This is a genomic window from methane-oxidizing endosymbiont of Gigantopelta aegis (genome assembly GCF_016097405.1).
Lineage (GTDB): Bacteria > Pseudomonadota > Gammaproteobacteria > Methylococcales > Methylomonadaceae > Methylomarinum.
Window position 1 is genome coordinate 1,707,481 of the sequence record NZ_JAEHGD010000001.1, and the last position, 57,671, is coordinate 1,765,151.

Here is a 57,671-nt window from a genome sequence, read left to right on the forward strand (position 1 = left end):
AAAGCAACCCGAATCGGCCGAGATACCGCGCTGGCGCAAATTATTGAAAGTGTCCGTCAGGCGCAAAGCACTAAACCGGCACTTGCCCGGCTGGCCGATAAAATCTCGGCCATTTTTGTGCCAGCCGTAGTCGCTATTTCTGTATTCACCTTTTTTGTCTGGCTGATTTTTGGCCCCGAACCTTCATTAGGCTACGCCTTTGTCACGTCGATGACGGTTCTGGTGATCGCTTGTCCATGCGCACTAGGGCTGGCAACCCCAATTTCTGTCATGGTGGCCGTCGGTCGTGCGGCACAAATGGGTATTTTAATTCGCAATGGCGAAGCCTTGCAGGTTGCCGGGAAAATAAGCAGCATCATTTTGGATAAAACCGGCACAGTGACCGAGGGTAAGCCAAGTGTGACTGCAATTGAAGCCTTCACTGGTTTCAAAAAAGATGAGGTATTACGATGCGCAGCCAGTCTTGAGGCCGGCTCAGAACACCCTTTAGCGGCAGCGATTTTGGCGGCAGCCAAAGAAAAATCGTTACCGCTGACTAAGGTGAGCAAGTTTGAAGCTATTGCTGGACATGGTATTTGTGCTGAAAGTGAGGAGCAGCCGATGTGTTTTGGCAATGAGGCTTTGATGGAAAGCCGGGGGATTAAACTGACGACAACACAAAAGAAAAAACTGGATGGATTGTCTGAACAAGGTCAAACGGCTATGCTGCTGGCTGTCGATGGCAAAATTGCCGGTATTATTGCGGTATCTGACCCGATTAAAAAAGATTCTTCCGAAGCGATTAAGCGATTGCAAGGGCAAGGTATTCGCGTGCTGATGGTGACCGGCGATAATGAAGTGACGGCAAAAGCTATTGCCAAACAGGCCGGGATTTCTGAAGTACGGGCGCAGGTATTGCCAGAAGATAAAGCGAAAGTCGTTAAAGAACTGCAGGGTCAAGGCGAAATCGTTGGCATGGTCGGTGATGGTATCAATGATGCGCCAGCTTTGGCTCAGGCAAATGTCGGTTTTGCTATCGGTACAGGTACTGATGTCGCAATAGAAAGTGCCGATATTGTGATTATGCAGGGTTCTTTACTTAAAGTGCTCGATGCCATCGCCTTATCGAAAGCAACGGTTTTAAATATTAAACAAAACCTGTTCGGCGCTTTTATTTATAACAGTATCGGCATTCCAGTCGCAGCGGGCGTGTTGTATCCTGTTTTTGGTATTTTATTGAGTCCGATGATTGCGGGGGCTGCGATGGCCATGTCATCGGTGACCGTCGTGACTAACGCGAATCGCTTGCGTTGGATAAAGTTGTCTGAAGATAATGATGAGTAGCTTTAACTTAAGCACAAAAAAAGCCCGGATTATCCGGGCTTTTTTTTGTGGGTGGGATTTTAAGTCGCCAACGGCCCTTGCTTGGGGATACTGCTATCCGTTTTTTCAGGGCTGGCTTCTTCAGTATTGCCATCAGTTGATGCCGGTGGCTCTGAATCTGGCTTGGGCGGGTCAATTTTTTCCCCTTTCATCAATTTGGCGATTTGATTTTTATCGATCGTTTCCCAATCCATCAGCGCTTGCGCCATATTATGCAGAATATCGATATGCTGTTTCAGGATATCTTCGGCGCGTTTGTAGTTGCGATCAATCAGGTTACGAATTTCGTCATCGATCATTTGTGCCATTTTTTCCGACATGGGTTTGGCTTGTGGGCCCATATAGCCTAAACCTTCACTTTCGCCATAATCCATTGGTCCTAAATTGTCAGAAAGCCCCCATTTTGTCACCATGTTACGTGCAATCTGGGTAGCGCGTTCAATATCATTCGATGCACCCGTGGTAATTTTATTTTTTCCGTAAATCAGAGCTTCGGCGATTCGGCCGCCAAACAAACTGGCAATCTGGCTTTCCAGTTTGTCTTTACTGGCACTGTATTGATCTTGTTCCGGTAAGAACATAGTAATCCCTAAAGCACCGCCACGAGGCATGATGCTGACTTTGTAAACCGGATCATGTTCAGGCATTAACTGTCCGACAATGGTATGTCCCGCTTCATGGTAGGCGGTCATCAACAAATCTTCCTTGCGCATGACCATACTGCGTTTTTCAGGACCCATCAGTAACTTGTCCCGTGCTTTATCCAGGTCTTCCATGGATACGATGCGTTTATTAGCGCGCGCCGCAAACAAAGCGCCTTCATTTAACAGGTTAGCGAGTTCAGCACCTGAAAAACCCGGTGTTCCACGCGCCAGGTCCCTCAGATTGACATCTTCTGCCAATGGGATTTTTTTGGCGTGAACCTTGAGAATTTGCTCCCGGCCTTTGATATCGGGCAGATTGACAGTAATTTGACGGTCAAAACGTCCTGGTCTGAGTAGAGCCTTATCCAACACATCGGCACGGTTAGTCGCTGCAATGACGATAATGCCTTCATTGCCGCTGAAACCATCCATTTCGACCAATAATTGGTTTAAGGTTTGTTCGCGTTCATCGTTGCCACCGCCCATGCCAGAGCCACGATGGCGACCGACGGCATCGATTTCATCAATAAAGATAATACATGGCGCACGTTTTTTGGCTTGTTCAAACATGTCGCGGACACGAGAGGCGCCGACACCGACAAACATTTCAACAAAATCAGAGCCCGAAATCGAGAAAAAAGGCACCTGAGCTTCCCCGGCAATAGCACGAGCGAGCAGGGTTTTACCAGTACCTGGAGGGCCGACCATCAGTACACCGCGGGGGATTTTGCCGCCCAATTTTTCATATTTAGCCGGGTCTTTCAGAAAATCAACCATTTCGGCGACATCTTCTTTGGCTTCTTCAACGCCAGCGACATCTTTGAATCCTACTTTAATCTGGTCTTCTTCCATCAATTTGGCGCGACTTTTGCCAAAACCCATTTGGCCGCCGCCATTTCCGGCTTGTTGACGACGCATAAAGTAAATCCAAACCGCAATCAACAGCAGCATAGGACCCCAGGACATGAAAAATTGCATCAGGGCGGAGGGCCGTTGTGGTTTGGCGACTTTTATTTTGACCCCATTGGCCAACAAGTCGTCAATCATATGGGCGTCATCCGGGTTGTAGGTCGTAAACCGTTCGCCATTGGTGCGACGACCTTTGATTTCTTCACCATCGATGGTGACTTCGGAAATGGCTCCACTCCGCACGTCTTCGATAAAGTCAGAGTAGGAGAGGGCGTAATTTCTTTCATAGGATGGCGATGTTCGATTGAACATGGCAACCGCAACAACGACAATCACTGTCAGTACAAAAATCCTTGTGATGTGTGATTTCATGCCTAAACCTCTTTAGTAGCAATAATACTCAATCTCATTTGTCCTCTTTTCAGGAGGATAAGTTCAATTTTGTTTAAAATGGATAAATTACCTTTATTCTATACTAAATGAGTCTTGAATAACGGCTATTTAGCCTTTAGAGTCTTTAAACTACCCTGTTCATCCATGAAAATTTATGGATGAACAGGGTAAAAGCGCGACATCATTTCTTAGGTTTAGATGAATGATGTTGCCACCACCAATGCCAAAGCGAACGGACATCGTATTGTAAGCGAGGTAAAATCAAAGTAAGCGCAATTTGCTCTACGGCGGCTAAAATATACAGGAAAACCGATAGCCGGAAGGGCCAGGCAATATCGAATAGAAACAATGGAAATAAAGACAGGCCAATAGTGGCCGCAGCCGCTTTAGACAACCAGGTATGATAGCCGGTATAGGTGTCAAATTTTACGGTGGCAATTGTCGCAGGAACTAAATAACAGGCTAAAATGATGTAGAGATAGCGATCTTCCCGATGAACAATGTCGGGCCATAGCCACCAACTACCAAATCCGATGGTCAGGTAAATCACTAAATCGGCCCAAGTATCCAGCATGGCACCGAAAGGGCTGCTGAGTTTCATCACGCGGGCCACCAATCCGTCCAGAATATCACTTATAAAGGCAATGGCCAAAATAAACATGAAAGCATCGCCATAACCGTGCCAAGCGAGCCAAAGCATGACCGGCGCCATAATGAAACGAGAACAGGTGAGCATATTAGGCACAGTGTATAGGGCTGAAATTTTGGCTTTCATGATGTTGAGTCCTGAAAAAAGCGGTTCATAAGCTGCAATCACATGAATGTGCTTCCGCCCCTTGCTATTGCTGTCACAAATTCTGCTTTAAAATGGCTAACGATCTCTGACGATACCGGGCGTTGTTCAGTTTTACCCATAAATTAGTGACAAAATAACCGTAGGGCATTTTGGGGCCATTTGAAATATGAGGTGTTTTATAAAAGGGTAATGTTGCATTTTGGTGATGGCCAATATGGTTGTCCAGGCCAATGAGCGCATAATGGCTAAAGCTTGAAACATTGACCCAAGCTAGGCTGGCACAGGAGTTGTCGTGTAGCAACCCCCAGTGTTGATAATAATTGATGGTTTCCAATAAACGTACACCAGACAGCGCTTGGTAGAGAAAAACAAACCCCGCAGTCCATCCAAAATAAAACAGGATGAAAATCAGAAAAACAGCTTCGAAAAGCAAGCCGTGAAAGACGCGGTTATTCATAAATCGCAGTGCTGTAGGGGGGGGATTTTTCAAGCGGTTTTGTTCGTAACGCCAGGCAAAATTGAAATTTTGACGATACACTCTTTGCCAATAATGGTTGAAATCTTCATTCAAGCGGGCTGTGGCAATATCATCTTGTGTTGCGACATTAGGGTGATGCGCATAAAGGTGACTGATTATAAAATGTTCATAACAGACGGTGCAGAGCAACATTTTCCCTAACAATCGGTCATATTTATTGCGGCGATGAATAAGTTCATGCGCGACGATGATGGCGGAGCTTCCTGAACTGGTGCCCACTAAAATGCGCAGGACGATAATATTGACCAGAGTATTTGCAATAGTTTGAATAGAGTGCCACTGTAATTGACTGGCATAATGCAGCATTAAACCGATAATAAAAAAATGCAGCATTGCCAAGGTATAGAGAATAGCCTTATAAAAACTTTCTGGCGCTGGAGTTTCAGTATTATCGGTTGAGATGGCGGGGCTTAACCAATCCATTAAAATAATTATCCATAATGGTAATGTCCACAGCATAGCGGCCAGTGCAGTGTGTGGGCCCGTTATCAAAAAAACAGTGACACTGAGTGGAAAAATAAAACTGAAGAGATATTTTAAGTCATTTAACATGCCGAGCATTTTGCAACGTGATAATCTTTTTAAGCCCATAGAAAATAGGGAGCTGTAATTTAAAGCGCCAGCCAACTAGGCGTAAACACGCATATCCTGTCCAAATGCGTCGCCAATGACGATCAACCTCCGCCGCTTGAGAAGACTTTCGTAATATTTCATCCAAGTATAACTGAATGGCTTGCTGTGCTTGAAATGTATGACCTGATGCAGCATTGTCGATACTAATATGTACCATGGCAATGCGAGGGTCGATGTTCCAATAACGCCACTCATCCACCAGTTTGAGGTAACCTTTGCCAAGTCCACTAAGTTCAATTGCCATGTTAAGTCCCAGTAATTCGGGTAAAAAACGGCCGGAAAAACTGGCAAGCGCCAGCATAAAAACTGGTAAGTCAAAAGCACTGTCAATAAACCCCTGATGATTGCTGAAAGCCTGACTGTGTACCGGCGGCAATTTGATGGATAGGCTTTCTAATAAATGCTGAAAAATAGTCGGGTGATTTTGTTCCAATTGGCCATTGCCGAGTTCATCATCATAAATACGAAACAGGATTTCGCTAATTTCAGGGTAAGCGGCTTGCAGGCGTAAGCTGTTTTGCAACCAGCAGCCATCAATCAAAATCATAGGGGCAATTTGCTCAATACCCCAGATATAAGCTGGTTTGGAGATTTTAGGGGTTCCGTGCAGAGGCCGGTAGGCGTCAACTTCGCGGCGATAACAGGATTCAATATACGCATCAAAACGGGCATGATCAAAATGTTTGAACGGACTGATGTTGAATAGTGTGCAATAACGAAGTCGCCGGGATAACCATTTTTCGACAAGCGGTTGTCTATCCGGGGTAAGGTCAAGGTTTATCAGCTTATGATACAAAGCTCGGTTAGTTAATGATGGCGGCTGTTTTTTAAGCTGTCGAGATGACATGATGGGCTTAGGTGATATGTAGGGGGGTATGGGACGATCGGCAGACTGATTTTTAAGCCATTTCCGCCATAATTCTTGTTCGGATGCCGTAAAAACCCCATGCATGGGCCCCTTAAATGTAAAGAGTTGTAATAATCGACTGTTTTCCGGGTGATTTTGGTCGACATAAGGGGACTGGCGGAGAGCCTTTAAAAAATCGTCTGTATTTTCTGGCAGCCCATGCAACCATTGTTCTAAGGGAATACCCTGTAATTCAATGCCGGTGTGATGTCCGAATGCGGCGGGTAATTTTCTTTGCAGCATTTGGCCGAGTTGTTCTGCGACAGATAAGGGTTGAGAAAAGAAATGGTTTAATTGATTTCGACAATCGTTTAATGCCTGCGGGTAAAGATGGAATCCTTGTTGAATACGAGACCATAACAGCGGCCTGTCTTTAATAAACAGCGTCAAATAGGATTGAATAGTTTGTTGTATTTTGGCAATGGCCTTTTGTTTACGCTTTTGATGTAAATTGAAAAAAGGGGCATTGGTTTTGAAGTCAGGGTGACAAATGTTGATTAAGTTAGGTGTTTGACAATAAGCCAATGTAAAGCCCAATATTTCAGGGAATAACAGTCGTGGGAAAAAGCCTAAGGCAAGCTGTATCGTGGCAAGGTCAATCATGACCGATAGTACATCATGGTGCCGATCGAATGACTGATGCAGAATACGAGCAGATTGGCGGCCTGTCGTTTCCAATAATGCGCGACAGGATGGTAATAAATCAGCATGGCCGGATGCATTGAAACAAAGCTGCTTATAAACGGCCTGCATTTGCAGGTTGAATTGTATTTGGCTACAACTGGCCGGGCAAATGTTTTGCAACCAGGTTAATTGTGTCAGAAGAATTGGTGCCGACTGGTGCAAGGTTTCCTGTTGAAACAAAGCGTTATGAAATTTGGATGGTAACGGAGGAATGGGTTTTATGGATAAGGTGTTGATTTTTCGATCGGTGTATGTCGATTGCAGGGACTTTACTTCGGCCGACTTGAGTGCGTTGCGTAGAAAATGCCAAGCGGTTGTCAGTGTACTGAGATCGACTTCCGTATGTTGCAGCAGATAGAATAAATTTTGGCTATCTAAGGCTAAGGCCGTTTCGTTGGATAGGCGATTAAAAATATTATCCTCCAGGCTGAGGTTTTGTGGATCAAGCGGGTGGTCTGTCGTTTTCATCACAAGGCTTAGTGATTAAATAATCGTTGATAACAATGGCGTCAAGCCCACTGGTCATAAAAACAGCGAGAGCGTCTTCAAGCGTATGGACTAAAGGTTTACCCATGATATTGAAGCTGGTGTTCAATACCATTGGAATTCTAGTGTGTTGATAAAAACACTGTATTAAGTGATAAAACTTTGGATTCCAGGCCTCTTTTACGGTTTGTAGTCGGGCGCTGCCGTCAACATGGCAGACTGCGGCGATGCTTTGTTGGCGTGATGGTTTAATGCGCAAGGTTTTATCCATATAGGGTGATTCTTGATAGTCCATGAAAAAATCTTCAGCATGTTCGTGCAGCACAGAGGGGGCAAATGGACGGAAAGATTCGCGAAATTTAATGTGCTGATTAATTTTATCCTTCATTTGTGCCGACCTGGGGTCGGCCAAGATTGAACGGTTGCCCAATGCTCTAGGGCCAAATTCTGCGCGGCCCTGTATCCAGCCGATAAGTTGTCCTTGGCTCAAGCGCTGGGCGGTTTTTTCACAAATGCTATCGGGCAAATATTGAACAGTCAGGCCGCGCTGATATTGGCAAAATTTTTCAATGCTGGTATTTGAAATTGAAGAACCAAGATAGGGCGTCAGTGGGTCGGAATTAATGCGCATGGGGTTGTGGGTGGGTGAATCTTGCACCAAAGCAAGCCAGGCCGCGCCTAAGGCAGTGCCATCATCGGCTGGCGCCGACGGGATAAAGATATTTTCGAAGGCTGTACGGGGTTTTATTTGTCCATTAAAAGCTGAATTGAGGGCACACCCGCCGGCTAATACCAGTTTTTTCTCCCCCGTTTTGTGTTGCAGATGCTGTAGTAGTTGCGCCATCAATTCAGCAAAAAAGTATTGGCCGGTATAGGCCAGGTTGGCAGCCTGCTCAGGCGATTGATCGGGTGTGCGGCGAAAAGCGGTGAGTTTTTCCAAATTGCGGAATAAATGGCGATTGCTGTGTGTGCATTTAAATCCTTGCAATGTAATGGTCGATTTTAATAACTCATATAAAGCGCGATCGAGATGCCCATAAGGGGCTAAGCCCATTACCTTCCATTCCTCGCCCTTGAGCCAGTTAAAACCACATAATTCAGTGATTTTCATATAATAGAAACCTAGACTGCCAGGGCCTTTGGATTCAAATATCGGTGAAAGTGTTTGATTGTTATAGTGATAAAACGCCATTGCACCTTTTTCACCAAAAGAATCGATGATGGCACAAGCCGCCGAAGAAAAGGGACTGCTATAACATGCTGCCGCGGCATGAGTAAGATGGTGTGGAAAATCATGAAAACGGATTCGGCAAGCGGGATAATGTTCGGCAAGAATACGGGTTAAATTAAGCGCGGCTGCGTGTATATGATGGCGCTGACAGGCAATCATATGATGCAATTGATAATTGGGCAGCGGTGAGCGCAGTTTTTTAAGGCCGGTTTTTAATAAGCCCGGGGCCTGCAAGCCACCTAATAGCATGATTATATTTTCATATAACGGCCGCTTTCTTTGCCAATTGATGGCAATGACAAAGTCATCGCCATCCGGGCAATATTGGGCCAGGATGTCTTGAATATGAATTAAAGGGTCTGGCTGACAGTTCAGTGCGCGCTTGTGTTGTAAATATCGTTCACTTGCCTCGGCAAAGACCACATGGCCGTCACTATCTACGATCGCCAGTGCTGGATCATGATAGGTGACAGATAGGCCAATGTAATAACGTGTCATCTTTATGACCGCCGCTGCATTTGTTGCCAGGATTGTTTTTGTTGCGCATGATAGTGTCTAGTGCTGATGGCAAGACGCTGTGCTTTTACCTGGCTGCTGAAATGTGTAAATTGCGCACATAAAGAGAAATACTCCGCCAGAATGGTTGTAAAAATGCGGCGGTCTTTATTTGATTTATGATGAGCGATTATCAGGGCCTGGGGTAAATAGCGCCAGAAAAATCGGGCATTTTTACCACTTAAGATACGATAAAGGTATTTTATCTGGCCTTGGCGATTACGATATTGGCTTTGTAGCGTCGGGTCAATCAATTGCAGATGGCGTAAGACGCGCTTGAAATAGGCTGCGGGTCGATAGATTGCTTCCACAATTTGTAAATAATTTAGCTCGGCTTGCTGTACAGACAAATGATTGGGAATAAAATTAATTACCGCATCGGAATTATTGCCGCTGCTGGGTTGAATGTAGCGCTGTTGTTGTTTTAAACGCACCAGTAATGGCGTATGAGGTAATGCATTGAGCAGTCCAGCCATGACAATGGGGGCATGACTGGCATTGATGAAGTCTATAAATTCCTGCACTGTTTCCTGATCGTCATGATCAAATCCATAAATCATTCCCATCATGACACCGGAGCCGGTTTGTTCGCTGATAAAACGTAATTTATCGAGCAATGATGTGTTGCCGCGAAGATTTTGTTTTTTCTGTGTTTCCAATAACGAGGCGGTATTCGGTGACTCCACCCCGTAAAAGCCATTGATAAAATGCGCTTTTCGAAACCAATGTCGCAATTTAGCCATGATTGCTGTGTCATCGGCCAATCGCAGGGTTAATTCGGTATATTTAGGGTGGTGATAACCAATTTCTTCACCGATTTTATGAAGGTTTTTCAAGACTAACAGCGTTTTTTTGGGGTGACCGATAAAATTATCATCTACAATAAAGACCTGGCCATACCAGCCTAACTGTTTTAACTGACGAAACGAATGCGCTGTTTTTTCCCAGGGCGTAACACGGAACGCTTTACCGAAACGACTGGGAATATCACAAAACTCACATTTTTCAGGACACCCCCGGCTGATTTGTACGGCCATATGGATATAATTATCAAGCTTTATGGAAGAATAATCCGGCTGAAAAAAATCCTCTGCTGGTCCGGGCGTTCCGCGATAATATTGATGGTTTTTCCCTTGGCTTAAATTGAGCATCAGTGCGTCCATGATGCTTTCGGCCTCGTTTTCTACTAGGTGGTCGGCAAATAGCTTCAATTTGGAGTCGGGCGTTACGGCCGTTCCGCCAAGAATCACTATCTTGCCCATCCGTTTGCTGATTTTTGCCAGTTCTAACAGATTGTTTTGTTGCGCCGCCATGCCGCCGATAAAAATATGATCGGCATCGTCAATCAGCTGATCTAAAGGGCGTGGGTCAATATTCTTATCAATCAGCTGTATGTTGTGGTAGTACGGTTTTAAAAAGCGGTACAGTCCCATTAGGCCGAGGGGGGGTAACAGTCTTTTTGGCAATCCAAATTCACTACTCGGCATATAGCGACTTAAACTATAACCATAGCTCCAGAATGTATTTTGATTATCAAACTCTGGATAAATGAGTACAGCCTTATTGGCAATGATTGTATTCATGAAACGATCGACCTGAGTAAAGGGTAATTCAATGATTACCTATTCTCTTTTATAAGCCGTTAAGGCTGATCGGGTCAAGGTATTCAGGTTCAGGGAGTATTCAAAATAATATTTCGATAGAGATATAACTTCAATATCAATAGCTTGACTATAAGCGGGTGGCTTTATCAATGAAGATATTACTGTCGCAGAAATGCGCTAAAAGGGCGGCTGAAAAGACGTGAAATAGTGTGCTCTGATACGGTCTATCAGGGTAATTTTTCCACTTTTACAAAGATTTTAAGTTGAGTTTGCCCTGTGCTTCTTGAGTGGCGTAGAAATCCATTTTGTTGGGCAGTATCAGAGGATGATATTTCACCAATCGCTATCCATTGACCTGCTGGAACAATTAGAGTGGTTGCCGCTTCCTGGGTGGAAATGCTTTGATTGTTTTCAAAATGGTCGCGCCAAGGGCGGATGCTCAACTGTATTTTATCGCCAGACATCTGTGGGGTGACACTAAAACCGGTCGTGATTTCTAGCCACTGGGTATCAACATCATAAGATGCTAGGTAATCACGATTACGCCAGAGCCTTAGGCGATAAAAAGGGCGGTTTTCTCCGCTTTTGATGAAAGCCGGTTTGCCTTCTAGTGTGCGCAGGGTTTGTATGCTGTTATGACGATTCAGGGATTGGGTATCGCCGTATTTCCCATGCAGATAACGACTCTCCGTAGAGAGATGTCCCTGCAAACTAGCTTCGAGCTGTTCGCTTGATTGGGCGCGACTTTGGGTGACGTAAATCATGAACTGGTTAAGCGGTGTGTCCAGTTTTTTGATCAGTGCTGATAAAGACGATAAGTTTTTAGGTCTGACTTTTAAAATCAAGCTGTCGTGAGCGGCAATGATCTGTTCGTTGTTTTCCAGCAAGGGAGCAATAATCGGTTGTATTGAGTTAGCCGGGCGATTTTTCAGCGTAATGATTTCCATCACGGTATCGGCACTGACACCGATACCGTAGGTGAAGCATAAAATAATGAGTAGAATAAAACGCTGCATTTACACGGTGTCGTAGAGCGCTTGATATTGCCGTGCGCTATTGGTCCAGGAAAAATCTTTTTTCATGGCGCTGCGCTGAATTTTTCGCCAGAGCGGTTTGTTGTCGAATAGAACCAGGCTGCGTTTAATGGCCTCAAGCAAGGCATCAGATTCTGGATGATTGAATGCAATGCCGGTTGCGGTTTCATTTTTTAAGCTTTCGGGCAATGCGTCTTCAATGGTGTCGGCCAAACCGCCAGTTTTACGAACAATGGGGATGGTGCCATAGCGTTGGCTGTACATTTGGTTAAGCCCACAGGGCTCAAAGCGCGATGGCATCAAAAATATATCGGAGCCTGCCTCGATCAGATGGGACAAGGCTTCATTATAGCCGATGGTGACGGCAATTTTTTCAGGATACAGGCGCGAAAATTCCTGTAAATTATATTCGACGCTTTTATCGCCACTGCCGAGCAGTACAAATTGTAAAGGCAGTTGAACCAGTTCTGTCAGGTTTTTAAGCATGAGGTCGATGCCTTTTTGCTCTACCAGGCGGCAGACCATGCCAAAGATTGGCACTGATTCATCTTCAGGCAGCTGCATTTGTTGCTGTAACTGGATTTTGTTGATGACTTTATCTTTGAGGCGGTGAGCCGAATAATGGCCTGGAATTAAGGGGTCGGTTTCGGGATTCCAATCGTCCATATCAATGCCATTGAGAATGCCGTGTAGCACATCATGACGGTGACTGAGTAAACCTTCAAGCCCATAACCAAATTCAGGGGTTTGAATTTCCTGAGCATAGGTCGGGCTGACCGTCGTTAAGATATCGGCAAATGCCAAACCGCCTTTTATGAATGACAGCATGCCATGATATTCAAGCGCTTCCGGGTGCCAAAGCTGGCCCGGTAAATTCAGTTGAGAGAAACTGCTGGCAGGAAACAAGCCCTGGTAGGCTAAGTTGTGAATGGTAAAAACGGAGGCGGGTGGTTGGCTTTCTAATGATAAAAATGCGGGTGCCAGCCCGGTTTGCCAGTCATTACAATGCACAATATCGGGTTGCCAATCCAGGTAAGCGCGATTCATGGCGACTTCGGTAATGATGCGACAAAACAAGGCAAAGCGCTCGGCAATATTGGGCCAGGGTATGCCGTGTTCATCCACATAAGGATTGCCCGGGTGATCAAAAAAAGGGCGATAGTCAACCAGCCACACTAAAACATTCGAATCGGGTAGTTGGGTTTCAAGAATATTGACTTCCCGATTATCGACACGAACCGTACAAATATAGCGCGGTTTGTCTTCTAGTGTTAAAGCCTGGTAGTTAGGCAGAATCAGTCTGATGTCGTGGCCGAGCTCAGCCAGCGCTTTAGGCAAGCTGCCGGCGACATCCGCGAGTCCACCGGTTTTAATCAAAGGATGTGCTTCAGATGTGGCAAACAGTATTTTTTTCATAAGGTTTAATCTTAAAGCTTGAGAATAATGCCACCTAAAGGCGGTAGTGTGACGGTAATGGAGTGATTTTGATTCATCCAGGGAACAGGCTCTGATAAGGCGACGGCATTACCGGTATTGCTCCCACCGTAATAACTGGAATCGGAATTGAATATTTCGATGTATTGGCCTTCTTCTGGTACACCGATACGGTATTGCTCTCGTACCAGCGGGGTAAAATTGAGAATAATGACTAAAAATTCCTGTTCTGTTTTACGCAAGTAACTGATAACCGATTGGTTGACATCATGACAGTCAATCCAGTCAAAGCCTTTAGCATCAAAGTCATATCGATTCAAAGCGGACTGTGTGCTGTAGAGTTTGTTTAAATCTTTAATCAGTGTTTTCATACCTTGGTGTTGTGGATAGTCCAGCACATACCAATCTAGCATCTGATTGAAATTCCATTCCGTGCCTTGCCCGAATTCCTGCCCCATGAATAAGAGTTTTTTACCTGGATAGGTGAACATATAGGTATAGAGTAAACGCAGGTTGGCAAATTTTTGCCATTCATCGCCCGGCATTTTATTCAGCATGGAGTTTTTGCCATGTACCACTTCGTCGTGCGAAAAAGGCAGGATAAAATTTTCCGAGAACGCATACAGCATGCCAAATGTGAGTTGGTCGTGATGATGTTTGCGATGGATCGGGTCCTGCTGCATATAGGACAGGGTGTCGTGCATCCAGCCCATATTCCATTTCATCGAAAATCCCAGGCCGCCGGTCCAGGTCGGACGTGTGACTTGTGGCCAGGAGGTGGATTCTTCAGCCATGATGACCGTGCCGGGAAGCTGTTCATGGGTGACTGTGTTTAGATGTCTTAAAAAGTCAATTGCTTCTAGGTTTTCATTACCGCCATATTGGTTAGGAATCCAGTCGCCTTCCTCGCGAGAATAATCCAGGTATAACATGGATGCGACCGCATCGACACGCAAGCCATCAATATGAAATTCTTCCAGCCAGAAAATAGCGCTGGCCAACAAAAAGTTGCTGACTTCATTGCGTCCAAAATTATAGATCAGCGTGCCCCAGTCACGGTGTTCACCTTTACGTGGATCCTCATGTTCATACAGGGCGGTGCCATCAAAGCGAGCGAGTGCAAATGAATCTTTTGGAAAATGCGCCGGCACCCAGTCCAGCATCACGCCAATACCATTTTGATGGCAATAATCCACAAAAAAGCGGAAGTCGTCGGGGGTACCAAAACGGCTGGTTGGGGCATAGTATCCGGTGGTTTGGTAGCCCCAGGACGCATCTAAAGGATGTTCGGTAATCGGCAGTAATTCAATATGGGTGAAACCGGTTTCTTTGACGTAATCAACCAGCTGTTTGGCCAGAGTACGGTAATTTAGAAAATTCCCTTGAGCATCCCGTTTCCATGAGCCTAAATGAACCTCGTAAATGGACATGGGTTCATGTTGCCAGTCAAATTTTTGCCTTTGACTGATCCATTGGGCATCATGCCAGGTGTAGTTATTTTCATCGGTGACGATGGCAGCCGTTTTAGGACGGAATTCAAATTGTTGTCCATAAGGGTCGGTCTTGACCAGAATTTCATCGCTGTAGCGATTTAAAATTTCAAATTTATAGAGTGCGCCTTCGGTTAAATTTGGGATGAAGAGTTCCCAGATGCCACTGCCGCCGAGGTTACGCATCGGATGGCAGCGGCCATCCCACTGATTGAAGTCACCTATGACACTGACGCGGCCAGCATTCGGTGCCCAAACAGCAAAATAGACACCATGAATATCATCAATCGTATGTAAATGGGCGCCTAATTTGCGATAAATATGCCAATGCTTGCCTTCACCAAACAGGTGTTGGTCAAATTCAGATAACACGGGGCCGAAGTCATACGGGTCATAATTGATATGATCATGGCCTTGTTTATCGGTCCAATGCAGTAGGTAATGTTCATCTTCATCCAGTGAGTCGGGGGCCTTGCAAATAAACAGGTCGGTGCCCTCAATACGCTTGAATTCCGGCCCTTTAGCGCCTAAACGAACCGTTTCGGCATGGGGCATGAATACGCGAATTAAATCTTGATTATTAACGGTATGCAAACCAAGAACCGAAAACGGATCATGATGCTTGGCATGGATTATTTTCAAGGTATCCGAATCGAGTAATGGGCCACTGATTTGCTTTTCCATGGGGTGCTGCCTCTGTTATAGGTGTTGTTATTAACTATGGATAGTACCAAATTCACTGGTTGGAATGAAATTTGTGTTAAGACTATTGTGAAAAGAGCCAGATTAGACAACAATAGGGCTGTAGCCCGTATTTTTATGACGGCTCAAGATATAAGCGCTTATCAAAGCACGACTTGTATTCTGAACGCCGAAATAAATTTATTGATTTAGGATACAATAAAAAAAAATAAACCTGTCAAGGGGGAAATATGTCGAACCATGGTAAGTCAACGGAACGTTTTGTCAGTCATCTCACCCGAAATACGATTGCCTTGATTTTAGCCGGTGGGCGAGGTTCTCGTTTAAAGGATATGACTAATTGGCGCGCTAAACCCGCCGTGCCTTTTGGTGGAAAGTTTAGAATTATTGACTTTCCTTTATCAAATTGCATGAATTCTGGTATTCGTAAAATCGGTATTTTGACGCAGTATAAAGCGGATTCTCTGATTCGGCATATTATGCAAGGTTGGGGGTTTTTGCGGGGTGAATTCGGTGAATATGTCGATTTAATGCCGGCGCAACAACGTCATTCAGAAAATGATTGGTATTTAGGTACCGCCGATGCTATCTATCAAAATATCGATATTTTACGGCATCGCAACCCGGAATTTATTTTAGTGTTGGCAGGTGATCATATCTATAAAATGGATTATGGCGCCATGTTGGCCGATCATGTGGCGAATAATGCAGATTTGACTATCGGCTGTCTTGAAGTTCCTCTGGAGGATGCCAAGGAGTTTGGTGTGATGCACGTTGATGATGAACGCCGCGTCATTGATTTTGTTGAGAAACCAGAAAATCCACCAGTCATGCCTGGTCGGATGGATACGGCATTAGCGTCGATGGGTATCTATGTGTTCAATGCTGGTTTTTTATTTGAACAATTAATCAAAGACGCCGATACCCCAGGGTCAAGCCGTGATTTTGGTAAAGATATTATTCCGGCAGTGATCGAAAAATACCGGGTGAATGCTTATCCTTTCCTTGATTTACAAGGCGGGCAAAGTTATTGGCGTGATGTGGGTACGATTGACGCCTATTGGAAAGCCAATATGGAATTGATTGGCGTAAAACCAGATTTGAATTTATATGATAAAACCTGGCCAATCTGGACTTATCAGGAACAAACACCGCCGGCAAAATTTGTGTTTGATGATGATGACAGGCGTGGACAGGCAATTGATTCGATGGTGTCGGGTGGCTGTATTGTCTCAGGCGCTAAGGTTAAGCATTCGTTGTTGTTTTCAAAAGTCAGAGTGAATTCATATTCATTGGTTGAAGATTCAGTTATTTTGCCGGAAGTCAATATTGGTCGCCATTGCCGAATCAAAAAAGCGATTGTTGAAAAAGGTTGCGATGTACCGGAGGGGACGATTATTGGCGAAAACAGAGCCGATGATGAAAGGCGTTTTCATGTCAGCCCAGGGGGAGTGGTGTTGGTGACGTCTGAAATGTTAGGCCAAAGACGCCATTATGTCCGGTAACAAAATAAGGTTGGTGTTGTGTTGGCACATGCACCAACCTGAGTACCGTGACCTCAGGACAGGGGAATATGTATTACCATGGACTTATTTGCATGCTATTAAAGATTATGTCGATATGGCAGCACATTTGGAGGCCGTTCCCGATGCACGAGCCGTTGTTAGGGGCTGTTGCCGTTTTGAAAATCCCCCTTGAAATTCAATAACTCCGCCACATAGATTGTTTATTTTGACTCAAAAACAAGCAAACTATGCCGCGACAAATGCTTACGGATGAACTTTGGGAGAAACTGAAGATAATTATGTTGAAAATGGGAATTTATGACAAACCTTGTCTTCGAAAAACAGTCGAAGGTATTTTTTATCGCTTGCGAGTAGGTTGTCCCTGGAGAGATTTACCCACGGCTTTTGGTAATTGGAATGCGGTATATAAACGATTCAATGACTGGTCTCGTAAAGAAAAACTGATGGGTATTTTTAACGCCCTGGTTGTTGACCCAGACCTGGAATGGGAATTTATTGATGGGAGTATTGTGAAAGCACATCAGCATAGTAGTGGTGCGGCCTGTGAACAAGAAACAGCGATAGGGAAATCTGTCGCCGGGAACACCAGTAAAATTCATATGGCCGTTGATGCCTGTGGTCTTCCTATTCATTTCTCAGTGACAGGCGGCGAAGTTCATGACTGTAAAGAAGCACCGAAATTAGTTGCAGAGCTCCCAAAAGGTGACTATATAGTTGCTGACAGAGGCTATGACAGTGAAGCATTACGTCTTCAAATTAAAGACAAAGGGGCTGTTCCTGTTATCCCAAGAAAAAAGAATTCAACTCGGGGAAATGATGAAATGGATTGGTGTCTCTACAAATATCGCCATCTCGTTGAAAATGTGTTTGCAAGACTTAAGCATTTCAGAGCGATCGCCACGCGATATGACAAACTCAAACGAAATTTTGAAGGCTCTATCGCTCTGGCTTGCGCCTTTTTATGGTTACCTATGTGAAATGGCAACAGCCCCTAATTTCTCGCCAATTTTAATCGAACAGATTCAGGGTTACAGTCAACAGCTTCAACATTATTTTGAATCGCATTCGCCGCCTAAAGATCCGTTATTAGCAGCCTTAGTCACAGAATTAGACGCGTTAGAACACGTAGAGCGACTTAAACTCATCGAGAATTGCCGAAAGGCCAATAAATTACGACAAATCGAGCGCTATTCAGCTTTTAAGCAATTATATGATATTTCGGAGTGTCTACTGGCGATGCCAGAAGCGGTTCGTTATATCAATCAGCAATTTCTAATTGATCTTGTCGTTTGGTATCACTTGGCCTGGTTGGGTGAAACGGTAAAGCGCAGTGATGAAAGAGTGCAAGCCTTGATCGAAAAAGGGAAGGATTTCTCAGCGGATGATCGACGCCTTTTATTGCAGATTATTCAGGATATATTGACGACTATTTTGCCACGTTATAAGGCATTGGCTGAACAGGGCAGCATTGAGCTTTCGGTGACGCCATATGCGCACCCTATCATGCCGTTGTTGTTAGATATCCATTCTACCCATGAGGCGATGCCAAATGCGCCATTACCGGACATTGACGGCTATCCCGGCGGGGAAGAGCGGGTAAGATGGCATCTTGCGCAAGGGTTGGAGTGTTTTGAACAAACTTTTGGGTTCAAGCCACAAGGTTGCTGGCCTTCAGAGGGCAGTGTGAGCCGGCGGACGTTGGAAATCTTGTCAGAGTTTGATTTTAAATGGACCGCATCAGGTGGGAATGTGTTGAGAAACAGTTTGAAGGCTTCGGGGCAAGAGACGCAATCGATTCACCATCCATTTAAACTGGAAGGTTTACCAATACAGTGTTTTTTCAGAGATGACGGCCTATCGGACTTGATCGGTTTTGAATACTCCAAATGGCATGCCGATCATGCGGTGAGCGATTTAGTCCATCATATCGAAAATATTGGACATTTTTTGAAACAGGATGGTGTCGTTTCGATCATTATGGATGGCGAAAACGCCTGGGAATATTTTCCTGAAAATGGCTATTATTTTCTGTCTGCGCTTTATCAGCGTCTGGCCGAGCATCCTGATATCACACTGACAACATTTTCCGAATGTTTGAAAAATAATGAGCCTGTCATGATGCTGGATAAACTGGTTGCCGGCAGTTGGGTGTATGGGACGTTTTCAACCTGGATTGGAGACCCTGATAAAAACCGGGGCTGGGAAATGCTAGCCGAAGCCAAGCATGTGTTTGATAAGGTTGTTGCAACAGGTCAGCTATCGGGCAAGCAGCGCGCCGAAGCTGAGAAGCAACTTGCTGTGTGCGAAGGTTCTGACTGGTTTTGGTGGTTTGGCGATTATAACCCAGGCGATGCTGTCAGCACTTTTGAGAAACAATTTCGATTAAATCTTAAAAACCTCTATCACTTTCTTTCTGTTGAGCCGCCAGACTATTTGTTTCATTCCTTTGCAACAGGAAGTGGCGCCCCAGATATGGGGGGCGCCATGCGTCGAGGAAGTGAAGAAGAATGAGTCAACATAACTATGAATGAACATCTGAAAAAGCGCCGGGCAGGCATTTTATTGCATATTACATCGCTACCAGGCGATGGCGAGAACGGTGTATTAGGCACGGAAGCGTTTAATTTTATCCATTTTTTACATGATACTGGCGTCACAGTCTGGCAAACTTTGCCTTTAGGTGTTCCACATGGAGACGGTTCGCCTTATCAATGTATGTCGGCCCATGCGGGTAATCCGGCTTTGATTGATTTATCGGATTTGGAGCAAAAAGGCTGGTTACAGCCCTCGCAACGTAGTTTTGATGGCTGGCATGATCATCAACTGATGACATTGGCATACCAGGGTTTTTTGGAGCTGGCTGATAAAGATGCGCAACAAGCGTTTAAGCAGTTTTGTGAAGATAAAGCCTTTTGGCTGGATGATTTTGCCTTGTTTTATGCTCTACATGATGAATTTAACCAGCAAAGCTGGAATACCTGGCCTGAACCTTTAAAACAGCGTCACCCCCGCGCATTAGCGGCCGCCCGGAAACGTCTGCAGGCCATGCTCGAGGTGATTAAATTTGAGCAATTCATTTTTTTCTCGCAGTGGAAAAAATTAAAGCAATGCGCAAATGAACACGGTATTTTGTTATTTGGCGATATTCCTATTTTTGTCGCCTATGACAGCGCCGATGTCTGGGCTAATCGTGCTGCATTCAAGTTGAATGAAGAGGGTGAAATGGTGGTTGTGGCTGGGGTGCCGCCGGACTATTTCTCGGAATTTGGTCAGCGCTGGGGCAATCCACATTATGCCTGGGCTTATCATGTTGAAACCGGTTTCAAATGGTGGTTAGAACGTATTCAAACCCAGAATGAATTATTTGATATTTTGCGTATTGATCATTTTCGGGGGTTGGAATCGGCTTGGGAAATTCCGGCTAATGAAGATACCGCAGTTAATGGGCAATGGGTCGAAGCGAGAGGTGATAAATTATTACGTGCTATTAGTCAACACTATCCCGATTTAGCTTTGGTTGCCGAAGATTTAGGGATTATTACCGATACGGTGGAAAAATTACGGGATGATTTTGAATTGCCCGGGATGAAAATTCTACAGTTTGCATTTGGCAACGGTGCTGGAAATCCGTATTTACCTCACAACTGCGTTCCAAACAGCGTCATTTACACAGGCACACATGATAATGATACTACTTTAGGCTGGTTTAATCGCTTATCGGATGGCGAAAAACATCGTATTTATGAGTATCTTGGTTTTTCTCAAACGACGATGCCTTATACCTTGATTGGAACGGCGTTCGCATCTGTGTCGAGCCTGGCTGTGATTCCGATGCAGGATATTTTATGCCTAGACTCTGATTGTAGAATGAATATTCCAGGGACGATAGAGGGTAACTGGCGTTGGCGCTTTTCCTGGGATCAACTGACCGATGAATATGCCGGGCGGTTAAAGCATCTGATTGGGTTATTTGGCAGGAATTTGTAGCACCGACTATGGTTGGGCATAAGCGGTGCTACAAAATGCTTCAAGCTTCAATCGTCATCATGTCGGCGCGATTGTTTGGGGATGGGTAATACCGGAATATGGTAGCTTTCGATAATTTGAATGATTTCCTCTGAATTTTTGTCGATGAGGCGTTCTAACATGGCTTTTCTGTCGTTATCACCATAACGAACCGCCATACTCATTGAAAAATCAAATTTTATATCCGGTGTTGATTGCATAGGCAGGACAATATAGCTGCCTTCCGGGCTCTTAGATGTGATATAACCGGATAACGGACCCCACAAAATTACCATATCGATTTTTCCAGCTCTCAGGTCTTTTTCAATTTGCATGGCGACATTGTTCTCATCGTCACCCGTCATACTCTGATAGGGAATGCCTTGGTCCAGTAAACCTATTTTTTGTAGCCAGGCTGTCCCAGGGCCTCGGTCAAACATGGCGATTTTCATGCTTTCAATTTTTTGCAGTGGTTGATCGGCCAGTTGTTCAGGCGAGGTGATGTGATCCCAACCGCGTCCTTTGGCAATGACTAGCGTATAAGTTGAATGGAAATAGGGTTTAGTCGTCTTAGCAAAATCAAATCCGGCCGGAACACCCATGACAACATCACATTTAAATTGGTCGGTTCCTTCAATTTCGGATTTTAGTGTGTTACGAATAAAGCCGATTCGTTGTGGAAACCAGTAATATTCCAGTTCCTGACCGAGTTGCTCGGCAAACAATTGTGCAATCTTGTTTTCATACCCGGTTTGTTCTTTGGTCGAGTAGGGCGGATTGAGCGGGTCGGCGCAGACACGGAATTTTTCCGCAGCATTCACCGAAAAACTATAAATAAACAGAAATAAGAAAAATAGTTGTGTTCGAAACATATTTAAAGAATGAATAAAAGTTAATGATAAGGGTAACGATACCATTAACTGACAGACAAGCTAAATAAAAAGTTCGATGCGCACTAAATCCGAGAAGACTGCTTTGCTCAAGATTTTTTTGTACCTCAAAAAGAAAGGCCTTGACTGAGAACAGCCAAGGCCTTGTTTGCTCTTTTAAATAAGTTGAAACTTATTTATTATCAGGCAGTGCAAATACAGTCAGTGTACCGCCCAATTTTGTGAAAGAGCTTAAGCTTCTGTATGCACCTACGGCGCCCAAGCCTTCAGAGTTAGAAGACTCTTCACCAGTATCTAGGCCCGCAGCGATACCGATACCGGCCCAGCCACCAATACCAGACAAGACGCCAACGTATTGTTTACCGTTGTATTCCCAAGTATTGACGTTGCCGATAATACCTGAAGGCGTTTTGAAGCGATACAGTTCTTTGCCTGTTTTCGCATCAACCGCTTTCAAGTAACCTTCCAGGGTGCCATAGAAAACGACGCCGCCAGCAGTTGCAACAGAACCAGACCAGACAGAGAATGGTTCTTTATTTGACCAAACGATTTTACCTGTTGTGGCATCCCATGCGGTGAATTGACCGAGGTTATGAGAACCATCAGGTTTTCCAGTCAATACGTCACCTTGCGCAGGACGCATGGTCAAGGTTGCACCTACATAAGGCTGACCCGCTGTGTATGAAACTTCAAAAGGTTCATAGTTCATGCACAGGTGGTTGCCTGAAATGTAGAAGTAACCTGTTTGTGGTGAGTAAGAAACAGGTTGCTGGTTTTTAGCACCCAGTGCCGCAGGACAAATGTCGGTAGTGTTTTCGTCTTCACCGTGGAATTCGGTGGAATAACGATCAACAACTTGTGGACGGCCAGTTTTCATATCGACGTGGCTTGCCCAGTTGACTGTTTTGTCGAATTTTTCAGCGACTAACAATTCACCGGTAACGCGGTCTAAAGTATAGCCAAAACCGTTACGGTCGAAATGCACGATAGTTTTGCGCATTTTGCCGTTGATTTTTTGGTCAACCAGAACGGTTTCGTTGATACCATCGAAATCCCACTCATCATGTGGCGTCATTTGGTAAACCCATTTGACTTCACCGGTGTCGGCATCACGTGCCCACAAAGACATAGACCATTTGTTATCACCTGGACGTTGTACCGGGTTCCAAGTAGAAGGGTTACCTGAACCGTAATACACCAAGTTCAGATCTGGATCATAGCTGTACCAGCCCCAAGTGGTGCCACCGCCAATTTTCCATTGGTCGCCTTTCCAGGTTTTCAAGCTGGAATCTTTACCCACTTTTTGAACTTTGCCATCTTTCCAGGTTGTGGTTTTGTTAGGGTTGATCAAAGTATCTGAATCAGGCCCCATGCTGTAACCTTTCCAGCGCAGTTCACCAGTGCGAATGTCATAGGCTGCAAGGAAACCCCGAACACCGAATTCACCACCGGCGATACCCGTCAGAACCATATCTTTAACGACTAATGGTGCATTAGTGTTGGTCATGCCCAGTTTAGGGTCGCCGTTTTGAACGCTCCATACGCGTTTACCGGTTTTAGCATCCAGTGCAGTCAGAACAGTGTCAGACTGTTGTAGGAAAATTTTTCCATCGCCATAAGCCAAACCACGGTTGACGGTGTCACAACACATCACAGGGATGGTGACATCTGCATCCATTTGTGGTGTGAATTCCCAAATGACGGATTGTGTTTTGGGGTCAATCGCATAAACCGTATTAGGAAAAGGTGTATGAATGTATAAAATGCCATTGATAAACAATGGGCCACCTTCATGGCCACGTAAAACACCTGTTGAGAAAGACCATGCAGGTTGCAGATATTTTACGTTTTTAGTGTTGATTTGATCCAGCTTGCTATACCGGGTACCTGCATAGTTACCTAATGCAGTGGCCCAGTTAGCCGGGTTTTGGGTCAGTTTTTCAACGCCGCTGTTAGCGCTTGAAAGGGTAGGTGCAGCAAGTAAAGTAGCTACAGTCGAAGCAAGCAGCCAGTTTTTTACAGGCTTCTTCATATGTTTCCTCCTGGTATCCTGTTACGCGCCAGAATACGATTTCATGTTATTAAGACTAATATTAGTTTTAAAGCTTTGTTGGATGGCTTTTACTTTTTTCAGTTTAAGCTTAACCTGAATCAAGCGGTTACCGCCTTTCCAGATGCGTAAATTGAATGATTTTGGGAAAAAAGTCAACTTTAAATGACAAAGAAATGACAACGGAACAATGGAGAATCGCTTTAGTTTTTTGGCTAAGGGCTTGAAATTTCAGAAAACTGAACCGTTGTTAATGATCGCTTATGAAAGTGGGATAGATAATCTGATGGCTAAGTTGTGGTGGGCGAAGAATCGGAAGCACGGATATGCCGACTCTAGATGCGAAGTGTTTGCTCAAATTTTTACCAACAGTGCTGGCTATAGTCTGTTTTGATGCTAAAGTTATAGGCATTATGATAATTCAATACATTGACACCCCTGAAAAACTGGCAGAACTTTGTCAGAGCATTAAAAATGAAAGCTGGATTGCGCTGGATACCGAATTTCTGCGTGAGAAAACCTATTATCCCAAATTTTGTCTGTTGCAAATTGCAACGCCTGAATGGGTGGCTTGCGTTGACCCATTGGTTTTACGGGACCTGACGCCTTTGTTTGAGGTCTTGTATGATGAAAATATCACAAAAGTTTTGCATGCGTGCCGTCAGGATCTGGAGATTTTTTATCAAATAACCGGTCGCGTAATGGCGCCGGTTTTTGACACCCAAATTGCTGCACCGTTGCTGGGTTTTCAAGAAAACCCAGGGTATGCGATGCTGGTATCGAGTTTTCTAAATGTGAATTTGAGTAAAGCGCATACCCGAACCGACTGGAGTGAACGGCCATTAAACCAGGATCAAATTCAGTATGCCGCTGATGATGTCATTTATCTTTGCAAAATTTACCAAAAAATGACCGCGCAGCTGGAAAAATTAGGGCGTCTGGACTGGTTGAAACAGGATTTTGAAATATTGACAGACCCAGCCTTGTATCAAATTGATCCTGAGCAAGCCTGGCTTAGAATCCGGGGCAAAAACAAATTAACCGGGCGCCAGCTATCCATCGTGCAATTATTGGCGCAGTGGCGAGAAATGACGGCCCAGCAAAGCAATCGACCCCGCAATTGGCTGATGCGCGATGATATATTGTTTGAGTTGGCAAAATTGCAGCCTGTCACTGTGGCGGAATTGGCCAAAATAAGGCAGATCAATGATGGGCTTATCAGGCGCCACGGCAAGGTGTTATGTGACTTGGTCAAACAAGGCCGGGAGCGCGCACCGACGCCGCTTAATGAAAAAGGGCGGCCTGGGAAGAAAGGCGCTCGACAAGAAGCGGTTTTAGACGTGTTGACCGCCGTTGTTAGGATTCGTAGCGAAGAAAATGCATTGAATCCGGTGATTTTGGCTGGACGAAAGGACTTGGAGCGCTTGTTGGACGGCGATCCGGAAACGCCGGTTTTGCACGGCTGGCGTTACAGTATGGTGGGCAAGGAATTGGAAGGGTTGCTGCAAGGGCAATTAGCGTTACGTATTTCGCCCGACACTGTTAGCCTAACGCCTTCTGTAGCAATGCCGGTGGCAGAGTAAACCAGGCTTTATAGGCGGCAAAGCCGGCTAGAATTAGGAAAATAACGCCGCTGATTTTATGCAATAAAGCCATAGAGAAACGTTGCAGAATGGTGCGGCCAGCTAACACGCCAAGCGCTGATGTCAAGCTTAAAGCCAGCGTTGCGCCTAGCCAGACGGCGTAAATGTTGGCTGTACTGCTAAAGGCAACAACGGCAAGTTGTGTTTTATCGCCAAATTCGGCCAAGGTAATCATTAAAAAAGTCGTCAAAAAAATACCATGGCCTTTTTTCTCAACAATTTCCTCATCGTCATCCTCCTCATGACCAAACAGCGAAAACAGGCCGAACAGGGCAAATAATATCGCAACGGCGCTGGCCACAAGATAGGCTGGAATCCAGTTAGCTAAGGCGGCACCGAAAACGACTGCTAATGTGTTAAGCAAAGCAAAAGCCGTGATTGCGCCTAAGATAACCGGTAGGCCGCGATGCTTTGAGGCCAGCGTCATGCAGACGAGTTGGCTTTTATCACCCATTTCGGCCGCTACGATCAAAATGAAGCTGGACAATGTAGTGGCCGACAGGCGGGCAAAATCAGTTGAATTAAAATAATCGAACAATGAGGACAGATAATCCATGAGTCAATTGAAGGGTTAGGTTAGCCGAGAAATTGTTCCATGGCCATCATGACGATAAAGCCAAACATCAACATAAAGGTTGCAATTCGGGAGCGGCCTTTAGCATGTGTTTCTGGAATAATTTCTTCGCTGATCACAAATAACATAGCGCCTGCTGCAAAACCCATGGCTAGCGGAAGGATTGATGAAAAGGCTGTGACCATAGTGATACCCAAAAGGCCGCCAATAGGCTCGACCAGACCGGTAAGTGTGGCAATGGCGACAGCTTTCCAGCGATTGACACCAAGCCCAACTAAGGGTAAGGCCACTGCAAGGCCTTCTGGTATGTTCTGTAAGCCGATGGCGATCGCTAAAATCATACCGTTTTTAGTGTCACCCGTGCCAAAGCTGACGCCCACCGACATACCTTCCGGGAAGTTATGAATCGTGATGGCGACGATAAACAAGGAAAGTTTTTGCAGGGTTTCAACATGAGTGTCGGAAACCGAGTCAAAATGCAAATGGGGGAGTTTTTCATCAGCAAAATGTAAAAATAACGCGCCGATAATCATGCCGGCCGAGACCATCCAGATGCCGGTGTCAGCAGAGAGCTGATTGCCAAACTCAATGCCGGGGAGAATCAGGGAAAATGCTGTTGCCGCCAACATGACGCCAGCCGCCATACCTAATAAGCTGTTAAACAGACGGTCAGAAATCTGCGTGAGAAATAAAGCGGGTAGCGCGCCAATGCCGGTTGCCATACCGGCCATGATGCTGGCGAAAAAGCCAATGACAACGATTTTTCCAAAAAGCAAATACAAACTGCCGAAAATAATGATTTGGCTGACTAAAAATAAGCCGATGAAGCTCGCCCAGCGCTGTGCTGTTGGCAGCGCCATGATTTTTTTGAATGTGCTGTTGGCTTGGATTGTTGCAACGTGATCGTCAAAAAAGGTCTGTATATTGGCCATAGCATTTATTTTTTTAAGATAAGAGTTCTCGTATTATATGCAAAAACCTTCTAAAAGTAAGGGCATAAAACATGGCATTTTCTTTGTCGAGTCAATGTGTGTTGATTCTGTTATAATCAATCAGTTTTGATGCCGGATACAGTTTCTGTGGCGGGCGTTTCTTGTTAATTTACAAACCGACTTACGGATTCCAAGTGGATCAAAAATATATTCGAAATTTTTCTATTATTGCTCATATCGATCACGGTAAATCAACATTGGCCGACCGTTTTATTCAAATATGCGGAGGACTGGCCGAGCGTGAAATGGAAGCGCAAGTGCTCGATTCTATGGATTTAGAGCGTGAACGCGGTATCACCATTAAAGCTCAGAGTGTGACGCTGCATTACAAGGCCAAAGATGGTCAGGTTTATCAGTTAAATTTTATCGATACGCCGGGACATGTTGATTTCTCCTACGAAGTATCAAGGTCGCTGGCCGCGTGTGAGGGCGCGTTATTGGTTGTCGATGCGGCTCAAGGCGTGGAGGCGCAGAGTGTGGCAAATTGCTATACCGCGATTGAGCAGGGCCTGGAGGTTGTGCCGGTATTGAACAAAATCGATTTGCCTTCGGCCGAACCTGAGAAAGTCATGGCCGAAATTGAGGATGTCATCGGGATTCCGGCCGATGAAGCGTTAAAAATCAGTGCCAAGACGGGTATTGGTGTCGAATCGGTGTTGCAGCAATTGGTGGAAAAAGTACCGCCACCGAGTGGTAAGGAAGATGAGCCATTGCAGGCATTAATTATTGACTCCTGGTTTGATAATTATTTAGGTGTGGTGTCGTTGGTACGGATTGTCAATGGCTCTTTGCGCAAAAAACAGAAGATCACGGTGATGTCCACCGGCAAATCTTTCCAGGTAGAAAAACTAGGTGTTTATACGCCTAAACAACTGGAGAAAGAGAGCTTGAGTACCGGGGAAGTCGGTTTTATTGTGGCCGGCATCAAAGATATTTTTGGTGCCCCGGTCGGCGATACAATAACGGCGACTGATCGTCCCGCAAAAGAGCAGTTGCCGGGGTTTGAAAAAGTTCAGCCGCGGGTATTTGCCGGATTGTATCCAGTCAGTTCCGACGATTATGGCAATATGCGGGAAGCATTGGATAAATTACGCTTAAATGATGCGGCGCTGAATTTTGAGCCGGAAACCTCGCAGGCCTTAGGGTTTGGCTTTCGCTGTGGCTTTTTGGGCATGCTGCATATGGAAATTGTGCAGGAGCGCTTAGAGCGTGAATACAATATCGATCTGATTACGACCGCGCCGACGGTTATTTACGAGGTTGAGTTGCATTCGGGCGAAGTGATTATGGTGGACAATCCTGCCAAACTGCCGGATGCAGGGTCAATCACCGAGATTCGCGAGCCGATTATTCTGGCCAATATCCTGGTGCCACAGGAATTTCTGGGTAATGTTATCAGTTTGTGTATTGAAAAGCGCGGGGTACAAAAAAATATGCAATATACCGCGACCCAAGTATCTTTAAATTACGAACTGCCAATGAGTGAGGTGGTGCTGGACTTTTTTGATCGACTGAAATCGGTGAGTCGGGGTTATGCATCATTTGAATATGAATTTGTGCGCTTTGACCCGTCACCGTTGGTCAAGCTGGATGTGTTGATCAATGGCGATAAAGTCGATGCCCTGTCGATTATCGTACACCGTGACTTGAGCCAGAGCCGTGGCCGCGAATTGGTTGAAAAGATGAAAGACCTGATTCCAAGACAAATGTATGAGGTGGCGATTCAGGCGGCGATTGGCTCTAAAATTATTGCGCGCTCAACCGTTAAGGCGATGCGCAAAAACGTTACGGCGAAATGCTATGGCGGCGATATTTCGCGCAAGAAAAAACTGCTCGAAAAACAAAAAGCCGGTAAAAAGCGCATGAAACAAGTCGGCAGTATCGAGATTCCCCAAGAAGCCTTTCTGGCCGTTTTGCAAGTTAAAAAAGACTGATTCAACCCACTTAAAAGGAATATACATGGATTATGATTTTTCATTTTTTCTGCTTGTCGCAACCGTCGTAACAGGCATTGTTTGGGGTGGTTATTTAATCTATCTGAAAGCGAGCGGGCAGGTTTTTTTGGAAGAAAAAGAACCCTTGCTGGTTGAATATGCGCGGTCTTTTTTTCCGATCGTTCTGATCGTTTTATTGTTGCGTTCTTTTTTGGTCGAACCCTTTCGCATTCCATCCGGCTCGATGATGCCGACTTTGCTGGTCGGGGATTTTATTCTGGTCAATAAATATGCCTATGGCATCCGTTTACCTGTCATCAATAAAAAAATCATCGAAGTTGGTGAGCCTGAGCGGGGCGATATTGTCGTATTTCGTTTTCCGAAGAACCCTAAAGTCGATTACATCAAGCGTGTCGTCGGGTTACCCGGCGATAAAATTGCCTATTACAACAAAAAGGTCTATGTCAATGGCAAACTAGCTAAGCAGACCTCGCTAGGCCGTTATCAAGGGGTCGGGCAAGGGCGCAATATGACCGGTGCTGAATTATTGCTGGAGGATTTGATAGGGTTGGAGCATGAAATTTTGATCATGCGCGGGGCGCCTACGGTTGAAGGTGTTTTTCAGGTCCCGGCAGGGCATTATTTTGTGATGGGTGATAACCGGGATAACAGTAATGACAGTCGTTACTGGGGCTTTGTGCCAGAACAAAACTTGGTGGGTCGGGCCTTTTTTATCTGGATGAATTGGGATTTGGAAAATAAAGGTATTGCATTTGAGCGTATTGGCACTGTTCTGAAATAGTCTATCCTTGTGATATATGTTTCCTGATTGACTCTAAAAAAGGTCTTGTTATGAACAATGCAATGCAAAAACAAAAAGGACTCACGCTGATTTCTATTGTTTTTATTCTGGTTTTTATTGGTTCGGTGGTGTTGTTGGTGTTGAAAATTGCACCTATTTACATGAATCATAACAATGTTGCCAATGCGGTCGAGGCGTTGAAAGAAATGCCTGAAATCACCAGGATGAGCCGGCGAGAGATTGAAATGACATTGCTGAAGCGGTTTAATTTAAATTATGTGGAGGATGTGACCATGGATGATGTTGAAATTGTCAAACGGCCTGGCTATGTCAAAGTCAGAATTGCGTATGAAGTGGTGCAACCTATTGTGGGAAATTTAAGCGTTTTGGTCGAATTTGATGATTCTTTTGAAAAAGGTGGCGAGTGATCAGAAAACCTGAGCAACTAGCGAAAAAACTGGGCTTGCAGTTCAAGCGGCCCGAATTGTTCAAAATGGCGCTGACACATCGCAGTATGGGCGCAAAAAACAACGAACGCCTGGAGTTTCTGGGTGATTCAGTATTGGGCTTTGTCATTGCGCAAGCCTTGTTTGAGAAATTTCCAGCCTCGGAAGAGGGGGTTTTAAGTCGCTTGCGGGCGAGTCTGGTGAATCAGGCATCGTTGGCTGAGTTGGCGCGACAGCATAATATTGGCGATTATCTGATCCTGGGCGCTGGCGAATTGAAAAGCGGCGGATTTCGGCGGGACTCGATATTGTCCGATGCGATGGAAGCTATCATGGGAGCGATTTTGCTTGACCAAGGTGTTGCCGCATGCCAACAATTCATCCTGGGATTATTTAAAGAAAAACTGGCGGCATTAGATGTCGGTAATTGGAATAAAGACCCTAAAACCAGGCTTCAGGAAATGATGCAGGCTCGGCAAAAAAGTCTGCCTGTGTATGAATTGGTCAATCAGGCGGGTGCGGCGCATCAGCAGACCTTTACTGTTAAATGCGTGGTTCCCGTTCACCATGAAACAACGGAAGCGAGTGGCGCTTCGCGCAAAAAAGCCGAACAAGCCGCCGCTGAAAAAATGTTGCAAAAACTGGAAGGAAACGTATCGTGAAAAGTGGCTATGTTGCCTTGGTCGGACGGCCGAATGTGGGTAAATCCACGCTGATGAATCATATTGTCGGTCAAAAGATCAGTATTACGTCGCGTAAACCACAAACGACGCGGCATCGAATCTTAGGTATTCATACCACCGAACACGGCCAGATTGTCTTTATGGATACCCCGGGAATGCACCGGGACGAAAAAAAAGCCCTGAATCGGTATTTGAATAAAACCGCCGACACCACCTTGCTGGGCGTCGATGTCGTGGTTTGGCTGATCGATGGGCTGAATTTTCAGCCTTATGACGATGTTATTTTCAAAAAACTTGAACGTGCCAATCTGCCGGTTATTCTGGTGATTAACAAGATTGACAGGGTCGAGGACAAAGAAGCTATGTTGGCTTTTCTGGCCGAGGCGCAAGATCGCTACCCTTTTGCTGAAATTGTACCGATTTCTGCCTTGAAGAAAACCAATCTCGATGAATTACAAACGTGTATTTATAACGTATTGCCCGAAGGCGGGCTGATTTACCCGGAAGACCAGATTACCGATCGTCCCGAACGCTTTTTGACGGCGGAAATTATTCGCGAGAAATTGACCCGGCGATTGGGCGATGAATTACCTTATGCGCTTACAGTCGAGATCGAGCGCTTTGAGGCACTGCCAAATATCACTAAAATTTATGCCGTTATCTGGGTGGAGCGCAGCAGTCAGAAAAATATCGTCATTGGCAAGCAAGGTGAAATGCTTAAAAAAGTGGGCATGGATGCACGCCGCGATATTGAATTATTATTGGGGCAGAAGGTTTTTTTGCAACTTTGGGTCAAGGTCAAAAAAGGCTGGTCAAATAACGAACGCTCTTTGCAAAGCTTAGGGTTCAGTGATTCCTGACCGTGAGCCGGACGACTGTATTGCGGCAGCCCGCATTTGTGTTACAACGCAAAAACTACCGTGAAACCAGTCTGATTGTGGATGTGCTGACCGAAAACGAAGGCGTTGTGTCGCTTGTCGCTAAAGGCATCCGGCATAAAAAAACAACATTAGCCGCCATTTTACAACCCTTCGTCCAACTTGAGTTGTCCTGGCGCGGACAGTCAACGCTAAAGCCTTTGCTTCAGGCTGAATTATCGACTGACTTCTCATTGTCAGGCATGGCGCTGTATTGCGGTTTCTATGTCAATGAGCTGGTGCATTGTTTTTTGCATCCCTATGACCCAAATCCTGATGTTTTCAGACTTTATCGGCGCTGTCTTGCCGATTTGCAATCGGCTGAAAATGTGGCATCGGTGCTGCGTTATTTTGAACTGGATTTGCTGCGCTGTGCTGGTTACGGTGTCTCGTTGGATCAGGACAAGCATAGCGCCTCGATAAAAGCCGATATGCGGTATCGTTTTGTTGAAGGCGAGGGCTTTGTCGCCGATACAAATGGGCGGGTGAGCGGCGCAACTTTATTGGCGTTATATCGGAGAGAAGCATTAGATAGCCTGAAGTTGCAGGAAGCCAAGGCCTTGATGCGTGAAGTTATCGATGATCTGCTAGCCGGGAAAGTGCTTAAAAGCCGTGCGGTTCTTACCTCAATTATGCGTTATCGTTAAAAGAGTTTAGAGCTGAAAATGCACCCTGCCTGTTTCAATATTGTAAACGCCGCCAACAATATCAATTTCGCCGTTTTCTTTCATTTTATTGAGTAATGGGCTTTGTGTACGAATTTGTTTCACCATGAGTTCGACATTACGGCTGGAAACCTTTTCCACTAAGGACATGTTGTTCAATGTCACAGCTTGTCGATATTCAAATTCGATTTCCTCGATTGCAGGCTTTATTTTTTGTAATAAGCCCGTCAAATGATCTAGTTTAGCGCCCGAACAAGCACCTTTTATGGCGCCACAACGGGTGTGTCCCAACACAACAATGAGCTTGGCACCTGCAAGTTTGCAGGCAAATTCCATGCTCCCCAATATGTCATCATTGACTATATTACCGGCAATACGAACACTGAAAATATCGCCGAGGCTTTGGTCAAAAATCAATTCAGCTGTGGTACGCGAATCGATGCAGCTTAAAATAATAGCCAGAGGGTATTGGCCGGAGACGGTTTCATTGATGCGCTGGAGTAAATTGTCATGTGTTTTCAGATTGTTGACAAAGCGTTCGTTGCCTTGTTTTAGGATGTTAAGCACTTGATCTGGTGTTAATGACGCCTGTAATTCTTTGGTGGCGGGCTTGGCCGGCTCTATGGGAGGCAGTATGCCATAGCCACGCAGGTTCTGAATAATCAGTTTAATATTTTTTCGTTTAGCTTCGGCTTTGAAGTTTTGAATGATCTCGTAAATATCGTAATCGATATATTTAGCATAGGTTGCATCAATGACAACGGTTGAGCGGTTTGGCAGTCTGTCCAGATGATGTAAGAGATTGGCTTTATTTAAAAAGGATACATTTTCAGAGAGCGTGATGATTGTTTTATTGGCCTTATGATGTTCATGTAAATAAAAGCCGACTTTTTGATTTTCCAGCAAAATGAAGAAAATGGCAAAAGCCAGGCCAATGGCAATCCCCATCAGCAGGTTAGTCAGCAGAAGACCTGACACCGTGGCGATAAACGGGATGAAATGATAGGGGCCGACGTTATACATTTTTACAAATAAATTCGGCGTCGCCAGTTTATAGCCCACCACTAATAAAATTGCAGCGAGTGAGGCGAGGGGAATTTTATTGAGCAGTTCTGGAATAAATAACGTACTAAGCAACAAGATAACACCATGGGTTATCGCTGCGATTTTGGTTTTAGCCCCAGCTTGAACATTGGTTGAGCTGCGGATAATGACTTGGGTGATCGGTAAGCCACCGAGTAAACCAGAGCAGATATTGCCAATCCCTTGCGCTTTTAATTCTCGATTATTGGGCGTAACACGCTTATAAGGGTCAAGCTTGTCGATGGCTTCGGCACTGAGTAAGGTCTCGATGCTAGCAACCAGCGCCAGGATAAGGGCTGTCTTGTAAATGATGAAATTATTCAGTTGACTAAAATCGGGGAAAACGAGAAGTGTTTTCAGTTCAGCGGGGCTGGAGATAGCCGGAATATTGACTAAATGTTGTGATGACAAGGCCCAGTCAGGCTGCCATATCTTAAAGCCTTCGTTGAGAAAAATTGACGCGAGAACAGCAATAACGCCGCCATGAAGCCAGTGTGGGACAGATAAGCGTTTAAATGGTTTACTCTCCCATAACAGAAGAATAAACAAGCTTAACAGGCTGATACTGATCGCTCCCGGCGATAAAAAATCTAGCATATTCTTAAGCTCGGACAGCGTGGTGAAATCATCATTTTGAACAAAAGATAAGTCACCTTCATAATCGGCATCATAACCAAACGCATGTGGAATTTGTTTTAAAAAAATGATGATGCCAATACCTGCGAGCATACCGCTGATCACAGCGGAGGGGAAATAATAGCCGATAATCCCGGCTTTCAAATGCCCCATGATAAATTGAATACAGCCGGCTAAAACAACAGCTAATAAAAAACTTTCGAAGCCAAGCTCCTGAATCGCATTGAATACAATCACGGTTAAGCCGGCGGCCGGTCCGCTGACACCCACATGTGAGCCACTGACAACGGCGACGATGGTGCCACCGATGATGCCGGCAATCAGGCCGGAAAATAAAGGTGCGCCGGAGGCTAGTGCGATGCCTAAACATAACGGTAGCGCAACGAGGAAAACAACAAGCCCTGCGGGAATATCGGAACTAAGACTTGAAAGATAAGGAACCTGTTTTTGCAAGCCTTTTTTAGTCATTGTGTTGATTAGCCTTGTTAAATGATAGCTACCCATCATATCTGAATTTATAAGGTAGAAAAACCCTAAAATTTATTCATGTAGGACTGTTTCAAGTGACAGCTCTATGTGATAATAAGCGGTTACAAATGAGCTAAGAAGCCGGAGGCGGCTTCTTAGCTCATTTGAGATTTAAGTGTTTTACACGAACTCAGGCAAATAACTATGGATGAAAACAAGAAAAAAGCGTTGAGCGCCGCGCTGATGCAGATTGACAAGCAGTTTGGAAAAGGCTCGGTGATGCGGTTGGGCGATGTTGGGGCAAGTCGCGATATAGAGGTCGTATCTACGGGATCTCTGGCGCTCGATATTGCCTTGGGCTGCGGTGGACTCCCGCGAGGTCGGGTTGTTGAAATTTATGGGCCTGAGTCATCGGGTAAAACGACATTGACACTGGAAACCATAGCCCAGATGCAAAAATTGGGCGGGACGGCCGCTTTTGTCGATGCAGAGCATGCGCTGGATCCATCTTATGCCGAAAAAATCGGGGTGAAGGTTGAAGACTTGTTGGTCTCGCAACCGGATACCGGTGAGCAGGCGTTGGAAATTACCGATATGCTGGTGCGCTCCGGTGCGGTCGATATTGTCGTCGTCGACTCTGTTGCCGCATTAACGCCTAAGGCCGAGATTGAAGGCGATATGGGTGATTCGCATATGGGGCTGCAGGCACGTTTGATGTCACAAGCCTTGCGTAAATTAACGGCCAACATCAAGCGCTCCAATACGCTGGTTATTTTTATCAATCAGCTGCGGATGAAAATCGGTGTTATGTTTGGTAATCCGGAAACGACGACTGGGGGAAATGCTTTAAAATTTTATGCCTCGGTACGGCTTGATATCCGGCGAACTGGAGCCATCAAAAAAGGTGACGAGGTGATCGGCAATGAAACCCGGGTAAAAGTGGTTAAAAATAAAGTCGCGCCGCCTTTTAAGCAAGCTGAGTTCGAAATTCTATATGGCGAAGGGATCTCGTTTTATGGTGAATTGGTCGATTTAGGGGTTAAATACGGATTTATCCAAAAATCAGGCGCTTGGTACAGTTATGGGGATCAGAAAATTGGCCAAGGCAAAGATAATGCCAAGCAATTTTTCAAAGATAACCCGGACAAAGCGAAAGCTGTTGAAGATGCTATTCGGGCCGAAGTGTTTGGTAACAGCGACACTGAAGCGGAAGCGCTACAAGACGATGATAAAGCGACTGAATAATTGTGGAGCAGTCCAGGCAAACGATTAAAGAAGTTTGTTTGAGATTATTGGCGCGGCGTGAACATAGCCAAAAAGAGCTGCTGACCAAACTGAAGCAGCGAGGCTTGGACACAGAGCAAGCGAAAATAGTCATCGACGAACTGGCTCAAGAAAATTGGCAGAGCAATGAGCGGTTTTCTGAGAGTTTTGCTCGGCAACGTATTCGAAAAGGCTATGGCCCAGTAAGAATTTGTTACGAATTACAGCAAAAAGGGGCTGCTGCGCTTGATTTGGACAAGCTGCTAGATGATATGGCCATGACCTGGCTGGATGTGATCGAACAGGTTTATCTGAATAAATATCCACAGTCAACATCGATAACGTTGGCAGACTGGTCCAAGCGTTATCGGTTTTTACAACAGCGTGGATTTAGTGCAGACTTGATCAAACAATTATCACAACATTTGAAGATTAAAATTGAGCGTTAGGAACGACGAGTCTATGAAAAAAATGAGCAGCGCCGCATTGCGTCAGGCCTTTTTAGATTACTTCAAGCAACACGATCATGAGGTCGTGCCCTCCAGCTCGCTGGTGCCGGGTAATGATCCGACCTTATTGTTTACCAATGCTGGAATGGTGCAGTTTAAAGATATCTTTTTAGGCCGGGAAACACGACCTTACAAACGGGCTGTTTCTAGCCAGCGCTGTGTGCGGGCGGGCGGCAAGCATAATGACCTGGAAAATGTCGGTTATACCGCTCGTCATCATACTTTTTTTGAAATGCTTGGCAATTTCAGTTTTGGCGATTATTTCAAAAAAGAAGCAATTCACTATGCTTGGGATTTTCTGACGCAAGTACTAGAAATTCCACCTGAAAAACTTTGGGTAACTGTCTTCAAAGAAGATTCTGAAGCCGAAGCTATCTGGTTGGATGATATCGGTATTGATCCTAAACGCTTTTCCCGGATTGGTGCCAAAGATAATTTCTGGTCGATGGGCGATGTCGGGCCTTGCGGACCGTGTAGTGAAATCTTTTACGATCATGGCGAAGATGTGGCCGGCGGGCCGCCAGGCAGTCCGGATGAAGAAGGTGACCGCTATATCGAAATCTGGAATTTGGTATTTATGCAGTATGACCGGGATAAAGAGGGTAACCTGAATCCACTGCCGGCGCCGTCTGTCGATACCGGCATGGGGCTGGAGCGGATTGCCGCTGTTGTCCAGGGCGTACACAGCAATTATGAGATCGATTTATTCCAGAATATTCTGAAACATGCGGCGCAATTAGCGGCGGTGGATGATTTGGAAAACAGCTCATTGCGTGTTATTGCCGACCATATCCGCTCCTGTTCTTTTTTGATCACCGATGGCGTTTTGCCTTCAAATGAAGGGCGTGGCTATGTGTTGAGACGCATCATTCGTCGAGCGATTCGGCACGGCTATCGCCTAGGCATTCATGAGACCTTCTTTTATAAGCTCGTCAAGCCCTTGGTCGACGAAATGGGTGATGCCTATCCTGAACTCAAGCAGGCTCAGAGCCAAGTCGAACGGGTATTGAAAAAAGAAGAAGAGCGCTTTGCTGAAACGCTGGAGCAAGGCATGAAAGTGTTGGAGTCCTGTGTGGAAAAGCTCGATGGTCGGGTTATTCCTGGCGATGTGGTGTTCCTGTTGTACGACACCTATGGTTTTCCAGTCGATCTGACGGCCGATTATGCTCGTGAACAGGGGTTGAGTGTCGACCATGCGGGCTTTGAAGTGGAAATGGCTAAACAGCGTGATCGCGCTCGTGCGGGAGGACGTTTCAACGCCGATTATGATCAGGATATTGTTCATGACAGCCAGACAGAGTTCACCGGCTATGACAAACTGGAAGATCAAGCCACAATCAGTGCTCTGTTTAAGCAAGGTGAGCCGGTAGACCATCTGGAGCAAGGGGAAGAAGGAATTGTTATTCTAGATCAGACGCCTTTTTATGCCGAATCAGGCGGTCAGGTCGGTGATAGCGGGATTATTAAAACGGCATCGGGTGTGTTTGAGGTGGAAGATACTCAAAAACAGGGGGCGGACTTGTTTTTGCATAAAGGCAAAGTCATTCAAGGTTATCTGTCCTGTAATGACGCTTGCCAGCCTTGTGTCGATCAAGCAAAACGTAAGGCAACTGAATTGAATCATTCGGCGACTCACTTATTACATGCCGCGCTTCGGCAGGTATTAGGCGAGCATGTCAATCAGAAAGGCTCATTAGTCAATGCAGAGCGCTTACGTTTCGACTTTGCCCATTTTGAACCGATGACGGCGCAAGAACTGGCTGAAGTTGAACGCCTCGTCAATGAGCAGATTCGTTTGAATAATCCAGTCAAGGCCGAAATTATGGCCAAAGATGATGCAGTTAAGGCCGGTGCTATGGCTTTGTTTGGTGAAAAATACGGCGATGAAGTACGGGTGCTCAAGATTGGTGATTTTTCGACAGAATTATGTGGCGGTACGCATGTTAATCGGGCCGGCGATATCGGTCTGTTCAAAATTATTAGTGAATCCGGGGTGGCTTCAGGTGTCAGACGAATTGAAGCCGTTACAGGAGAAGCCGCTTTAAGCTGGTTGAGTGCGCGTGAACAGGCCTTGATGGGGGTTGCGCATATGTTAAAAAGCAGCCCGGAAAAAGTGTTGGATAAGACTCGCCAATTACTGGATAAAAACCGAACTTTGGAAAAAGAGGTCGAACGCCTGAAAGCCAAGTTGGCCAGTAGTGCTGGCGGTGAATTGACAGCACAAGCGGTTGATGTGGAAGGTATCAAGGTTTTAGCTGTCAAGTTGGATGATGTTGATAATAAGGCCTTGCGGGCGATGATGGATCAACTTAAAAACAAACTGGGCAGTGCGGCGATTGTTTTGGCAACCGTCAATGGTGATAAAGTCGGACTTATCGCGGGCGTGACCAAAGACCAGACCCACCGAATCAAAGCGGGAGACTTGGTGAATGCAGTGGCGACAAAAGTTGGTGGAAAAGGTGGTGGACGCCCTGATATGGCGCAAGCCGGCGGTACTAATCCAGCGGCTTTGGAAGATGCGCTAAAGTATGTCCCGGACTGGGTTCAGCAACAATTACAAGCATAAAAAAATGGCATTATACGTTTATAAATTTGGAGGAACCTCGGTGGGTTCGGTTGAGCGCATCAAAGCGGTCGCCGAAAAAATCAAAAAAGCCCATGACCAAGGTCATCAACTGGTGGTTGTGGTTTCGGCGATGAGTGGCGAAACCAATCGTCTCACTGCATTGGCCAAAGAAATGCAGGCCCAACCCAGCGAGCGGGAAATGGATGTTTTGCTGTCAACTGGTGAACAAGTTACCATGTCGCTATTGTCGATGGCATTGCATGCGCTTGGCTGCGATGCTTGCTCATATACAGGCAGTCAAGTCAAAATCCTGACCGATAGCAGTCATACCAAGGCGCGTATTCAGGACATCGATGATCACAAAATTCGTCAGGATCTGGAGCAAGGTCGGGTCGTTGTCGTAGCAGGGTTCCAAGGTGTCGATGAAAAAGGGAATATTACCACCTTAGGGCGGGGGGGCTCAGATACCACGGCCGTCGCTTTAGCGGCGGCCTTGAAAGCCGATGAATGTCATATCTATACCGATGTAGATGGTGTTTATACCACCGATCCAAGAATAGAGCCTAAGGCGCGCCGACTCGATAAAATAACCTTCGAAGAAATGTTGGAGATGGCCAGTCTCGGTTCTAAAGTCCTGCAAATTCGTTCGGTGGAATTTGCCGGCAAATATAATGTCGCATTAAGAGTTTTATCATCATTTAAAGAAGGTAATGGCACACTTATTACCTATGAGGAATCACAAATGGAAAAAGCCCTAATCTCTGGTATTGCCTTTAATCGGGACGAAGCTAAACTGACGGTAACCGGAGTGCCGGATTTGCCGGGTGTCGCCTCAAAAATACTAGGGCCGATTGCGGAACAAAACATCGAAGTCGATATGATTATTCAAAATATCGCCGATGACGACACGACCGATTTTACTTTTACCGTACATCGAAATGATTATCAGCGGGCCTTGGAAATACTGAAAAAAGTGTGTCAGGAAACCGGTGCAAGACAGGTGACAGGCGCAGATAATATTGTTAAAGTTTCCATCGTGGGTGTCGGTATGCGCTCCCATGCTGGAATAGCCAGCACCATGTTTAAAACACTGGCGGACGAAGGAATCAATATTCAAATGATTTCAACCTCGGAAATTAAAATTTCTGTGGTTGTAGATGAAAAATATTTGGAGCTGGCGGTACGTTCTTTGCACAGTGTTTTTGGTTTAGATAAAAAAGAACAGGCGTAAAGCTTTTTTTTAATAAAAAAAACACGTATAATACGCGGCTCTGTTGCCGTTTTCGTCAACAGTAATTTTATAGATGCAGGGAGATATTATGCTTATCTTAACTCGACGGGTTGGAGAAACCTTAATGATAGGTGATGACGTAACCGTTACCGTTCTGGGTGTTAAGGGTAATCAAGTTCGTATTGGTGTCAATGCACCGAAAGAGATTTCGGTACACCGTGAAGAAATATACGAACGAATTAAAAAGGAACAAGAAGAGTCTTCTTCAAATTCTGAAGAATAAACAGTTTTAGGAGAGTTGGCCGAGAGGCTGAAGGCGCTCCCCTGCTAAGGGAGTATGGGTTTTATCGCCCATCGAGGGTTCGAATCCCTCACTCTCCGCCACTAGAAAAGTCATTATTTTATGGAAAAAATAGTTGACATAAAATCGCTAAAAAAGGATAATAAACGGCTCAACAAGGCGCCCGTAGCTCAGCTGGATAGAGTACTCGGCTACGAACCGAGCGGTCGGGAGTTCGAATCTCTCCGGGCGCGCCATGTTGACAACCAGACAATTCCCCTGTAGCTCAGTTGGTAGAGCGGGTGACTGTTAATCACTAGGTCGGCGGTTCGAGCCCGTCCGGGGGAGCCATATAAAATAAGGGCTGTAGCGGTTTCCGTTACAGCCTTTTTTTATGGCTGTAGTAAATTTATCACAATTTATTTATGTTTTCTGCATACCCGGCCAAGTGTCGGCTGATAAATGTGCATACTTCAGAACCTTTTCAGATCAGCCCAGCCGCTAAGCTCTTGCAACACATGAAGCGGTGTTTCGTTTGAGCATGCCAACTAGCCAGCCTGAGTATATCGTAAATCATGCCAGCGAAAATCACTAATTTCAGCTCGTTTAAGCGCCTTGCGCTAGACGTGATTATTCCTCAATAACGTCCTGAAATGAATGGTTGCTTATGGCTTTGTTGCATAAATAGTCCACAGCGTACTCTTTTCTTAAATTCCAGTCTTTATTCATGAAACAGAATAACTTTCAGGCATACCCAAGCCTGTCATTCGCTAAATGTCAACCAACCTGTCGCATTTTTTGCAATAATTTACGAAATGAATTTTATTAAGCTGCTTGACATTCTGTTGTGTTGAAATTTTCCTTATCCGGATTAAGATAAACATGGCCAATGGGCGTTAAATTTCGTGTTTGTCGTCCATTCCATCGCTCTGGATTGTCTCTTTTTGCTTGCTCGATGACTCGTTTTCTTTTTTCGAGTACGGCGCTGTCTAAGCCGTTATGGCGTTGGTTGGGTGTTACAAACTTGAGCGCACTGTGTTGATGTTCATTGTTGAACCAACAAACGAAAGCTTCAACCCAGTTCCTGGCTTCGCTTAATGTTTTAAAAGGGTTTTCTGGAAAGGTATGATGATATTTGACTGTTTTAAATAACGATTCTGAATAAGGATTATCATTACTGACACGAGGTCTGCTGAACGACGTGGCAATGTCTAAATCGACCAATTTGGCCCTTAATGTTGCGCCTTTCATCGGACTGCCGTTGTCAGAATGTATCACCAATTGCTTTTTGTCGATGTTTTCCCGGCGAGCGATATCTTCGATCAAATCAGCAGCGTGTGCGCTTGATTCGGCATCATGAACTTGCCAGCCTACGATTTTCCGACTATAGATGTCCATCACCATGTAGAGGTAAAAATACTGCCCTTTGACGGGGCTTAATAAATACGTAATATCCCACGAGTAGATTTGATTGGCCTGTGTGGCTTTGAGTGACTGCGGTTTATTATGCTGACCTGCGGCTCCTTTAGCTCTGTGCTTAAGCTGGTTGTGGGCTTTCATGACACGATAAAAGGTTGATTCTGATGCGAGATAGCAGCCCAAATCCAATAACCTCGGAACGATTTGATGCGGCGTTAAAGCGCTGTATTCCGGTTTATTAATCACGGTGATGATTTCTTGCTTGATGGCCTCGGATAATTGATTGTGCACAGGCGCTGTATTGTGCAGTCGTAGGTCTTCTGAGAGTCCTTCTCCCCGGTTCCAACGCTGATAGGTTCGAGCTGATATACCCACCAGTTCACAGGCTAATTTCTGCCGCGCTCCATTGTCAACGGCTTCATCAATGAGTGCGCTGTAGTGTTGGCGATCTGAGTAGGCGATTAATCGGCCGCCTTTTCCCCCAGATCGCTTGGCACTTTTTGATAACACCAGTAAAGCCGCTGTTTCTGATAACGCTTTCTCTTTGCGGTTTAGCTCCTTATGCAAACGCTTGTTTTCTTGTTTGAGTTTTGTTTGCGCCTGTTTATATACGGATTCTGTTGATTTAGATTCTGACAAAAATTCCGCTTTCCAGGTATTTAGATGATGTAAGTAGATGCCTTGTTCACGACAATAGGCGCTAGCCTGATCATCGGTGAGATGATGACAATGAACAATGGCTTCAAAACGTTCTACTGTATTCCAATCTTGAGGGCTTTTTTCTTTTGACATGTTTGACTCTGTTTTTTCGAGTTGATTTTTCTTAGCTAACCGAATCCATTTTTGAAGTGTGGAGTAACCCACACCTAAAGTAACTGCAATTTGCTTTAGCGATTGTTCTGGTCTTCTGGATAATGCTTTTTCTACTGATTGTACTTTAAATTCTTGGCTAAATACGCTCATTTTTGTCTCCTGATTTAAAATTTCCTAGGCGACAGGTATGTTGACATAGGGGGCATTTTATTCATTGCGCCTTGCAATTCTGAAACCTTTGATACCGGCAGAAAACGGGGAGATAAAGTAGTGCCTGTATTTTTAGAAAGACACCACTTGGTCAGCGGTTAGCGGCTATTATTTTTTCTTATCAATAATATTCCCCGCATGCAGGCCGCATTCTTTTTTGTTTTCACCTTCCCACCACCAGCGGCCGGCGCGTTCGTGTTGATTAGGGAGTACGGGTCGAGTACAGGGTTCGCAACCGATACTGATGTAGCCGTGCTGGTGCAATTCGTTATAAGGGACTTGCCAGGCTTCAATATAATCCCAGACCTGAGATGAGCGCCAGTTGAGCAAAGGGTTGAATTTTATCAAGGGCCTGTCTTCGCTAGAAAAGGCAGTGTCTAATTGGACTTCTGGAATATCGCTACGGGTATCCTGGCTTTGATCCTTGCGTTGGCCGGTTATCCAGGCATCGAGTTGCGCCAGTTTTCGTTTTAACGGGGATACTTTGCGAATACCGCAGCATTCCTGATGACCATCTTCATAAAAGCTGAATAAGCCCTTTTGTTTGACAAAGGGTTCGAGCTCGGCGGGATCTGGATTGAGCAGTTCGATGTCAATGTTGTAATGCGTTCTGACTTTTTCGATGAAACGATAGGTTTCAGGATGCAGGCGACCGGTATCCAGGCTGAAAACCTGAATATCGCGGCGAATTTTTAACGCCATATCAATTAACACGACATCTTCTGCGCCGCTGAATGAGATGGCGATATTATCGAAATTTTCCAGTGCGACTTTTAAAATAGGCATTGGTTTTTTGTCTTTTAATTGTGCTTGGTAATGAGGCAGGTCGAAGTCAGTCATAGTGTTTGTGCAAAATAATGTTCCAGAAAGTCATCAAAACTCAAGTGGTCGCTATTTTCGATTTCTTTTTGTTTAAGATGCGACATACGCGCGAGTTCTTTGAAATAGTGCTGCCGCTCTTCAGGCAAAGGCTGTTGTTTGAAGTTTTTGTTATGTTGAGCGGAAATATTCAGCCCATAGCGGCCAAAGGGGATTTCTTGTTCGCGCATTTCGGCCAGCATTTTTGCCGAAGGGGTTAAGTCCGGGTCTTTGACCAAGGTGAAAAAATGGGTCAGGGCATCTTGATAGGGTTGGCCTTTTTCGTCCTGATCCAGAATTTCGCAAATAGGGTGCATGTTTTGCAGGATTTTTGTCGCCCAGTCTTGTAACGATATTTGGCCCTCGGCGTGTTCAAGCATTAAGCCGGGTTTGCGGCCTTCATGGGCGACTTTGAGCTGGTTACGGTTGTTTCGTGCGTATTCGTCGTGTTGCTGATCAGGGCTGTCTTGCAATAAACAATGGAGCAGGAAGGCTTCGAGAAAGCGTGATTTATCGGCATCGATGCCAATCGGATTGAATAAATCAAGGTCTAGGGAGCGCACTTCAACATAACGCACGCCACGTCGCTTTAAGGCTAAGGTAGGTTTTTCGCCGGAATTGGCAATCTGTTTAGGGCGGATGGTGCTGTAAAACTCGTTTTCAATTTGCAGAATATTGGCGTTGAGTTGACGATATTCCCCATCGACTTTCACACCAATTTTTTCGTATTCCGGGTAGGGTGTTTCGATAGCCGTACTTAAGGTTTCGACATAACCATCGAGTGAATTGTAATCAATGTTGAGTTGTTCCTGGTTTTTGCTTTTATAGCCGATATCACTCATGCGTAACGAGGTAGCATAGGGATGGTACAGCGTATAGCTATCAAATTCATCAAATTGCGCCATCAGGTGTGGACGGCTTTTGAAGAATTTTTTGCAAATTGCGGGCGATGCGCCAAACAGGTACAAAATAAGCCAGCCCTGGCGCTGAAAATTTCGAATCAAACCGAAATAGCTTTCGGAAATGAAATGATCAAGGCTGTCAAAAGAGCCGCTTTGTTGGTGTAGCAAAGGCCATAAGGCGACCGGTACGGAATAGTTGAAATGGATACCGGCAATCGCCTGCATGGTCCGTCCATAACGATACCAGAGTCCTTTGCGGTAGACATGTTTCATCTGGCCGATATTGGAGGTGCCGTATTCGGCAATACGAATACTGTCGTCGCCATTGATACCACAAGGCATGCTGGTGGTTAACAGCATTTCATCGTGCAGGTTTTGATACACAAAGCGATGAATGTGCTGCATAAACAACAGGCTTTCATTGATATCGGAGAAAGGTGGGGTAATAAATTCCAGCAGAGCTTCGGAATAGTCCGTTGTGATATGCGGATGGGTTAGCGCTGCGCCTAATGATGCGGGATGATCGCTTTGTGAAATACAACCTGAAGAATCAATGCGCAGGCTTTCTTTTTCAATGCCTTTCAGACCGTGTTTCAGCAAGTGCTGTTGTTGGTGTGCAATGATATATTTTAAGCGGGACGATGACGGATGCGTGTTCATTAATCAGGCTACGCGAATGACGCGTCTTAGGTATAATCGACCTATTATAGAGTGTTGTCGAGATTTTGAGAACCTTATCGACAGCATGCAGGCCGGGGTAGGCGTTAATGCATAAAAAATCAAGGGTTTGTTTTGTATTATGAACGATAAGGTGTTACACACATTACGCACGGTTTTTGGCTATGAGCAGTTCCGCGGTCAACAAGCTGAAATTATCAGCCAGCTGATTGCGGGTAATGATGTATTGGTTTTGATGCCGACCGGAGGCGGGAAATCCTTGTGTTTTCAGATTCCAGCCTTGCTGATGGATGGGGTGGCGATTGTGATTTCGCCATTGATTGCGTTGATGGAAGATCAGGTTAATGCCTTGCATCAGCTTGGTATCCGTGCCGCCTTTTTAAATTCAACCTTGTCATTAGATGAGGTTCGGCAGATTGAGGCGCAGCTGCAACAGGGCGCGTTGGATTTACTTTATATGGCGCCGGAGCGTTTGAACAATGAGCGCACCTTATCGCTGTTTACCCGCACAAAAATTGCTTTATTCGCAATCGATGAGGCGCATTGTGTGTCGCAGTGGGGACATGATTTTCGTGCCGATTATCTGCAATTGTCGCTGTTGCAGCAGCGCTTTCCCGATGTGCCGCGCATTGCCCTGACAGCGACTGCAGACAATAAAACCCGCGCTGAAATTATCCAACGCTTAGGTTTGGAGCAGGCAAAAATTTTTGTCAGCGGCTTTGATCGGCCTAATATTCGCTACAGAATTGTACATAAACAACAGGCGCGACAACAATTATTGCAGTTTATTCAACAAGAACATGCGGGCGATGCAGGTATTGTTTATTGCTTGTCGCGAAAAAAAGTCGAGGCGACGGCCGAGTGGCTGAATGAAAAAGGTATTACCGCCTTGCCTTACCATGCCGGTATGAGCAATGAATTGCGGCAACGTCATCAGCAACGCTTCATCAAGGAGGAAGGCTTGGTCATCGTTGCAACGATTGCATTTGGCATGGGCATAGACAAGCCGAATGTACGCTTTGTCGCGCATTTGGATTTGCCTAAAAGTATCGAAGCCTATTATCAGGAAACCGGCCGTGCCGGTCGTGATGGGCTGCCAGCGAATGCCTGGATGGCGTATGGCTTGCAGGATGTGATTTCCCTGCGTCAAATGATGGCCGGCTCTAATGCCAATGAAACGCACCGGCGGCTGGAATTGCATAAGCTTGATGCCATGCTGGCCTTGTGTGAAACCATTCATTGCCGCAGACAGGATTTATTGGCTTATTTTGGCGATATGCTGGAGGCGCCTTGCGGTAATTGTGATACCTGTCTGGAGCCGGTCAAGACTTGGGACGGAACAGTGGCGGCACAACAAGCCTTATCCTGTATTTATCGTACTGGCCAGCGCTTTGGTGCGAGTTATTTAATCGACGTGCTGCGCGGCAAGGATAATGACCGGATACGACATTTTGGCCATGATAAACAATCAACCTTTGGAATTGGTAAAGAGTTAGATGAACAACGCTGGCGTTCGGTGTTTAGGCAATTGGTCGCGCGTGGTTTGATTGAGGTTGATTTTGAAGGGTTTGGTGCCTTTAAACTCACCGAGGCGTGCCGACCTGTATTGCGCGGCGAACAAACCCTGATGCTGCGCAGCGATATTCAAGTCAAAAAAGCGCGTTCAGGCACATCCAGGAAAGTGCAGCCTGATAATCCGTTATGGGAGGCATTACGCGCTAAACGCCGGGAAATTGCGCAGCGCCAGGATGTCCCGCCCTATGTTATTTTTCATGATGCCACCTTGATGGAAATGGTGGCGGCAAGGCCGAAAACATTGAGTCAGATGGCGCATGTTTCAGGTGTCGGTGAGCGTAAACTGGCACTTTATGGGGATGAGTTTATCGCGGTGATTCAGCAGTTTTCAGGTGTTGACATCAAGGAAAAAAGCAGTGATACGGTACAGGAAAGTCTGGACTTGTTTCGATTAGGGTACACGGCTGAACAAATTGCTGAGCAGCGCGAACTTAAAGCAGATACCATTTATCGACATTTATCGGTCGCAATTGAGCAGGGACAGATTGCATTGAGCGAGGTGGTATCGTTGCCGGACTCTGAAATAGACAAGCTGCAAGATGCCATATTATCGCTGCCAGATGATCAGAATAATCGTCTGAAGCCGGTTTATGAACAATTCTCGGGTGTCTATTCGTATGGGATTCTGCATTGTGTCAAGGCGTCTTTAACACACGAGATTGAAGCGTCTTCGAGCTGAAACTACAGCTTGCCCTGGTTAAGCCGGGGCTAAGTCCTGTGTTTGGCTTGAAAAGTGGTAATGATCTTTTAAACAGTGTGTCAGCCATTTGTCCAGAAAATAATTGAGTCGCCATTTATAGTGCATGATGGCAACAGATTCGGTGGCTGATTTGTACACGTACGATACCGGATGACGGGCGTGGTCGCTTAAAACTTCGGCCAGTTGGGCGTCAAAATAGATGCGGATGACGACCTCGGGCATCATGAATGTTTCCAGTTCATCGCCGAAACGATGAGAGAGTTTGATGGTGACGGTGTAACGGCTTTGTTCCAGCATTTCAAGATGAATGGCGGGTTTGTTCTTGCACAAGCCTACAGCTTCAGTTTTTATCTGTTTGAGTTCGGGAATCAGACGCAGCAGTTTTTGGTAATTGGATTCACAAAGCTTTTCCAGGCACCAGGAGGTGTTGATAGGTTGAACATGTCCCATGATTCAATCTTCCCGGTAACAGGCACAGGCGCTGTCGGTTTCCCATAATACAACCTGGTCGATATTGAATCCCTGGTTTTTTAAATGGCGATAAATCATTTTGCTTAAAACTTCAGCAGTCGGGTGTTCATCCAGTAACATAAAACGCTCGTTATTGGCGCGTAAAGCCGGTACTAAGGGATCATCTTTATGCAGTAAAAAGTTGTGATCGAGTTGGTCGTCAATATACGATTTGACGCTGGCTTTGATATCTGAAAAATCACAGACCATAGCTTGGTCGTTCAGCTGTTCCTGGCGAATGGAAATAGCCGCTTTGACGCTATGGCCATGCAGGTTGCGGCACTTCCCGGGATGGTTCATCAAGCGATGTCCGTAGCAAAAATAAACCTCCTTGGTGATGATGTACATACAATTCAGCCTTTTATGCTTTTGATTATCGCGGCGATTTCGTATTGATCAGGCGCTTTTTCTGTGCAGCGCACAACTTCAATCAAGGCGGCCATCGGGGGCGTGAGTGATTTTTTAGGTTCGACACAAACATCCATGGCCAGTCCGGGTTCAAACGGGGTGTCAGCGATAAATGATAAGCCGGCACCGCTGAGCGATGTGCAGCGGCCACGTTTTTCATCACTGCCGTCAAGGGTTTTGTAGGTAATGTCACAGTCGACATTCATGCGCATATAGTTACGTTTTTCATCATAATCTAGCATCGCTATTTCCTCTGAAGTAAACGGTTATCATAACAAAATATTTAGCGTTTAATTTATAGACGCACTTGAATGATTTTTCCAGGTTTTGGCTTAGGCTTTTTATTGAGACCGGGATATACGTAGCGTAAGCACGGTATTAGCCCAATAGTGTTGCGTAGCCCCTCGTAGGGCACCTGCCCCTATAAGGTTGTTTCTTTAATATCAAATATTCAATAGTAAGTGGGCCGGTGCTTCGAGGCATTCTTTTATGGTGCCGAGAAATTGCACGGCTTCTTTACCGTCAACCAGGCGGTGATCATAGGACAGTGCTAAATACATGATCGGCCGAATAACAATTTCACCATTTTCAACCACTGGGCGTTCTTTGATCGCATGCATACCTAAGATGGCACATTGTGGCGGGTTAAGGATGGGGGTAGACAGCATGGAACCAAAAATACCGCCATTGGTAATGGTGAAGGTGCCACCGGTTAAATCATCCACACTGATGGTGCCGGCTTTTGCTTTGCCGCCAAATTCGGCAATACTTTTTTCAATGCCGGCAAAATCAAGTTGATCGGCATCTCGGATGACAGGAACGATGAGGCCGCGGGGTGATGAAACTGCAATACCAATATCGTAATAGCCATGATAGATAATATCGTTACCATCTATCGAGGCATTGATGGCCGGGAAGCGTTTTAAAGCTTCAATCGAGGCTTTGACAAAAAATGACATAAAGCCGAGTTTAACCTCATGTTTTTGTTCAAAGCGTTGTTTATATTGCTGGCGAAGATTGATGACCGCCTGCATATTCACTTCATTGAAGGTGGTCAGCATGGCGGCATTTTGTTGGGCCTGCAGCAAGCGTTCGGCAATTTTTGCCCGTAGCCGTGTCATGGGGACGCGTTGTTCCGGACGTATTGGGGAGGAGGTGGCGTAAACCGGCGTTTCTATATCCTGCGTAGTCGGGATTGCGCTGGGTTCGGTTGATTTTTTGGCTTCTGCTTGCGCTTGTTTTTCCAGATAATCCAGAACGTCTGTTTTTAAAATACGGCCATGCTTTCCCGTACCCAGAATTTTTTGAGGGTCCAACTGATTTTCCTGGATTAAGCGCCTGACGGCGGGACTTAGTGGAATATCGGCACTGGCGTTGGTGGTTGTTTCGGTGTGCTCTGGTTCTGCAATCGCTTGTTCTTCCATGATGGCGAGGACTTCGCCGGCAGTGACCGTTGCGCCATCAGGTTTGATGATTTCTTTCAGGACGCCTGTGGCTGGCGCGGGAACTTCCAGCACCACTTTATCGGTTTCCAGGTCGACCAGGGTTTCATCCTTGGTAATCGAATCACCGGGCTGTTTGTGCCAGGCGACCAGTGTTGCATCGGAGACTGATTCAGGTAAGTCCGGGACCAGAATTTCATGTTTCATTGTTATTTCCTATCAGGTTTCCATAGAGGGCTGATTGAACGACGGCGCGTTGTTCTTGAATATGTGTTTTGAAGCTGCCAACCGCTGGCGCTGCCGAAGCTGGACGCCCAACATACTCAATATTGGCATTGGTATCAAGATTGTTGTAGAAATGATGTTTGCTTTGATACCAGGCACCTTGGTTTTTGGGTTCTTCCTGGCACCAGACATATTCCTTGATATTGGGATATTGTTGAATAATGCTGCGAAACGCCTGCGCAGGGAAGGGGTATAATTGCTCGACCCGAATGATGGCGATGTGATCTAGTTTATCGCGGCGACGTGCTTCGAGCACATCATAATAAACCTTGCCCGAGCACATGATCAAACGCGTGATGCGGGCTTTATCCAAGTCGTCTATTTCGTCAATGACGGTCTGAAACTGTCCTTGGCTCAATTCTTCCAAGGTGGACACAGCCAGTTTATGTCGCAGCAGGCTCTTAGGGCTCATCACAATCAAGGGCTTGCGGTATTGTCGGATTAACTGTCTGCGCAGCAGGTGAAAAATCTGAGCGGGCGTGGTGGGGTAACAAACCTGAATATTCGCGTCGGCACACAGTTGTAAATAACGTTCCAGCCGTGCCGAGGAGTGTTCAGGGCCTTGGCCTTCGCAACCATGCGGTAGCAACATGACCAAGCCGCTCAAACGTCCCCATTTTGATTCACCCGAGCTGATGAATTGGTCAATAACAACTTGGGCACCATTGGCGAAATCGCCAAATTGCGCTTCCCAGATGACCAGCTTGTTAGGTTCGGTGGAGCTGTAGCCATATTCAAAGCCTAAAACACCTTCTTCCGACAGTAATGAATCGAATATTTGCGGGCGCGCCTGATTTTCAGCCAGGTGTTTTAACGGGATGTAAGGCTCGCCGTTGATTTGATTGTAAATAATCGCGTGACGATGGAAAAAAGTGCCTCGGCCTACATCCTGGCCAGTTAAGCGGATTTCGTAATTTTCCAACAATAAGGTGGCATAGGCCATGGTTTCGGCAAACCCCCAATCCAGTGGCAACGCGCCAGCCGCCATTTTATTGCGGTTTTCCATGATTTTGGCGACGCGTGGATGCAGCTCAAAGCCAGACGGCAGGCGTTGCAGCCTGTCATTACAAAAACGAATCCGCTCCAGGGCGACACGCGTATCGGCCGGCTCTTCCCAGCTTTTATAGAGAAAAACATCCCATTGGCGGGAATAAGAATAACTGGTGTTATCCAGAATCGGACGGGAGACGACCTGTTCCTGATCCAGTTTATGCTGATACTCTGTCTCCATTGCCTTGGCTTCGTCGGCGCTGATCAGCTGCTCCTGAATGAGTTTTTCAGCATAGATTTGACGCGTTGTCGGATGATTATGGATGATTTTATACATAACGGGCTGGGTGACGGCCGGTTCATCCGCTTCGTTATGTCCGCGGCGGCGATAACAAATTAGGTCGATGACAACATCTTCATGAAAGCGCATGCGGTATTCGAGTGCTAATCGGGTGACAAAAATAACCGCTTCAGGGTCATCACCATTGACATGGAATACCGGCGCCTGAATCATATTGGCTACATCGGTGCAATACAGCGTGGAGCGCGCATCGAATGGATTACTGGTCGTGAAGCCGATTTGATTGTTTATCACGATATGGACGGTGCCGCCGGTCGAAAAGGCACGGGTTTCCGACATATTCAAGGTTTCCATGACCACGCCCTGGCCTGCAAACGAGGCGTCGCCATGGATCAGAACCGGGATGACGGTGTCAACACTGCCTTTTCCGCGTCTGTCCTGTCGTGTCTTGACTGAGCCTTCCACCACAGGATTGATGATTTCAAGATGGGATGGATTGAAGGCCAGGGTGACATGTAGCGGGCCACCTGAGGTCTCGACATTGGAGGAAAAGCCCATGTGATATTTGACGTCGCCCGTCAAGGCACCGGGTGAGGATACATGGGTGCCTTCAAATTCACCAAACAAGGCCGCTGGGCTTTTACCGAGTATATTGACCAGAACATTGAGCCGGCCACGATGCGCCATGCCGATAACAAGCTCTTTTGCCTGCTTTGTACCCGCGAGCTGAATCAGTTCATCCAGGATGGGAATCAACGATTCACCACCTTCTAATGAAAAGCGTTTTTGGCCGACATATTTGGTATGCAGGTGTTTTTCGATGCCTTCTGCGGCTGTGAGTAAGTGCAACAGCCAGCGTTTTTGTTCGGGATCGGTCAAGCCGGGGCGCGAGCTTTCCAGTTTGGTTTGAATCCAACGTTTAGCATCGGTATCGACAATATGCATGTATTCTGTGCCGATACTGCCACAATAAATATCCTTCAGTGTGGTGATGATTTCCCGCAGAGGCATGCGGTCCTTGCCATATAAATTACCGGTATGGAACAGAGTATCCATATCCGGCTCTGCCAGACCGTAATATGCCGGTTCAAGGTCGGGCGGGATGTGAATATCTTTCCCTAGTGGATTATTGTCTGCAATCTGGTGGCCTTTCATGCGGTACTGATTGATCAGGCGGGCGACGGCAGATTGTTTTTTGACGCTTTCTTCTGTAAAGCCTTGTAATTTGGCTAAACGCCCGGGAGAGCTGACGGCAAGTTGTGCAAACCTTTCCACAATCGGGCTGTGCGGGATGTCATGCTGATTCGGCTGACGAATTTCGCTGAACTTTTTTTGCCAGCTTTCAGGGACAGAATCAGGGTTTTCCAGATATTGTTCATATAAGTCTTCGACAAAGCTGGCGTTATTACCATACAAGGCCGAAGTGTCGTAAAACATTTTGACAAGACTCATGCAAAATTCCAGTTTTAGCAAGTGATGCTTAATGATAGGCCGTAAGTGGTATATTACCAAGTCAAAATGACACACACGATTCAAATTGTATCTTTCAAGACTTTAGCTGGTGCAGCACTAGAACAACATCATGACTGAAAAAAGAATAGTAATCAAAATCAATCAGAAAAAAATGCAGGATACAGTATCCTCTATCGAGCCCGAGATGATTACAGAGTGGAATATTCCACGGCTTATTATGTTTTTTTTAGGACTTATATTAATCATTGGAATGGTATTTTTTTGGGTGGCTAATCAATCCGAAGAAGAAGCTAATGGCAGGCTGGTGCATAATGCGCAAAGTGATAATGAAGTGAGAAATACGCGTACTGAAATTGATAATGTAATGACTTCGAGCGTAGTTAAAAAAGAGAACGATTCATTTCCTATCAAAACCGAAAAGACTGTAGCAGTTGAAGAACCAGATGTTCACATTAAAAAAGATACCGCTAATATTACAGAGAAATATAAGTTTCCAGTTAAAATCAATATAGCTGATAAAAGAGTAAGTCGGGCTGTTATTGCTTATTCATTAAAACAAAAGGAGCCTGAGGAGGTTGTGACACATAAGCGCCAACTTAAGCCCCCAACCACTTGATTAAACACGACTTACGCCCAGCTCTCTGCATTGTCGAATCATTCCCAAAATCGGTTCAGGTAGACTCTGCAACGAACGTTTTCTCGGGCGTTCGCTAACGCTTTTCAAATAATCACGCTGAAAGCGTTCTTGCTTCGGAAAACAGGCGTTCAATCCTGATTTAATGTCCTCAGCAATCGTTTTATACAAACGCCAGGGTGTCAATGCACGCGGCCCATCCATTTTCGTCAAGGCCTTGGTAAAACACCGCTGCGCGATCTTTTCCGTAACCACCGCATACAGAAGTTTGCCCTGTAAATACAATTCGGCCAATTGACTGTCTTTACGGGCACGTAATTGATTGATCGCCAACAGGCTTTTCAGCCGTTTGATCACCAATTCCACCTGCCAGCGTACACGATAGAGCGCGGCAGCCGTTTCGGTGCTGAGCAACTCGACCGGCACGGACGTTAAAATTAAGACCCATTCACTGAGATAGAGCGTTTTTTCCTGGGCTGTACGTCCTTTGTTCTGCGCTCTGAGTTTCGCTTTACGCCGGGCTTGCGCCGCTTTTTCGGCAGGTAACGGAACCGCATGTACCGTGCAGGCGATTCGTTTAGTATCATGGCACAAATAAACCGGAATAGCCCCCGCTTGTTTCCCGAGACGTTGTAATTTCGTTTCCCAGTCAATTTTTATCATTTTGCCGTGCTCGTCAAGCTCGTATAAATTCATGCTGTGTGCGTTATAGCGCAGCACAATATCGCCACCTCGGTCAATAAAGGCACCAACGACTTCGGTTGATTGTAGCCACGATCAATCAACACGACATCGCCCGATTCCAGCACATAATGGTCAAGGCTTTCGCCAATCTTGTCCGTACTGACTTCAACCTGGCGCAATGTCAGTGAAATCAAATCTATCGCGATATGTAGCCGATACGTGGTTTCTGTCGCACCGGGTTCCTGCACGGTCGAGCCATCAATAATAACGAAGCTTAATGAACCACTGTCAACCACCTGATGCAACCCAAATACGCCCGATAGCAAGGATTTTACCCAAGGAACGCAGGCCGCCAGTCTTTTTACCGCCGTATCACTCAGGTAGCCCTGTAAGTGAGCCACCTCGCCGGCGCAACTCCGCAAGGAGAAATCCAGACCACAGTAGAGCATCACCAACTGTAACAGTTGTAAGGGCGAACGGATCTTGCGCGCACGCGTGAAGGCTTTAAATTCATAGGCTTGTTGTTGATAATCTTCTGGAAGTTCTTGCACAAATTGTTCAAAACGAGTATCTATGTGAGGTGGCTGCTTTTTCATAGGGTTTTCACTTTTGTCGGCAAAAGACTCTATGTGGTGGCCACACCTTTATTTTTCAACACGTAATCAATGATTTAATGGCTTAAGTTGGCGCTTATGAGGTTGTGACAGGGTGGGTTAAGGCAGATAAGGCGAAGGCGGTTGGTGTCTATTTTTTTACCGAAATCAATCAGATGAAAGGAAAGGTTTTATTCCATAAATGGTATCTGAATAATAAAATAGTATTTAGCAGAAGACTTAATATACTAGGAAACCATTGGAGAGCTTCAACCAGTAAATTGATTACTTATTCTCAAAAAGGCGAATGGCGTGTCACGTTAGTTAATCGAAATCAGCAGGTTTTAGCTGAAATAAGGTTTTATGTTATTTGATTAACCCATCTTTTCCAGAAATAACAAGAATTATTTTTATGTGCACAATGGAAAGGCTGGGTTAATGCTTTTGTTTTTATAAGATTATATATATAATATCTAGGTTTATTTTTATTTATAACCAAGAGGATATTATGACCGAATTGAGTAAGCTTTCTGAAGCGGAACTGCAAGCTATGATTCAAAATGCTGAAAAGGCATTAAGAGAAAAACAGGAAAGTAAAAAGAAAGAAGTCATCGCTCAAATCAAGGCATTAGCCGATTCTGTCGGTATTAATGTCATTATTCAGGATGGTGTAAAACAATCTTCTCGGAAAGGCGTTAAGGTTCCACCGAAATATCGGAATCCGTCTAATCCAGAGCAAACCTGGACTGGTCGTGGCGTGCCCCCTAAATGGATGCAGGAACTGATTGCAGCCGGGCATGATAAATCTGAATTTGAAATTCAGTAAAACATTTAGCGTAGCGCATAAAATGGCTTAAAGATTATCTGCGGGAGCGGCCCACAGTTGCGATCTAATCGTGGCTGATGCCGCTCCTGCAGCCGCTCAAATCCCATCAAAAAGACCTCCCACCTCTAATCGCGTTGCTTTCAAGATAAGCATTGGCTTGATATTTCAAACCTGGGTTTTATCGATTGTCTCGTTCTGTGTATAACATCAGTCAATATAACGTTTATTCAAGTCATTGTAGGCGTCAATACGGCGGTCACGAAAAAATGGCCAGATGTTACGGACGTCCTGACTGCGCGTTAAATCCAAATCCTGTATCAGAATTTTATTTTCCTCGTCGTTAGCGTGCTGGAGAATTTCGCCTTGAGGGCCTGCAATAAAACTGTTGCCCCAGAATTGAATACCGCCGTTTTGATCGGGTGCACACTCAAATCCAATTCGGTTACAACTGATAATCGGTAAACCATTGGCAATGGCATGACTGCGTTGAATTGTTATCCAGGCATCAAGTTGGCGTTGCTTTTCGGCGGCTGTGTCGGCAGGCTCCCAGCCAATTGCAGTCGGGAATATCAGTATATCCGCACCCGCCAGGCTCATTAAGCGAGCAGCCTCTGGATACCACTGATCCCAGCAGATCAATACGCCAAGTGTGCCAATCGAGGTTTTAATCGGCGTAAAGCCCAAATCGCCCGGGGTGAAGTAAAATTTTTCATAATAGCCCGGGTCATCCGGGATATGCATTTTGCGATAACGGCCGGCAATCGCACCATTCTTATCAAATACGACGCAGGTGTTGTGATAAAGGCCGGGCGCGCGTTTTTCAAACAGAGTCGAGACAATCACAATGCTATTGTCTTTAGCGACCCGGCTCAGTAAATCCGTGGTCGGGCCGGGGATGGTTTCGGCTTGGCTAAAAACAGCGGTATCTTCGGTTTGGCAGAAATACGGGCCACAATGTAGTTCAGGCAGGACGGCCAGGTCAACATGCTCCCTTGCGGCCTGTTCTATTTGCCGGATGGAGTAGGCCAGGTTCTCTTGTTTTTTGAGTTTACAAGGTTGTTGTATGGCGCAAACTTTAAGGTGGCTCATAGGGCAAGTTCCAAGGTTGCTGGAAACTGCATGGTCATGCAATGCAGGCTTCCATATTGGTGAACAATGGGACGACAGGGGATAGGGATGATGTCCCGTTCCGGAAAACATTGGGCGATGCGGCTTAAGGCAATTTCGTCGTTGCGGTCGCCATAGACCGGTACTAAAACGGCATGATTGATAATCAGAAAATTGGCGTAGTTCGCCGGCAAGCGTTGGCCGTTGTCATCGTAAATAGGTGCGGGTAAAGGCAGTGCCACCAATTGGTAGGGTTTGCCGCTGGCTGTGGTGAAGGTTTCCAGTTGTTGGCGCAGTTTTTGCAGTCCCGGATAGTGCGGATCATCAGGGGTGTCAGAGGTGCTGTAAGCGATGATTTCAGGGCTGCAAAAGCGAGCGAGGGTGTCGATATGGGCATCGGTATCGTCGCCGGCCAGGTTGTTTTGCTGTAACCATAGGATTTTTTCACAACCGAAATGGTTTTCCAGGGTACGGCTGATGGCAAAACGGTTGTAGTCCGGGTTGCGGTTGGGATTTAGTAAGCAGTTTTCGGTGGTCATCAGGGTAGTGATACCATCGGATTCAATACTGCCGCCTTCCAGCACAAAATCGATATGTTGACAGGACAAACCTGAAAAAATAGGATGTTGCAGTAACTGTTGATTTAATTGATTGTCTGCAGTATGTGGGTATTTATTACCCCAGCCATTGAATCTAAA

Annotated in this window: 47 protein-coding genes, 3 tRNA genes and 1 pseudogene (2 of these 51 only partly in view); 25 read left to right on the top strand and 26 right to left on the bottom strand. The window is 45.6% G+C overall.

Features of this window, described 5'->3' with window-relative positions; translation table 11 throughout:
* Positions 1–1,323: the 3' portion of a heavy metal translocating P-type ATPase gene (locus JEU20_RS08610; RefSeq protein WP_198245024.1), read on the top strand. The gene continues 939 nt to the left of window position 1, outside the view; the window shows 1,323 of its 2,262 coding nt (coding positions 940–2,262); its start codon lies beyond the left edge, outside the window; it ends in the stop codon at positions 1,321–1,323.
* 59 nt (positions 1,324–1,382) lie between these two features.
* Here JEU20_RS08610 and ftsH read toward each other — a convergent pair whose 3' ends face one another.
* The 9 genes from ftsH to glgB form a co-directional block, all read right to left on the bottom strand.
* Positions 1,383–3,287 carry an ATP-dependent zinc metalloprotease FtsH gene (gene ftsH / locus JEU20_RS08615; protein WP_198245026.1) on the bottom strand — a complete coding sequence of 635 codons (1,905 nt, stop codon included), beginning with the start codon at positions 3,285–3,287 and terminating at the stop codon, positions 1,383–1,385.
* Between the two features lie 202 nt (positions 3,288–3,489).
* Positions 3,490–4,083 carry a CDP-alcohol phosphatidyltransferase family protein gene (locus JEU20_RS08620; protein ID WP_198245029.1) on the bottom strand — a complete coding sequence of 198 codons (594 nt, stop codon included), beginning with the start codon at positions 4,081–4,083 and terminating at the stop codon, positions 3,490–3,492.
* 73 nt (positions 4,084–4,156) lie between these two features.
* Complete coding sequence (locus tag JEU20_RS08625; protein WP_214657295.1) at positions 4,157–5,065, bottom strand: fatty acid desaturase; 909 nt, start codon at positions 5,063–5,065, stop codon at positions 4,157–4,159.
* Between the two features lie 118 nt (positions 5,066–5,183).
* Positions 5,184–7,334 carry an iron-containing redox enzyme family protein gene (locus JEU20_RS08630; protein ID WP_198245032.1) on the bottom strand — a complete coding sequence of 717 codons (2,151 nt, stop codon included), beginning with the start codon at positions 7,332–7,334 and terminating at the stop codon, positions 5,184–5,186.
* Positions 7,309–9,081 (bottom strand): carbamoyltransferase family protein, encoded by a 1,773-nt coding sequence (locus JEU20_RS08635; RefSeq protein WP_198245033.1) that lies wholly within the window; start codon positions 9,079–9,081, stop codon positions 7,309–7,311. Before JEU20_RS08635 ends, JEU20_RS08630 begins: the two co-directional genes overlap by 26 nt.
* A gap of 2 nt (positions 9,082–9,083) precedes the next feature.
* On the bottom strand, positions 9,084–10,721 hold the full coding sequence (locus JEU20_RS08640) for a B12-binding domain-containing radical SAM protein (protein ID WP_198245036.1): 1,638 nt from the start codon (positions 10,719–10,721) through the stop codon (positions 9,084–9,086).
* A 248-nt stretch (positions 10,722–10,969) separates the two neighbouring features.
* Positions 10,970–11,758 carry a hypothetical protein gene (locus JEU20_RS08645; protein WP_198245038.1) on the bottom strand — a complete coding sequence of 263 codons (789 nt, stop codon included), beginning with the start codon at positions 11,756–11,758 and terminating at the stop codon, positions 10,970–10,972.
* Positions 11,759–13,192, bottom strand: a complete 1,434-nt coding sequence (gene glgA, locus JEU20_RS08650) for a glycogen synthase GlgA (RefSeq protein ID WP_198245040.1) — start codon at positions 13,190–13,192, stop codon at positions 11,759–11,761. It abuts the gene before it with no gap.
* A gap of 11 nt (positions 13,193–13,203) precedes the next feature.
* Positions 13,204–15,384, bottom strand: coding sequence for a 1,4-alpha-glucan branching protein GlgB (glgB, locus tag JEU20_RS08655; protein ID WP_198245042.1), 2,181 nt, complete (start codon positions 15,382–15,384; stop codon positions 13,204–13,206).
* 248 nt (positions 15,385–15,632) lie between these two features.
* Between glgB and glgC the strand changes: the two genes are divergently transcribed.
* The 5 genes and pseudogenes from glgC to malQ all read left to right on the top strand — a co-directional run bounded on the left by glgC (position 15,633) and on the right by malQ (position 20,915).
* Positions 15,633–16,907, top strand: coding sequence for a glucose-1-phosphate adenylyltransferase (gene glgC / locus JEU20_RS08660; RefSeq protein WP_198245044.1), 1,275 nt, complete (start codon positions 15,633–15,635; stop codon positions 16,905–16,907).
* Positions 16,897–17,067, top strand: a pseudogene (locus JEU20_RS08665) (glycoside hydrolase); the annotation flags it as partial. The gene glgC and the pseudogene JEU20_RS08665, both read left to right, overlap by 11 nt.
* An 88-nt stretch (positions 17,068–17,155) precedes the next feature.
* A complete protein-coding gene (locus tag JEU20_RS08670) occupies positions 17,156–17,905 on the top strand; it encodes an IS5 family transposase (RefSeq protein WP_198243554.1) in 750 nt (249 codons plus the stop codon).
* Positions 17,835–19,439, top strand: a complete 1,605-nt coding sequence (locus tag JEU20_RS08675) for a glycoside hydrolase family 57 protein (RefSeq protein ID WP_245395223.1) — start codon at positions 17,835–17,837, stop codon at positions 19,437–19,439. The genes JEU20_RS08670 and JEU20_RS08675 overlap by 71 nt, the downstream gene beginning before the upstream one ends.
* 12 nt (positions 19,440–19,451) lie before the next feature.
* Positions 19,452–20,915, top strand: a complete 1,464-nt coding sequence (gene malQ, locus JEU20_RS08680) for a 4-alpha-glucanotransferase (protein ID WP_198245046.1) — start codon at positions 19,452–19,454, stop codon at positions 20,913–20,915.
* Positions 20,916–20,962: 47 nt separating this feature from the next.
* Here malQ and JEU20_RS08685 read toward each other — a convergent pair whose 3' ends face one another.
* Together JEU20_RS08685 and JEU20_RS08690 are read right to left on the bottom strand one after the other, a co-directional pair.
* Positions 20,963–21,805: a quinoprotein dehydrogenase-associated putative ABC transporter substrate-binding protein gene (locus JEU20_RS08685; RefSeq protein ID WP_198245048.1), complete on the bottom strand. Its 843-nt coding sequence runs from the start codon at positions 21,803–21,805 to the stop codon at positions 20,963–20,965.
* A 190-nt stretch (positions 21,806–21,995) separates the two neighbouring features.
* Positions 21,996–23,855: a methanol/ethanol family PQQ-dependent dehydrogenase gene (locus JEU20_RS08690; protein WP_198245050.1), complete on the bottom strand. Its 1,860-nt coding sequence runs from the start codon at positions 23,853–23,855 to the stop codon at positions 21,996–21,998.
* Positions 23,856–24,286: 431 nt separating this feature from the next.
* Here JEU20_RS08690 and rnd point away from each other — a divergent pair, with 431 nt between their 5' ends.
* Positions 24,287–25,456: a ribonuclease D gene (gene rnd, locus JEU20_RS08695; RefSeq protein WP_198245052.1), complete on the top strand. Its 1,170-nt coding sequence runs from the start codon at positions 24,287–24,289 to the stop codon at positions 25,454–25,456.
* Here rnd and JEU20_RS08700 read toward each other — a convergent pair.
* The gene (locus tag JEU20_RS08700) at positions 25,416–26,072 is read right to left on the bottom strand and encodes a TMEM165/GDT1 family protein (RefSeq protein WP_198245054.1); all 657 of its coding nucleotides are present in this window, start codon (positions 26,070–26,072) and stop codon (positions 25,416–25,418) included. The two genes, rnd and JEU20_RS08700, sit on opposite strands and share 41 nt — an antisense overlap.
* A 20-nt stretch (positions 26,073–26,092) precedes the next feature.
* On the bottom strand, positions 26,093–27,022 hold the full coding sequence (locus JEU20_RS08705) for a ZIP family metal transporter (protein WP_198245056.1): 930 nt from the start codon (positions 27,020–27,022) through the stop codon (positions 26,093–26,095).
* 194 nt (positions 27,023–27,216) lie between these two features.
* Here JEU20_RS08705 and lepA point away from each other — a divergent pair, with 194 nt between their 5' ends.
* From lepA to recO, 6 genes are all read left to right on the top strand, one after another.
* The gene (gene lepA, locus JEU20_RS08710) at positions 27,217–29,016 is read left to right on the top strand and encodes a translation elongation factor 4 (RefSeq protein WP_198245058.1); all 1,800 of its coding nucleotides are present in this window, start codon (positions 27,217–27,219) and stop codon (positions 29,014–29,016) included.
* A gap of 25 nt (positions 29,017–29,041) precedes the next feature.
* The gene (gene lepB, locus JEU20_RS08715) at positions 29,042–29,818 is read left to right on the top strand and encodes a signal peptidase I (protein ID WP_198245060.1); all 777 of its coding nucleotides are present in this window, start codon (positions 29,042–29,044) and stop codon (positions 29,816–29,818) included.
* A 62-nt stretch (positions 29,819–29,880) separates the two neighbouring features.
* Entirely contained in the window at positions 29,881–30,246 is a 366-nt protein-coding gene (locus JEU20_RS08720) for a DUF4845 domain-containing protein (RefSeq protein ID WP_245395159.1), read from the top strand.
* A complete protein-coding gene (gene rnc, locus JEU20_RS08725; RefSeq protein WP_198245064.1) occupies positions 30,243–30,926 on the top strand; it encodes a ribonuclease III in 684 nt (227 codons plus the stop codon). Before JEU20_RS08720 ends, rnc begins: the two co-directional genes overlap by 4 nt.
* Positions 30,923–31,807, top strand: a complete 885-nt coding sequence (gene era / locus JEU20_RS08730; protein WP_198245066.1) for a GTPase Era — start codon at positions 30,923–30,925, stop codon at positions 31,805–31,807. Before rnc ends, era begins: the two co-directional genes overlap by 4 nt.
* A 2-nt stretch (positions 31,808–31,809) precedes the next feature.
* Entirely contained in the window at positions 31,810–32,511 is a 702-nt protein-coding gene (recO, locus tag JEU20_RS08735; protein ID WP_198245068.1) for a DNA repair protein RecO, read from the top strand.
* A 6-nt stretch (positions 32,512–32,517) separates the two neighbouring features.
* On the opposite strand, the gene JEU20_RS08740 is transcribed toward recO, so the two are convergent.
* Positions 32,518–34,716, bottom strand: coding sequence for a bifunctional SulP family inorganic anion transporter/carbonic anhydrase (locus JEU20_RS08740; RefSeq protein WP_198245070.1), 2,199 nt, complete (start codon positions 34,714–34,716; stop codon positions 32,518–32,520).
* A gap of 204 nt (positions 34,717–34,920) precedes the next feature.
* Here JEU20_RS08740 and recA point away from each other — a divergent pair, with 204 nt between their 5' ends.
* From recA to JEU20_RS08780, 8 genes are all read left to right on the top strand, one after another.
* Entirely contained in the window at positions 34,921–35,961 is a 1,041-nt protein-coding gene (gene recA, locus JEU20_RS08745) for a recombinase RecA (protein WP_198245072.1), read from the top strand.
* Positions 35,962–35,963: 2 nt separating this feature from the next.
* On the top strand, positions 35,964–36,428 hold the full coding sequence (locus JEU20_RS08750; RefSeq protein WP_245395160.1) for a regulatory protein RecX: 465 nt from the start codon (positions 35,964–35,966) through the stop codon (positions 36,426–36,428).
* Between the two features lie 13 nt (positions 36,429–36,441).
* The gene (gene alaS, locus JEU20_RS08755; RefSeq protein WP_198245074.1) at positions 36,442–39,054 is read left to right on the top strand and encodes an alanine--tRNA ligase; all 2,613 of its coding nucleotides are present in this window, start codon (positions 36,442–36,444) and stop codon (positions 39,052–39,054) included.
* Between the two features lie 4 nt (positions 39,055–39,058).
* Positions 39,059–40,285, top strand: coding sequence for an aspartate kinase (locus JEU20_RS08760; RefSeq protein ID WP_198245076.1), 1,227 nt, complete (start codon positions 39,059–39,061; stop codon positions 40,283–40,285).
* An 88-nt stretch (positions 40,286–40,373) separates the two neighbouring features.
* A complete protein-coding gene (gene csrA / locus JEU20_RS08765; protein WP_198245078.1) occupies positions 40,374–40,568 on the top strand; it encodes a carbon storage regulator CsrA in 195 nt (64 codons plus the stop codon).
* Between the two features lie 9 nt (positions 40,569–40,577).
* Positions 40,578–40,669 (top strand) — tRNA-Ser (locus JEU20_RS08770).
* 76 nt (positions 40,670–40,745) lie between these two features.
* Positions 40,746–40,822 (top strand) — tRNA-Arg (locus JEU20_RS08775).
* Between the two features lie 18 nt (positions 40,823–40,840).
* Positions 40,841–40,916, top strand: a tRNA-Asn gene (locus JEU20_RS08780).
* Between the two features lie 474 nt (positions 40,917–41,390).
* On the opposite strand, the gene JEU20_RS08785 is transcribed toward JEU20_RS08780, so the two are convergent.
* The 3 genes from JEU20_RS08785 to gshA all read right to left on the bottom strand — a co-directional run bounded on the left by JEU20_RS08785 (position 41,391) and on the right by gshA (position 45,427).
* Positions 41,391–42,947 (bottom strand): IS3 family transposase, encoded by a 1,557-nt coding sequence (locus JEU20_RS08785; protein ID WP_198243245.1) that lies wholly within the window; start codon positions 42,945–42,947, stop codon positions 41,391–41,393.
* 168 nt (positions 42,948–43,115) lie between these two features.
* Complete coding sequence (locus JEU20_RS08790) at positions 43,116–43,847, bottom strand: phosphoadenylyl-sulfate reductase (protein WP_198245080.1); 732 nt, start codon at positions 43,845–43,847, stop codon at positions 43,116–43,118.
* Positions 43,844–45,427 carry a glutamate--cysteine ligase gene (gene gshA / locus JEU20_RS08795; protein ID WP_198245082.1) on the bottom strand — a complete coding sequence of 528 codons (1,584 nt, stop codon included), beginning with the start codon at positions 45,425–45,427 and terminating at the stop codon, positions 43,844–43,846. Before gshA ends, JEU20_RS08790 begins: the two co-directional genes overlap by 4 nt.
* Positions 45,428–45,566: 139 nt before the next feature.
* Between gshA and recQ the strand changes: the two genes are divergently transcribed.
* Positions 45,567–47,699 (top strand): DNA helicase RecQ, encoded by a 2,133-nt coding sequence (gene recQ, locus JEU20_RS08800; RefSeq protein WP_198245084.1) that lies wholly within the window; start codon positions 45,567–45,569, stop codon positions 47,697–47,699.
* A gap of 18 nt (positions 47,700–47,717) precedes the next feature.
* Here recQ and JEU20_RS08805 read toward each other — a convergent pair whose 3' ends face one another.
* The 5 genes from JEU20_RS08805 to JEU20_RS08825 form a co-directional block, all read right to left on the bottom strand.
* Positions 47,718–48,170 carry a DUF1249 domain-containing protein gene (locus tag JEU20_RS08805; protein WP_198245086.1) on the bottom strand — a complete coding sequence of 151 codons (453 nt, stop codon included), beginning with the start codon at positions 48,168–48,170 and terminating at the stop codon, positions 47,718–47,720.
* Positions 48,171–48,173: 3 nt separating this feature from the next.
* The gene (locus JEU20_RS08810) at positions 48,174–48,578 is read right to left on the bottom strand and encodes a 6-pyruvoyl trahydropterin synthase family protein (protein ID WP_198245088.1); all 405 of its coding nucleotides are present in this window, start codon (positions 48,576–48,578) and stop codon (positions 48,174–48,176) included.
* Between the two features lie 5 nt (positions 48,579–48,583).
* Positions 48,584–48,880 carry a PilZ domain-containing protein gene (locus tag JEU20_RS08815; RefSeq protein WP_198245090.1) on the bottom strand — a complete coding sequence of 99 codons (297 nt, stop codon included), beginning with the start codon at positions 48,878–48,880 and terminating at the stop codon, positions 48,584–48,586.
* A 201-nt stretch (positions 48,881–49,081) separates the two neighbouring features.
* On the bottom strand, positions 49,082–50,287 hold the full coding sequence (odhB, locus tag JEU20_RS08820) for a 2-oxoglutarate dehydrogenase complex dihydrolipoyllysine-residue succinyltransferase (RefSeq protein ID WP_198245092.1): 1,206 nt from the start codon (positions 50,285–50,287) through the stop codon (positions 49,082–49,084).
* Positions 50,277–53,108, bottom strand: a complete 2,832-nt coding sequence (locus tag JEU20_RS08825) for a 2-oxoglutarate dehydrogenase E1 component (RefSeq protein WP_198245094.1) — start codon at positions 53,106–53,108, stop codon at positions 50,277–50,279. The genes odhB and JEU20_RS08825 overlap by 11 nt, the downstream gene beginning before the upstream one ends.
* A gap of 130 nt (positions 53,109–53,238) precedes the next feature.
* On the opposite strand from JEU20_RS08825, the gene JEU20_RS08830 reads away from it, so the two are divergent.
* Positions 53,239–53,745, top strand: a complete 507-nt coding sequence (locus JEU20_RS08830; protein WP_198245096.1) for a hypothetical protein — start codon at positions 53,239–53,241, stop codon at positions 53,743–53,745.
* On the opposite strand, the gene JEU20_RS15210 is transcribed toward JEU20_RS08830, so the two are convergent.
* Positions 53,746–54,483, bottom strand: coding sequence for a transposase (locus JEU20_RS15210; protein WP_245395161.1), 738 nt, complete (start codon positions 54,481–54,483; stop codon positions 53,746–53,748). It abuts the gene before it with no gap.
* The gene (locus JEU20_RS15215; RefSeq protein WP_245395162.1) at positions 54,456–55,043 is read right to left on the bottom strand and encodes a hypothetical protein; all 588 of its coding nucleotides are present in this window, start codon (positions 55,041–55,043) and stop codon (positions 54,456–54,458) included. Before JEU20_RS15215 ends, JEU20_RS15210 begins: the two co-directional genes overlap by 28 nt.
* A gap of 173 nt (positions 55,044–55,216) precedes the next feature.
* Here JEU20_RS15215 and JEU20_RS15890 point away from each other — a divergent pair, with 173 nt between their 5' ends.
* Both JEU20_RS15890 and JEU20_RS08845 read left to right on the top strand, forming a co-directional pair.
* Positions 55,217–55,414 carry a DUF2914 domain-containing protein gene (locus JEU20_RS15890; protein WP_425356706.1) on the top strand — a complete coding sequence of 66 codons (198 nt, stop codon included), beginning with the start codon at positions 55,217–55,219 and terminating at the stop codon, positions 55,412–55,414.
* Between the two features lie 134 nt (positions 55,415–55,548).
* Positions 55,549–55,866 (top strand): H-NS histone family protein, encoded by a 318-nt coding sequence (locus tag JEU20_RS08845; RefSeq protein ID WP_198245100.1) that lies wholly within the window; start codon positions 55,549–55,551, stop codon positions 55,864–55,866.
* A gap of 207 nt (positions 55,867–56,073) precedes the next feature.
* Here JEU20_RS08845 and JEU20_RS08850 read toward each other — a convergent pair whose 3' ends face one another.
* Positions 56,074–56,955 carry a carbon-nitrogen hydrolase gene (locus JEU20_RS08850; RefSeq protein ID WP_198245102.1) on the bottom strand — a complete coding sequence of 294 codons (882 nt, stop codon included), beginning with the start codon at positions 56,953–56,955 and terminating at the stop codon, positions 56,074–56,076.
* Positions 56,952–57,671, bottom strand: partial view of an agmatine deiminase family protein gene (locus tag JEU20_RS08855; protein WP_198245104.1) — the 3' portion only. It continues 303 nt past the right edge of the window; only the last 720 of its 1,023 coding nucleotides appear in the window; its start codon lies beyond the right edge, outside the window — the gene reads right to left on this strand; its stop codon occupies positions 56,952–56,954. Before JEU20_RS08855 ends, JEU20_RS08850 begins: the two co-directional genes overlap by 4 nt.

Coding starts and splice junctions, on each gene's coding strand:
- ftsH (WP_198245026.1), bottom strand. CDS start 3,287: ATGAAATCACACATCACAAGGATTTTTGTACTGACAGTGATTGTCGTT.
- JEU20_RS08620 (WP_198245029.1), bottom strand. CDS start 4,083: ATGAAAGCCAAAATTTCAGCCCTATACACTGTGCCTAATATGCTCACC.
- JEU20_RS08625 (WP_214657295.1), bottom strand. CDS start 5,065: ATGGATTGGTTAAGCCCCGCCATCTCAACCGATAATACTGAAACTCCA.
- JEU20_RS08630 (WP_198245032.1), bottom strand. CDS start 7,334: ATGAAAACGACAGACCACCCGCTTGATCCACAAAACCTCAGCCTGGAG.
- JEU20_RS08635 (WP_198245033.1), bottom strand. CDS start 9,081: ATGACACGTTATTACATTGGCCTATCTGTCACCTATCATGATCCAGCA.
- JEU20_RS08640 (WP_198245036.1), bottom strand. CDS start 10,721: ATGAATACAATCATTGCCAATAAGGCTGTACTCATTTATCCAGAGTTT.
- JEU20_RS08645 (WP_198245038.1), bottom strand. CDS start 11,758: ATGCAGCGTTTTATTCTACTCATTATTTTATGCTTCACCTACGGTATC.
- glgA (WP_198245040.1), bottom strand. CDS start 13,192: ATGAAAAAAATACTGTTTGCCACATCTGAAGCACATCCTTTGATTAAA.
- glgB (WP_198245042.1), bottom strand. CDS start 15,384: ATGGAAAAGCAAATCAGTGGCCCATTACTCGATTCGGATACCTTGAAA.
- glgC (WP_198245044.1), top strand. CDS start 15,633: ATGTCGAACCATGGTAAGTCAACGGAACGTTTTGTCAGTCATCTCACC.
- JEU20_RS08670 (WP_198243554.1), top strand. CDS start 17,156: ATGCCGCGACAAATGCTTACGGATGAACTTTGGGAGAAACTGAAGATA.
- JEU20_RS08675 (WP_245395223.1), top strand. CDS start 17,835: ATGACAAACTCAAACGAAATTTTGAAGGCTCTATCGCTCTGGCTTGCG.
- malQ (WP_198245046.1), top strand. CDS start 19,452: ATGAATGAACATCTGAAAAAGCGCCGGGCAGGCATTTTATTGCATATT.
- JEU20_RS08685 (WP_198245048.1), bottom strand. CDS start 21,805: ATGTTTCGAACACAACTATTTTTCTTATTTCTGTTTATTTATAGTTTT.
- JEU20_RS08690 (WP_198245050.1), bottom strand. CDS start 23,855: ATGAAGAAGCCTGTAAAAAACTGGCTGCTTGCTTCGACTGTAGCTACT.
- rnd (WP_198245052.1), top strand. CDS start 24,287: ATGATAATTCAATACATTGACACCCCTGAAAAACTGGCAGAACTTTGT.
- JEU20_RS08700 (WP_198245054.1), bottom strand. CDS start 26,072: ATGGATTATCTGTCCTCATTGTTCGATTATTTTAATTCAACTGATTTT.
- JEU20_RS08705 (WP_198245056.1), bottom strand. CDS start 27,022: ATGGCCAATATACAGACCTTTTTTGACGATCACGTTGCAACAATCCAA.
- lepB (WP_198245060.1), top strand. CDS start 29,042: ATGGATTATGATTTTTCATTTTTTCTGCTTGTCGCAACCGTCGTAACA.
- JEU20_RS08720 (WP_245395159.1), top strand. CDS start 29,881: ATGCAAAAACAAAAAGGACTCACGCTGATTTCTATTGTTTTTATTCTG.
- JEU20_RS08740 (WP_198245070.1), bottom strand. CDS start 34,716: ATGACTAAAAAAGGCTTGCAAAAACAGGTTCCTTATCTTTCAAGTCTT.
- recA (WP_198245072.1), top strand. CDS start 34,921: ATGGATGAAAACAAGAAAAAAGCGTTGAGCGCCGCGCTGATGCAGATT.
- alaS (WP_198245074.1), top strand. CDS start 36,442: ATGAAAAAAATGAGCAGCGCCGCATTGCGTCAGGCCTTTTTAGATTAC.
- JEU20_RS08760 (WP_198245076.1), top strand. CDS start 39,059: ATGGCATTATACGTTTATAAATTTGGAGGAACCTCGGTGGGTTCGGTT.
- csrA (WP_198245078.1), top strand. CDS start 40,374: ATGCTTATCTTAACTCGACGGGTTGGAGAAACCTTAATGATAGGTGAT.
- JEU20_RS08785 (WP_198243245.1), bottom strand. CDS start 42,947: ATGAGCGTATTTAGCCAAGAATTTAAAGTACAATCAGTAGAAAAAGCA.
- JEU20_RS08790 (WP_198245080.1), bottom strand. CDS start 43,847: ATGACTGACTTCGACCTGCCTCATTACCAAGCACAATTAAAAGACAAA.
- gshA (WP_198245082.1), bottom strand. CDS start 45,427: ATGAACACGCATCCGTCATCGTCCCGCTTAAAATATATCATTGCACAC.
- recQ (WP_198245084.1), top strand. CDS start 45,567: ATGAACGATAAGGTGTTACACACATTACGCACGGTTTTTGGCTATGAG.
- JEU20_RS08805 (WP_198245086.1), bottom strand. CDS start 48,170: ATGGGACATGTTCAACCTATCAACACCTCCTGGTGCCTGGAAAAGCTT.
- JEU20_RS08810 (WP_198245088.1), bottom strand. CDS start 48,578: ATGTACATCATCACCAAGGAGGTTTATTTTTGCTACGGACATCGCTTG.
- JEU20_RS08815 (WP_198245090.1), bottom strand. CDS start 48,880: ATGCTAGATTATGATGAAAAACGTAACTATATGCGCATGAATGTCGAC.
- odhB (WP_198245092.1), bottom strand. CDS start 50,287: ATGAAACATGAAATTCTGGTCCCGGACTTACCTGAATCAGTCTCCGAT.
- JEU20_RS08825 (WP_198245094.1), bottom strand. CDS start 53,108: ATGAGTCTTGTCAAAATGTTTTACGACACTTCGGCCTTGTATGGTAAT.
- JEU20_RS08830 (WP_198245096.1), top strand. CDS start 53,239: ATGACTGAAAAAAGAATAGTAATCAAAATCAATCAGAAAAAAATGCAG.
- JEU20_RS15215 (WP_245395162.1), bottom strand. CDS start 55,043: ATGAAAAAGCAGCCACCTCACATAGATACTCGTTTTGAACAATTTGTG.
- JEU20_RS15890 (WP_425356706.1), top strand. CDS start 55,217: ATGAAAGGAAAGGTTTTATTCCATAAATGGTATCTGAATAATAAAATA.
- JEU20_RS08845 (WP_198245100.1), top strand. CDS start 55,549: ATGACCGAATTGAGTAAGCTTTCTGAAGCGGAACTGCAAGCTATGATT.
- JEU20_RS08850 (WP_198245102.1), bottom strand. CDS start 56,955: ATGAGCCACCTTAAAGTTTGCGCCATACAACAACCTTGTAAACTCAAA.